Source organism: Micromonospora sp. NPDC049049, assembly GCF_040649115.1.
In the GTDB taxonomy this organism is placed as follows: Bacteria; Actinomycetota; Actinomycetes; order Mycobacteriales; family Micromonosporaceae; genus Micromonospora.
Genome location: NZ_JBEZEX010000006.1, coordinates 225,157 through 272,110 on the forward strand (window position 1 = coordinate 225,157; position 46,954 = coordinate 272,110).

A 46,954-nucleotide genomic window follows, 5' to 3' on the forward strand; every position below is an offset into this window, starting at 1 on the left:
GCCGGACGCCTACTACGCCCGCTCCCCCTGGGCCGGTCGACGGACGGTGGACGGCCGGCCGGTGCTGGACGGCGCGCTCGTCAACCCACTCGCGCACGCGGTGATGCAGTGCCTGGCGATCGCCGAGGCGCTCGCCGGGGCGACGCCGTGGCCGGTCGCGATCGAGGTGGAACGCTATCGGGTCCGGCCGATCGAGGTGGAGGACACCGCCGTGTTGCGGGTCCGGTTCCGCGCCGGGCCGCCGGTGCTGGTGGCGGTGACCCTGGCCGCCGAGGAGTTCGTGGCGGGCGAGGTGGTGGTGACCGGTACGACGGGGCAGGCGGTGCTGGAGTACCCGACCGACCGGCTGCGCCTGCCCGGGGACGTGGTGACCCGCCGGGTGCCGGGGCGGCTGGGGCTGCTGGAGAACCTGCTCGCCCACCGGGTCGACCCGTCGGGCGTGCCACTGATCGCGCCGCTGGCCCGTACCGCGCCGTTCACCGCGCTGCTGGACGCGTTGCGGCCCGCGCCGGAGCCCCGGCTGCTCGACGGCGAGTTGGTGACCACCCTCGGCGAGGGCGGGGAGCGGGTCCGCCACCTGCGGGGCGTCGTCGACGTGTTGCGCCGGGCGGCCGAGCGGGGGGCGCTGCCGAGCGAGCTGGGGGTGCCGTGGGCGTCCGGCGCGTACCGCGCCGAGCTGGCGGGACAGACGAACAACCGACAGGTCCCATGATCAGCGAACGGAGTGAGTCGATGCGCAGAGTCCTCGGCGGCGCCACGGTTGTCGCCCTTCTCCTCGGCGCCGCCCCGGCCGCCGCCGCTGCCCGTCCGGACGTCCCGTCCGCCGACCGGCTCTCCTGGTTGGCCGACCGCCTCGGCCGGCAGACACTGCCCGAGCGCGACGGTTGGGCGGCCGACGGCCCCGGCACCACCGGCGGCTCGGCGGCCACTCCCGAGCGGAGCCGGGTGGTCCACAGCCGGGCGGAACTGGTCGCCGCGCTGGGCGGCGACAACGCCGGTAACGCCGCCGACGCCACCCCGAAGCTCATCTACGTCGACGGTGCGATCGACGGCTTCGAGGGGCCTGACGGCACGCCGCTGAGCTGCGCCGACCTGGCCGACCCCGGATACCGGTTGGACGCCTACCTGGCCGCGTACGACCCGTCGGTGTGGGGACGTGTGCCACCGAGCGGGCTACTGGAGGAGGCGCGGGTGCGTTCGGTGACCAACCAGACCCGGCAGACCCAGATCAATGTCGGGCCGAACACCACGATCGTCGGGCTGCGCGGCGCTCGACTGACCGGCCTCACCCTCATGATCGACCGGGCGTCGAACGTCATCGTCCGCAACCTGACCCTCGTCGACGCCCGGGACTGCTTCCCCGCCTGGTCGCCGACCGACGGCGAGGCCGGCAACTGGAACAGCCAGTACGACCAGATCTCGGTACGCCGCAGCGAGAACGTCTGGGTCGACCACAACACCTTCACCGACGGCGACAACCCCGACAGCGCCCAGCCGGTGTACTTCGGTCGGCCGTACCAGGTGCACGACGGGTCGCTGGACGTCACGCACACCGCCAGCCTGGTCACCGCCTCCTGGAACCGCTTCACCGGTCGGGACAAGCTGCTGTTGATCGGCTCGTCCAACACGGTCGGCCCGGACGTGGGCCGGCTGCGGGTCACACTGCACCACAACCTCTTCGACGGCGTCCTGCAACGGCTGCCCCGGGTGCGTTTCGGTCAGGTCGACGTCTACAACAACCACTACCGCCTCGGTGGGGACGACTTCCAGTACGCGCTCGGCATCGGTGTCCAGTCGGCGATCTACGCGCAGAACAACTTCTTCACAGTGGACGCGGCGGTCGACCCGGCGGACCTGCTCTACGACTGGGGCGGCACCGCGGTCACCGAGCGGGGCTCCTGGGTCCGTCAGGGCGGCGCGGCCCGACCGGTCGACCTGCTGGCGGCGTACAACGCGACACATGACCCCGACCTGGCCGCGGACGCGGGCTGGACGCCCACCCTGCGCCGCGACCCCGTGCTGCCAGCGCCGCTGGTCCCCCTCCTGGTGGGCCCGCTCGCCGGCGCCGACCGGCTGCCGATCTGACGGCTCGGTGCGCCCGCGACTCGCGGTCGGGTCGGCGACGTACGGGCTCATCGATCTGGTGAAGATCGGCTATAAGTGACGCATGGACTTCCCGCCGCACCTGGGCAGCATGCCGATGCACGCGATCACCGAGATCCACGGCGAACCGGGCCTGCTGGAACGCTTCCGGTTGGAGGTCCAGCAGTTCGACGATGCCGCCCGGGCGCGGTTGACCGCCGCGCTCGACCTCGCCGCCGAACTGCACCGCGACGATCGACGCGTCCGCGAGCCGTACCTGAACCACCTGCTGCGGGTGGCGATCAGGCTGATGCACCACTACCAGGTGCGGGACGTGGACGTGATCGTCGCCGGTCTGTTGCACGACGCGGTGGAGGACCATCCGGTCGAGCTGGCCGACGGCGAGCCGGGCACCGACCCGACCGGGGCCGCGCTGGCCGCGCTCGCCGCGCGGTTCGGGCCTCGGGTGGCCACCCTGGTCGCCGCCGTCACCAATCCGGTGTACGACCCCGAGCGGGACCGCAACGCGCAGTACCGGGAGCATCTGGCGGTCAGTCTGGACCGGGAGCCCTGGGCCCGGGTGATCAAGGTGTCGGACTTCACCGACAACGGGGTGGGCGTGATCCACACGGTCGGGCCGAAGGTGATCTCGTCGGCCCGCAAGTACCGCCCGCTGGTGCCGCTGTTCCGGGATCTGATCGGCCGGCCGGACACCCCGTTGTCGCCCGCGGTGAAGCGGCACATCTTCGGCCAGCTGGACCTTGCCGAGGAGCGGTTCAGCGCCATCCTCGACCAGCCCGCGTCGAACTGACGGCTGTCGCGTCACCCGACCGGGTTCGACGACAGGTTCGACGAACTGCGAGAAAGACTCGAGCCTTACGGTTGGTTTGCGCCAGATGAGAGGAAATGCCCCTCTCGACTGATTTTGGGCGCGTCACCAATCGAGAGGATTCGGACCATGCGCGACCTTTCCCGCCGCGATCTGCTCAGGGCGACGGCCGTCGGCGCCGGAGCGGTCGCTGTCCCGAGCGTGATCGCCGGCAGCTCGGCCATCGCGGCCGACGGTCCCCGGTGGCCCTCCGACACGACGTTCCCGCCGGCTCAGCTGACCGGCCGGATCGTCCGCCCGCAGAGCCCCGACTACGCGGAGGCCAGCCTCGGCTGGGACGAGCTGTTCGTGCACTACCCACTGGTCATCGTCTTCGCTCAGGAGACCCAGGACGTGGTCAACGCGCTCACCTGGGCGCGCCAGCACGACGTGGCGCTGCGGGTACGCAGTGGCCGGCACAACCTGGAAGGCTGGTCGAACGTCGACAACGGCATCGTGATCGACGTCAGCGAGCTGAAGGACGTCCACATCGACACCGCCACCCGCACGGCGAAGGTCGGCGCGGGGCTCACCCAGTCGGAGGCGGTAACCGCCCTCGGCGAGCACGACCTCGCGGCGACGACGGGCACGGAGGGCACCGTGGGCCTCTCCGGCGCCACCCTCGGCGGCGGCTTCGGCTTCCTCACCCGCTATCTCGGGATGGCCTGCGACAACCTGATCGGCGCGGAGATCGTCGTGGCGGCGGGCGCCGACGGGGCGAAGGTGCTGGAGGTGGACCAGTGGAACTACCCGGACCTGCTCTGGGCGCTGCGCGGAGCGGGCAACGGCAACTTCGGGATCGTCACCTCCCTGACCTACCAGGTCGCTCCGCTCACCAGCGTCGCCTACCTACAGGTGAGCTGGCCCGGTCTCGGCGACCTGCACGAGGTCTTCGACGCCTGGCAGCGTGTAGCACCCTTCACCGACCCCCGCCTCGGCACCCAGGTCGAGGTCCACCCGACCGAGATCCTGCTGTTCGCGGTGCTCGCGGACGGGTCCGAGGCGGAGGCCAGGAGGCTGCTGGCGCCGATCCTGTCGATCGGCAACCCCACGGTCACCGTGCAGATCGGCGGCTGGGGCGACGTCTACGCCGGCTTCCAGATCCCGACCGAGGACGAGCCCGCGAACTGGAAGTTCTTCTCCCAGTTCACCCGCGAGCCGTTCCCGGCGAAGGCGGTCAGCATCATCAGCGAGTTCATGCGGAAGGCGCCCTCGCCCGACAGCAACTTCTTCACCCAGGCCTTTGGCCGGGGGGCGCAACGACAGGAGCCCTTCGGCGGCTCGGCGTTCCCGCACCGCGACGCGCTCTTCTACTCGGAGCCCGGCGCGGGCTGGGGCACCCGCGGTGAGCCCGACAGCGGCGACGCCATCACCCCGATCGCCCAGACCTGGATCGCCGAGTTCAGCCAGGCACTGCGGCCCTACGTGGACGGCGCCTACGTCAACGTGCCGAACATCGGCATGGCCGAGTGGGAGAAGGCCTACTGGGGGCGCAACTTCCCGCGGCTACGCAAGATCAAGGCGAAGTACGACCCGCACAACGTCTTCCAGTACGAGCAGAGCATCCCGCCCGCGACGCAATGACCCTAAGGACCGGCGGTGCGGGTGACTCCGACCCGCACCGCCGGGCCGTCACTTACCGTGAGTCTCCGTTGCCGTTGCCGTTGCCGCCGATGGCAGGGCTGGGCAGCGGTCACGATCGCACTGCCTCGTCGAGGACGACGCGCAACGGATGCGGGGCGCTGGCGGCGAGGTCGCCGAGCACGGCGAGCAGCAGGCGGTACTGATCGGACGGCTCGTCGACCAGCAGCTGGCCGGCGTCGGTGATCAGCACTGTGAGCGGACCGGTGTCGAGCCGGTCCCGGAGCACGTCGGAGAGAGCGTCCCAGGTGTTCCCCAGGTACGTCGGCAGGGCCAGCACGGCGGCGAGCGCGGCGAACAGACCGGCCCTGGTCCGCGTCGTCGTTCCGGCCAGCACCACCGCGCCGGGCACGTCGAGGGCTCCGTCGCGGCAGACGATCAGCCAATCGGGCACCCGACCCGCGTCCTCGTCGACCATGACGTTCCTCCTGATCTGACCGGGGGGCGGCATCTGACCGGGGCGACGACGCCCCGGCGGGGCCAGCCGACAGTCGCGGCCGGCCGGCCCCCAGGCCACTCAGAGCCGGTAGAAGTCGGTGTAGTGGTTGGGCGAGAACCAGGTGACGCCGGTGCTGCGGTTCACCACGATCCGGTACGCATCCCGCGCGGCGCCCTGGGTGCGCGGGTAGACGTCGTACTCGTGGTAGGTGGCGTTGGTGGGCAGTTGACCCTCGTAGTTGTAGAACTGGCCGCCGGCGAAGTTGGACTTCCCGCCGCTCCAGGAGTACCAGCCTCGGCTGGTCGGGAACCCCTTGGCCGACCAGCCCGAGCGGGCGGTGCGGGCGTCCGCGCAGCGGCTCATGGTGCAGGAGCTGTAGACCGCCGCCGAGGCCGGGTCGGTCAATCGAGGCGAGACCACGGACGGGCCGACCAGCGCGGCGGCGACCATGGCGAGGAGCAGGGCGAGGGTGGTGGTACGCCGGCGGATCGCGCCGAGCGTGGCCAGCGGGGACACGAGGGTGGACACAGGCTGCCTCCAGACCATCCAGTTCATCGATCCGCGTGATTGTCGGACCGGACCCAGTCTCACCGTTGACGCTCGACGGCAACACCCCTCGGCGTCCCAACTGCTCCACAATGCTCGGTGAACCGCGAATGATTTGTTTCAGCGCACCCGGGCAGGATGTCGTCTGCGGTTGACCGCCACCCGACGAGCATGGCCTGGATCGTGTCGACATGCCGTCCGCTCGGTGACGGCGTGGCGGCGGACATATCGGTCACCGGTTGTTAGCGTGAAACGCGGATCCGTGACCGTGGAGGGGTGCCATGACGGACGCCCCCGACGGGAGGCCCAGGCCCGCGGACCAGTGGCGACACCGGGGCGTACGCGGGTTGACCATCGCCCGCGATGCCGCTGTGCACGGCTGGCGGTGGTGGGCGCGTAGCTGGGATCGGCTGGTCGCCGCGCTTCAGGACGAGGCGCCCGTCGGCTCCGCGGCCCCGCCGTCGCCGTCCGGTCCACTGGTCGAACAGCGCGACGCGCCCCGGCTGATCGCGGTCCCCGCTCGTGGATACGTGTACTCGTTCTACGTCCGCGCCACGTTCGCCTGGTCGTCGCCTGCGAGCCTGCGGGCCGAGGTGCTGAGCTGGTACGTGCAGTACTTCCAACCGAACGCGGTCCAGCGGCTGACCCGTCTCGCCGCCGACGCCGCCCGGAACCTGCCGCCGAACCGGGCAGCGGACCTGGAGGTGGCGTTGCAGCGGGCGCTGGCCGAGGATCCCCTGTGGCACTACCAACGGGGCGACATCACGCTGACCTGCCGCCCCGACGCCGCCGTACGACTCGACGAACGGATCCTGCCGGCGCTTCAGCCGCACGTCGACCGCATGGTCGAGCTGGAGTACCAGTTCGACGAGCAGATCCGAAGGGCCCGGTACGCCGAGGAGCTGAGCCGTCGATGGACGGCCATCCTGGACGATCACACGGACGACGACGACCTGGCCGACGCCCACGACCACATGCTCACGGCGCAACGAGAAGCCGCACGGTGGATCGCCGAACTCCTCCACCGCCACGCCAACCCCGCACCAGAGTCGGCACCAACGCCCAGGATTCCCCCACAAACCCACCCCACCCCGACGCCCGCCCCACCAGCCCCCGAGTAGCCCTCCCGCCTCCCTCTCTCCCCCATGATCAAGTGATGAAAAGTAGGTGTGGGGGGCCTGTGGGAGCTATTTCTCATCACTTGATCATGGAGCGGGTGCGGTTGGCGAGGATGGCGAGGATCTCCTGACGGACCTGGGCCGGATCCACGGTGAGGCGGCGGTGGGTGAAGCGGACGACGAGGATGCCGACGGTGGCGAGCAGGGCGTCGCGGCGGAGGTCGATCTCGCGTTCGGCCGGATCGCCGTGGCTGGTCGCGCCGTCCAACTCGATGTTGACCCGTTCCGCCTCGGCGAACATGTCAAGGTAGATCGTCCGGGCACCGACCCGCACCCGCGCCTGCCGCGTGAACGTCGGCATTCCCGGTCCGGTGAAGACGTGGTCGTGGCCCCAGATTTCCAACGAGCTGCGGCACCCGGCGGCGAGCCGGTCCAGCAAACCGCTCAGTGCCCCACGGTCGGGCATTCTCGCCACCTCGGCAAGGGCGTCGGCCAGGCGCGGCGGCGTGGTCATCCGATCGTTGACCGCGCGGATGAGCACACTCGATCGGTCGATCGGCGGCAGCAGCGGCCAACAGTCCACCAGGGTCCGGTCGAGCCGGGTGACCGGCAGTCCTCCCCGTGTCACCACCTGCGGCGGCGCGACCGCGAAGTCGGACCGGTGGGCTACGACCAGATGCGGCCGGTCACGCAGGCCTGATCCTCGCGGCAGGTCGAGATACACCGGCTCGCCCGGTGGCTGGCGGCGTAGACCCCACACGTCGAGCGCGGTCAGGCGGCTCAGCGCCCCACGCTCGTCAACGTACGCCAGCGCAGCGCGTCGGGCGACGTCCCGCTCGACCCGGGCCAGCATCGGCAGGTCGACGTTGGAGTTGCGGATCAGCGCGGCGTCGCCGTAGACCCCGGGTAGCAGTCGGATCAGCAGGTCCGCCCGCCGGGCGGTCTGGATCTTCCACGCCGGGGTCACCCGCACCATGTACCGTCGAGTGACCAGCCCATCGCCACTGACGAGGAGCGATTGAATCAGCGCATCCACCGCCTCACCCTGGCGTGATGCGCAGCCCTGCGAGGGCTGCTGTGGACAGCGGAGGCACCTGTGGACAGCCGCTCGGATCGCGGTCGATTGTGGTAGACGCCCGTCAAGCGACAGTCCGCGCTCGCCCGCTGGCGCTGGGACAGCCTGGTTAATGCGTTCTAACCGCCGAACTTCAGCGCCTGCCGCAGATCCACGTCCAGGCTCTCGTTGTACTGCGGATCGGGCTCAGCCCCGGCAGCGCTGAGGACGGTGCTGAAGAAGCATCTGGCACCAACGGCGAGGATCACGTGGAAGATGTCCGTGTCATCGAGACCGTGACCACGCAGGCTCTCGACGTCGGCCTCGGTGACGGAGTTCGCGTCGGCCGCGACCTTTCCGGCGAAGTCGACGACTGCGACCTCCTGTGCGGAGAGACCGGCGCTGCCAGTGTCTGACGCGATGGCGGCGACGGTTGGCGCGTCGAAGAACTTGTCGCGTAGGACCTTCCCATGCGCCAGGCCGCAGTAGGAGGATTTCAGGGCCCGGGCTGCGGCGAGCGTCACCAACTCATAGCGGCGCAGCTCCATCCCGGCCTTCACCGAACCGTTGAGCTGCTGCCATGCCAGGTACGCCGCTGGGCTCTGGGCGAACAACCTGGTGTAGTTGGGCAGATAGCCCATCGCCTTCGTGTCGGCATCGAACATCCGCTCGGTGTCCGCCGACTGCTCTGCCTGCTGCAGGAAACTCATCCGGCTCCTCCCCATGCTTGACCCGGACGGTACGCCGCGGAGCCTGCGGACGCTGTCAGGAAATCGGTCGGCGCGCCCGAACCATGCCCGCGGCCGGTAACCTCGCGCGCGCACTGATGGATCAGCTACGTAGCCGCCCATTCCATGGCGAATGGCCGCCGCCGGTTGGTCGACCCGGCGGCGGCCATTCGGCCCCGAAAGCGCCCGTCCAGACAGGTGCGCGCGCTAGTAGGTGAAGGTCCAGAGGAAGTAGAAGCCGGGGGCGTTGGGGCCGTACTGGCGGTACTCGCAGTAGTACCAGCTCCACAGGCCGGTCCGAACACCCTCGCTGCCGTAGCTGTTGCAGAACTGACCGTCGGAGTAGACGTTGCGCAGCGTGCCGCCCGGTGGATCCGCCGCAGCCGGAGTGGCGCTGAACCCGACCACTCCGCCCAGTGCCAGGGCCACCGCCGTCGCCAGGGTCGCCCATCTGCGTCCGCGCATGAAGCCTCCTCATCACTGTCCACGGCGCATGGCGGCTCCGCGTTGAACCGAGACCGGGACATCGAAGTTCGTCAACGCAAAGGCTCGCATGGGCGCGTGTGGTCTGGCTCCCGACAACGGGTGGCGCCACCGCGATGATCCGCCAGCGCGATCTCCGTCGAATGGGCATCAGCCCTGAACACGGGCCAGCCACGGTGACGCCCAGCGATCCCACTTCCACGGCGACGTCACATGGGCCGGTTGTGGTCGACCCAACACCCGCCCGCATCGGGTCCACGGAACCGCCGCACTCAGGTGGTGGGTACCTCCGGCATCGCGGTGGACCGGTCGACCAACGCCTGCCGCAGCGTCGCGGACTGCTCCACCGACCCCCCGCGCACCCCGAGACTGCGCCGGGCCGCCCGGTAGTACCCGTCGCGGGCCTCGTCGACGCGGGTCAGCATCCCCGCCACGTCCGATGGCGGCTCGACGATTCCACGAGCGAGCCGTTCTACCTGCCAGATCGCGTCCCGCCAGTTGGCGGCGGCCGAGACAGTCGGCTCGTCGCCGAGCAGCAACAGGTTCTCCCAGACGATGGTGCGCCGAGCGTCCGCCTCAGCCAGCCGGACCAGCCCCTCCTCGCGGTCGATGGGGTGGCTCCGCGAACCCGGCCGGTGGGCGGCTGTGAGTCGCAGCGCCACTGCGTGACTCTCCTTGAGGGCGTGCGCGTAGTCGACGTACGCGTCGAGCCGCCGCTCGTCCCAGCGGACGCTCTGGCTGCGACGCCATCGGGCGCGGTCGGCGAGGGAGGTGGCGAGGATCGTGCCCACGGTGCCAACCAGGACGCCGAGAAGCGCCGGAAGCTGCGTCAGAAGGTCGCTCACGCGCTAGAGGCTGCCAGCCCCATGCAACGTCGGCATGTCGAGTTTCTGAGCGGTCAGCGATCATCGGGATGCCCGAGCCGTGGGTCAGGAGGGGACGTCGCGGTGGCGGAAGGCGGCCACGCCGACGGCGAGCAGGGCCGCGGCCACCGCCGCCAGCACCACCAGGGGAAGCGCCGCCGGGTCGACGGCGGGCACGGCCGGCACATGGGTGTACGGCGAGACGTTGAGCGCTGCCTGCGGCAGCTCCAGCACCGCGCCGAGCTGCCCGAGGAGCAGGAAGACCAGCAGCGCCGTCCAGGACAGCACCACCGACCAGCGGGGCAGCAGCCCGAAGATCGCGGTCACCACCCCGGCGATCACGAGCAGGGCGGGCAGACGCAGCAGCGCGGCACCGCCCAGCTCGACGGCCTGGCCGAGTGGGTCTCCGGTGACTATGCCGTAGCCGAGGCCGGTGGTCACGCCGGCGAGGAGCAGCAGGGCGACCGCGCCGAGCGTCGCGGCGAGCACCTGGGTGCCGAGCCAGCGGGCTCGGCTGACCGCCGTGGCGAGGGCGGCCTCCAGCACCCCGTCGGCTTCGTCGCCGCGTACGCGCAGCAGGGCCTGAACGACGTACGCGCCGATGGTCAGGGCGAAGAGGTTGAGCATCGCGGCCAGGTACGCGTTGATCAGGTTCGCTCCGCCACCCATCGCGTTGATCGCTTCGGCGGCGGCCGGATTCGCGTCGATCATGTCGTTGAACTCGTCGGCGGCGACGCCCATGGAGAGGCCGAGCACGGCCACCCCGACCGCCCAGCCGAGCAGCGTGCCGCGCTGCGTCCGCCAGGCCAACCCGGTGGGGCTGAGCAGCCGTGGCGCGCCGGTGGCCGGGCCGCGTCGGGGGGCGATCAGCCCGGCGCCCTGGTCGCGTCGCTCGGCGAGGGCGTACGCCAGCGCCACCCCGGCGAGCAGCAGCGCGACAGGTAGGGCGAGCACCCACCAGCGTTCCCCGTCGAAGGCTCGTACCTGGTTGCCCCAGCCGAGTGGGGAGATCCACGACGGCCAGGCGCTGCGCACGCGGGTGCCGTCGGCGCTCTGTTCGCCGAGCACGTCGCCGGCGGCGCGCAGCACGAAGGACAGCCCGACGGTGGCGGCGGCGAGCGCGTTGGCGCCGCGTGAGGTGACGGAGAGCTGGGCGGTGACCGCGGCGATCGCGGTGAAGGCGACCCCGACGCCACCGATCGCGGCCGCTGCCGCGACGGAGCCGGCGAGCGGCAGACCGGCGCCGACCAGGGCGACCGCGAGCAGCACGGCGGCCAGGGTGTTCGCCGCGCCGATGACGAGCAGCGCGGCGGTGAGCGGCGCGTACCGGCCGACCACGTTGGCGCCGAGCAGTTCGGCGCGGCCGGTCTCCTCGTTCTGGCGGGTGTGGCGGGTCACCGCGAAGGTGCTCATCAGCGCGACGATCAGGGCCAGCGTCACGTACGTCTCGGCGACGACCACGGCACCGAGGTCGGTGCCGTGGATGGGGCCGTTGAAGGCGCGGGCGACCAGACTGGACGCCGAGGTGGTGGCGTAGCCCAGCCGGGCCTCCTGGTCCGGGTAGATGCCGGCGACGCTGCCGGCGAGGGCGTAGCCGAGCAGGGGCGTGCCGAGGATCCAGATGGCGAGGCGGATCCGGTCGCGGCGCAGCACGAGCCGGGCCAGCCGGGTCGTGCCGGTGAGGGCGCTCATCGGGCACCGCCCTGCGGCGCGTCAGCCGGCACACCGGCGGCAGATCCATCGGCCGACGCGGCGGCGCCAGGACCGTCGGCCGACCCAGCAGCGGCGCCGTAGCCATCGGCCGACGCGGCACCGGCGGCAGGACCAGCGACCGACCCAGCAGCGGCGGCGGGGTCGTCGCCGTAGTGGCGGAGGAAGAGCTGCTCCAGGGTGGGTGGTGTGCTGGTCAGCGCGCGGACGCCGAAGCGGATGAGCTGGCCGAGCAGCTCGTCCAGGTGGGCGGGCTCGACCTCCAGGTGGGTGCGGCCGTCGACCTCGTGCACGTCGTGCACACCGGGCAGCGCGTCCAGGCCGGTGACCGGGCGGGCGGTCTCGACGGTCACCGCCGTGCGGGTGAGGTGGCGCAGCTCGGTGAGGGTGCCGGACTCGACGGTTCGGCCTTCGCGGATGATGCTGACCCGGTCGCAGAGCGCCTCGACCTCGGCGAGCACGTGGCTGGAGAGCAGCACCGTGGCGCCGGCTTGCTTGACCCGCCGGACCTCGTCCTGGAACACCGCCTCCATGAGGGGGTCGAGGCCGGAGGTCGGCTCGTCGAGCACGTACAGCTCCACCGGGGAGGAGAAGGCGGCGACGATGGCGACCTTCTGCCGGTTGCCCTTGGAGTAGGTGCGGCAACGGCGGGTCGGGTCCAGGTCGAAGCGGTGCAGCAGTTCGTCGCGGCGGCGGCGGTCGAGGCCGCCGCGCAGTTGACCGAGCAGGTCGATGGCTTCCCCGCCGGTAAGGTTCGGCCAGAGGTTGACGTCACCCGGCACGTACGCCAGTCGGCGGTGTAGGCGGACCGCGTCGCGCCACGGGTCGGCGCCGAGCACCTGGGCGTCGCCGGAGTCGCGGCGGAGCAGCCCGAGCAGGATCCGGATGGTGGTGGACTTTCCGGAGCCGTTGGGCCCGAGGAAACCGTGCACCTCCCCCTGCTCGACCTGCAGGTCCAACCCGTCGAGTGCCCGGATCGCGCCGAACGTCTTGACCAGGTTGCCGATCGAGATGACGGGCATGGCCCCTCCTGCCGTTGGTTACGTCGACCGTCACCACTGTACTGACCAACGGTCAGTCGAATCAACGGTGATGGTGCCCACCGGTCAGGGCGTCGCTAGGCTGGCCGGCATGACCGCCGATCCCGCGGACGACACCCGTACCCGGATCCTGCGCGCCGCGCTCGACCTGTTCGCCGAACACGGCTACCAGCGGACCTCGCTGCGCCAGATCGGCGAGCGGCTGCGGCTCACCAAGACCGCGATCCTGTACCACTTCCCGGCCAAGGAGAACCTCCTCGCCGCCCTGGTCGAGCCCCTGGTGGCAGACCTGGAGGCGCTGCTCGACTCGGCCCAGCATCAGCCCACCGAGCTGGCCCGGTGGACGGTGCTGGAGGGCTGGGTGGACGTCATGCTCGCCCATCGCCGACCGCTCGGCATGCTCTTCCACGACATCGCGCTGGTCGGCCGGGGCGACACGTACCACCGCCTGATGGTGATCGCGATGCGGGCCAACGACCTCATCGCCGGCCCGGACGCCGGGCGTCGGGAGCGGGTCCGGGCGGTGCAGGCGGTCGCGGCGTGCAGCGATCCGATCGTCTTCTTCACCGACGTGTCCGACGAGGTGCTGCGCGCCGACATGCTCGACGGCGTACGCCGACTGCTGGCCCCGCTGCCTGCGGACCCCGCGGCCGAGCCGCACTCAGACGCGACCCTCGGGAGCGCGACCCCGACGCTGCCGGCGGGCGCGGCCAGCGGGCCGGCGAGCGGCGCGGGAAGCCGCCGTCGGCGTCCGGGGCGGCCGCCCGCGCTGGGCCGGGAGCAGGTCGAGGCGGCCCGACGGATGCACGCGGCGGGCACCCACTCGGTGGACGCCATCGCCGCCGAGCTGGGCGTCTCGCGGGCCACCGTCTACCGCCACCTGACCGCGTAATAACGAGACAGTTGCGAGACTGTTTCGAGACGGTTGTGATTCGGCGTTCAGGCCGCCAGCGTGGCGTAGCGGCCGTTGCGGTCCAGCAGGCTGTCGTGAGTGCCGGCCTCGACGATCCGACCGTGGTCGAGCACCGCGATCTGGTCGGCCTCGCGCACGGTGGAGAGCCGGTGCGCGATGGTGATCGTGGTGCGCCCCTGGGCGAGCACGTCGAAGGCCCGCTGTACGGCGCGCTCGGTCTCGGTGTCCAGCGCGCTGGTGGCCTCGTCGAGGACCAGGATGCGCGGGTCGCGCAGCAGCGTCCGGGCGATGGCGAGGCGCTGCTTCTCACCGCCGGAGAACCGGTGCCCACGTGAGCCGACCATGGTGTCGTACCCGTCGGGCAGCCCGGCGATCAGGTCGTGGATCTGGGCGGCGCGGGCGGCGTCCTCGATCTCGGTGTCGGTGGCCTCCGGGCGGGCGTAGCGCAGGTTCTCCCGGACTGTGGTGTGCAGCAGGTACGTCTCCTGGCTGACCACGCCGACGATCGCGGCCAGGTCGGCCAGGCGCAGGTCGCGCAGGTCCACGCCGTCGACGGTGATCCGGCCGGCGGTCGGGTCGTGCAGCCGGCTGACCAGCCCGGCAAGGGTGCTCTTGCCGGAGCCGGTCTCGCCGACCAGGGCGAGGCTGGTGCCGGCGGGCACGTCGAGGGTGATCCCGGCGAGGGCGGCGGTGTCGCTGCCCGGGTAGCCGAAGGTGACGTCCTCCAGGCGCAGGTGGCCGCGTACCCGGGCGGGGTCGAGGTGGACCGGCTCGGTGGGGTCGGCCACGTCGACCGGTAGGTCCAGGTATTCGAAGATCCGGGCGAAGAGCGCCAGCGAGGCGGTGAGCGAGACGCCCACGTTGAGCAGGCCCATCAACGGTCGGAACAGGCCGCCCTGCAGGGCCGTGAAGGCGACCAGGGTGCCGATGCTCAGCGTGCCGGCGGTGCCGGGCAGCCCGGCGGCGAGGTAGATGACCGCCGGTACGGCGGCGAAGATGATGCTCATCGAGGCCATCCGCCAGCGGCCGGCCAGCTCACTGCGCAGCTCCAGGTCGACCAGTCGTGCCGAGGAGGCGGTGAACCGGTCGATCAGCGCCGGGCCGGTGCCGAGGGTCTTGGCCAGCTGTACGCCACTGATCGAGAGCCCTTCTTCCACTGTGACGTTGAGGTCGGCGAGTTCGCGTTGCCGTTGTGCGGTGATCTCGCGGCGCATCCGGGCGACCCGCCGGGTCAGCCAGATGGCCGGCGGCAGCACCACGAGCGAGACCAGGGAGAGCTGCCAGGAGAGCGCGACCATGGCGACCGTGGTGGCGACCACGGTGGTGAGATTGGCGGCGACGGCGGTGGCGGTGGAGGTGACCACCGACTGCATGCCGCCGATGTCGTTGGTGATCCGGGACTGCACCTCGCCGGTGCGGGTGCGGGTGAAGAAGCCCAGTGACTGGCGCTGGAGGTGGCTGAAGACGTCGGTGCGCAGCCGGTGCATGACCCGCTGGCCGACCTGGGTGGAGATCCAGGTCTGCACGACGCCGAGGGCGGAGGTCACCGCCGCGACGGCGACCATGCCGACGACCAGCCAGACCAGCAGCGTCACGTCGCCCTGCGGCAGGGCCCGGTCGATCACGGCCCGCAGCAGGAACGGGGTGGCCATCGCGATGATCGAGGAGACCACGATGATCGCGATGACGGCGGCCAGCGCGGGTCGGTGGGGGGTGAACAGGTGGCCGATGCGGCGCAGCGACACCTGACGCGCCTGCGTCTTCTCTTCGGCGCTGAGGGTGCGGTGGCCGCGGTCGCGGCCCATGGGGGTGGGTTCCAAGGGGGCACTACCCTTCGTCGGCGATATTGCTGAGGTTACCTCATCATGAGGTAGCAACCACATCTGCTGCTACCGTATTCCGGTGACCGAGCACACCGTCGACAGCGCCGACGACGAGAGCCTGGCGGAGACGTTCTGGGCGGTGGCGTCCCGTCTGCGCCGGCAGACCCGGGACTCACTGGTGCCCTGGGACGTCACCCCCAGCCAGTCCCGGGCCCTCGGCGTGCTGGCCCGGCACGGCGAGGTACGCCCCGGCACCCTCGCCGAGCACCTGCGCATCGCGCCCCGCTCGGCGACCGAGGTCGTCGACGACCTCCAGACCCGAGGGCTTGTCGAACGCCGGCCCGACCCGGCCGACCGTCGGGCGACCCTTGTCGCGCTCACCGAGGAGGGCAACCGGGTCAGCACCGCCATCCGGGCCGCGCGCCGGGCCGAGGCGGACCGCTTCTTCGGCCACCTCGACGACACCGACCGCGCCGAACTGGCCCGCATCCTGCGCACCCTGCGTACCTGAGACCTGTGGGTTTGCCCGCCCCACACCCGGGTAACCTGCGCCCCCCGTTCGCACGGCGGGGCCCCCGCCACCACCAGTCGGGGAGACGCCACAGGAGGACGCGCATGTCTGCCCTGACCCATCACCGTCCCGGCTGATGTGCGGGATCAGCGGGGAGGCGCGATTCGACGGTCGCTCGCCCGACGCGGCGGCGGTCACCCGGATGACCGAGGCGATGCGCTCACGAGGGCCGGACGACGAGGGCCTGTTCGCCAAGGGCTGGGTGACCCTCGGGCACCGTCGACTGACCATCATCGACCTGTCCGAAGCGGGCGGGCAGCCGATGGTCCGCGACGACCTGGGCCTGGCGCTGGTCTTCAACGGCTGCGTCTACAACTACCCGGAGCTGCGCGAGGAGTTGCGCCGGGCCGGGTACGCCTTCCACTCCACCAGCGACACCGAGGTGATCCTGGTGGCGTACGCCCACTGGGGTGAGCGTTTCGTCGACCACCTGGTCGGCATGTTCGCGATCGGGCTGGTCGACCGGGTCCGGCGGCGGCTGATCCTGGCCCGCGACCGGCTCGGCATCAAACCGCTCTACCTCGCCGAGACACCGGGCCGGCTGCGGTTCGCCTCCACCCTGCCCGCGCTGCTGGCCGCCGGCGACGTCGACACCGGCATCGACCCGGTGGCGCTGCACCACTACCTGTCCTGGCACTCCATCGTGCCCGCGCCGCGGACCGTGCTGCGCGGCGTGCGCAAGCTCCCGCCGGCCACCCTGCGGGTGATCGAGGCCGACGGGGCCAGCCGCGAGGAGGTCTACTGGCGACCCGACTACCTGCGGGAGCCCGCCGACGCGGGGATGGACGCCGCCGACTGGCGGGCCGCGATCGGCGACGCGCTGCGCGCGGCGGTACGCCGACGGCTGGTCGCCGACGTGCCGGTGGGGGTGCTTCTCTCCGGCGGACTGGACTCCAGCCTCATCGTGGCGCTGCTCGCCGAGGCCGGCCAGCAACACCTGCGGACGTTCAGCATCGGCTTCGACAGCCGCGACGGCGAGTCTGGCGACGAGTTCCACTACTCCGACCTGGTGGCCCGCGCGTACGACACCGACCACCACCGGATCCGGCTGGCCGACGACGACCTGGTGCCCGCCGTCCGACGGGCCGTGCTGGCGATGACCGAGCCGATGGGCAGCCACGACGTGGTCGCCTTCCACCTGCTCTCCGAGCAGGTGGCGCAGCACGTGAAGGTGGCCCAGTCGGGGCAGGGCGCCGACGAGGTGTTCGCCGGCTACGGCTACCACCAGCCACTGGTCGAGGCACCCCGGCACGGCGCCGCCGAGACGTTCGCCGCCGCGTTCTTCGACCGCGACCACGACGAGCTGCGCCGCATCGTCGGCCCGGCGTACGCGCTGGAGCACGACGCCAGCCGGGACCTGCTCACCGGGCACCTCGCCGCGCCCGGGGCGCAGACCGCGCTGGACGCCGTGTTGCGGCTGGACACCCACCTGATGCTCCCCGACGACCCGGTCAAACGGGTGGACAGCATGAGCATGGCGTGGGGTCTGGAGGTGCGCACACCCTTCCTCGACCAGGACCTGGTCACCCTGGCCGCGCACTGCCCGCCGGAGCACAAGGTCGGCCAGGGTGGCAAGGGCGTGCTCAAGGAGGTCGCCCGGGAGGTGCTGCCGGCCGAGGTGATCGACAGGCCCAAGGGCTACTTCCCGGTGCCGGCGCTGCGCAACGTGGACGGCCCGGTGCGCGAGCTGGTCGCCGAGGCGTTGCAGGCGCCGGCCGCGCGCGAGCGCGGGCTCTTCCGCCCGGAGTACGTGGCACATCTGCTGGCCGATCCGGACCGGGCGGAGGCCGCGGCCGGCAGCAACAAGCTGTGGCAACTCGGCCTGCTGGAGCTGTGGCTCCAGACCCACGACATCCGCTGACCCCGGTGGGCCGTGACGGGCGGCCGGTCAGCTGGCGGCGGTGCGGGCGATCAGATCGTCGAGGACCACGCGCAGCTCTCCGGCGCGCTCCAGCACCCGCCGCTGCCGGGTGGCGCCGGTGCCGTCGCGACGCAGCCGGGCGAGCTGCGCCAACACGTACCCGAGGTCGCCGTGGCGCAGCAGGGCCGGAGCGATCACCGCCATCATCTCGTCGACGAGCGCCCAGGCGGGCCGGGTACCACCGGCACGCAGGTCGATCAGCTCGCCGTCGAGACCGTCGTGGGCGGCCCGCCAGTGCGCCGCGGCGACCAGGCAGTCCCGGACGTTCGGCGCGTCCACCCCGGCGCGTACGTCGTCGGCGAGGGTGGCGACGAGGGATCGGACCAGCGCGGCGACCAGCACCGCGTCGTCGACCTCGGTGCAGACGTCACCGACCCGCACCTCCACCGTCGGGTAGGTAGACGACGGCCGGGCGTACCAGTAGACCATCGCCGCGTCGAGCATGATCCCGGCGGCGATCAGCTCGTCGACGGTGCTGTCGTAGTCGGCGCCGGAGTCGAAGTACGGCGTCGGTCCGATGCTGGGCCAGCGTTCCAACTGCATCGAGCGCCAACTGGCGTGCCCGGTGTCGTACCCGTCGTGCAGCGGCGAGTTGGTGGTGATCGCCTGCACCACCGGCAGCCACACCCGCAGGTGGTTGCAGACCTGCACGGCCAGTTCCCGGTCGGGCAGGCCGACGTGCACGTGGCAGCCGCACACCGCCGGGTCGTGGGCCACCGGCCCGTACCGGCGCGACATCGCGTGGTAGCGCGGTTCGTCGGGGACCGTCCGGTGCGGCTCGGCCACCGGGGTGGCACCGACCGCCACCAGCCGAGCCCCGGCCGCCGTGGCCGCGTCGGCGGCGGAGCGGCGCAACGCCACCAGGTGCGCGCGCAGTTCGGTGAGGTCGGCGCAGACCGGGGTGACCATCTCCACCATGCTGTGCCGGAACTCCTGGCGGCTCTGCTCCCGGGCGGGGCCGCGCAGCGCGGCGAGCACCTGGTCGGCCACCGGTAGGTTCCGGCCGCTGTCCGGGTCGAGCAGCAGGAACTCCTCCTCCACGCCGAGCGTGAGGGTGGACAGGTCGGGCGCGGTGTCGACGGCGGTCGGTCGGTACGCCATGGCCCCTCCCATCCACTGCTGCGGCGGAGCCTCGGATTCCCGGCCGCCCCTGCGGCAAACGCGCCCTCAGGGCGTTGCCAGGGCCGTCGCACGTGCGGTGAGAAAGGCCCGTTCGGCCTCGTTGTCCGTCAGGGCGACAGCCATCCGGTACGCCTCGACGGCCTCCCCGCCCCGGCCGAGCCGAGCCAGCAGGTCGGCGCGGACCACGTGGTAGACGTGGTAGCCGACCAGGTCGAGGCGGTCCACCTCGATCAGCGCGACCGCCGGTCCGGCCACCTCGGCGAACGCGACGGCCCGGTTCAGCGCCACCACCGGGCTGGGGGCGACCACCGTCAGCTGGTCGTACAGCGCAAGGATCTGCGCCCAGTCCGTGTCGGCGGCGCGCCGCGCGGCGCTGTGCACGGCGGCGATCGCGGCCTGGATCTGGTACGGGCCCGGCCGGTCGCGGCGCAGGCAGCGGCGCACCAGCGCCTGCCCCTCGGTGATCAGCTCGGCGTCCCACCGGGCCCGATCCTGGCTCGGCAGCGCCACCAGCTGACCCTCGGCGTTGGTCCGCGCGTCGCGGCGGGACTCGGTGAGCAGCATCAACGCGAGCAGGCCGAGCGCCTCCGGCTCGTCTGGCATCAGCTCGACCAGCAGCCGGGTCAACCGGATCGCCTCGGCGCACAGTTCGGTCCGGACCAGGTGCGGGCCGGCGCTGGCCGTGTACCCCTCGTTGAAGATCAGGTAGAGCACCGCGAGAACCGCGTGCAGCCGGTCGGGCAGGTCAGCGTCGCGGGGCACCCGGTACGGGATCCCGGCGTTGCGGATCTTCGACTTGGCGCGGACCAGCCGTTGCGCCATGGTCGGCTCCGGCACCAGGAAGGCTCGGGCGATCTCGGCGGTGCTCAGGCCACCGAGCAGCCGCAGGGTGAGGGCGACCCGGGTGCTCGGGGCGAGCGCCGGATGGCAACAGGTGAAGATCAGCCGTAGCCGGTCGTCGTGCACCGGTCCCTCCTCGACGGGACTGTCGACGGCGAACAACAGAGCCGCCTGGGCGTGCCGGTCGACCCGGGACGCGTCGCGGCGCAGCCGGTCGATCGCCCGGTTCCGGGCCGTGGTGATGATCCAGCCGGCCGGACTGGGCGGCAGGCCGGTCGTCGGCCAGCGCGCCACCGCGACCACGAAAGCCTCCTGGACGGCCTCCTCGGCGAGGTCGATGTCGCCGAGGAGGCGGACCAGGACGGCGACCGCACGGCCGTACTCGGCGCGGAACACCGCCTCCACGTCGGGCACTGTCAGTCGCCGGCCCCGCCGTGGAAGGGGCGTACCTCGATCGGCAGGGTGGTGGCCAGCGCGTAGCGGCGACCCCAGTGCAGGGCGGCGTCCAGGTCCGGCACGTCGATGATGGTGATGCCGCCCAGGTACTCCTTGCCCTCCACGAACGGTCCGTCGGTGATGAGCACGTCGCCGTCGCGGGGCCGCAGCACGGTGGCGGTCTCCGGGCCGTGCAGGCCCTGCCCGAAGACCCACGAACCGGTGGACGCCAACTCGTCGCGCAGTTCGCCGAGCTGCCGCATCACCCCGGCCAGGAACTCCGGCTCCGGCGGCAGCTCACCCTGCGGCTGGTGGATGCTGAGCAGGTAGCGCGCCATGGTTCCTCCTCACGGACGGTCGGCCCGTCGCCGACCTCTCATCCTCCACACGATCGGCCGCCGCCCAGATCGACAGGCCGGCGGAAAATTCTCGGCGGCCGACCCGGCCCCGGTGTTGGCCTGCCCTTTGCTCTGCACCCGCGGAGGCGACGGTGCCCAGGCCCGGGTGGTGCGTCGGCGGGTGCAGAGCAAAGGACGAAGGACGGGGGTGCGGTCCGCCGGTGCCGCGATCGGAGCCGGTAGCCATGCCTGCGACGGTTCTGGGTAGACCCCGGTGTGACCGACGGCTTGCGGGTGGTCGTGGTCGGCGCCGGCTTCTCCGGGCTCGCCGCCGCGCTGGCGCTCGCCCGAGCCGGGGCCCAGGTGCGATTGTTGGAGGCTCGCGACCGGGTGGGGGGTCGGGTGCTGACCCGGTGGCTGCCCGAGCCCACGCAACTCGACCTGGGCGCGCAGTGGATCGGTCCGACCCAGGACCGGATGTACGCGCTGGTCGCCGAGCACGGGCTGGCCACCTTCGCCTCGGCATCGACCGGCGCGCCCACAGTGCTCTGGGCCGGTGCGCGCCGGGCCGAGCCGCCGGCGCAGGTGGGCCGGGTGCTGGGGCTGCTCGACGAGTACGCCGCACGACTGGACCCGGCCGAACCCTGGGCGACGCCGGAGGCCGCACTGTGGGACCGGACGACCCTCGGCGGGTGGCTCGCCGCCACGGCCGGGGACGACGACACCGCCGACTACCTGGGGCGGGTGCTCGCCGGCGGTCTGCTCGCCACCGGCGCGGACGAGCTGTCCCTGTTGCACCTGCTGTTCTACCTGCGCAGTGCCGGCGGGACCGGACCGTTGCTGGGGATGTCCGGCGGGGCACAGCAGGACCGGATCGTGGGCGGGCCGCCGGCGCTGGCCGAACGGATGGCCACCGCTCTACCGCCGGGCGCGCTGACGCTGGCCGCGCCGGTGCGGGCCATCGAACAGACAGTCGACGGCGCGACGGCGTGGACCGACACCGGGCGCGTCGACGGCGACGCCGTGGTGGTCGCGCTGGCCCCGGCGCTGGCCGGCCGGATCCGGTACGACCCGCCGTTGCCCCCGCTGCGTGACGGGCTCACCCAGCGCATGCCGATGGGTTCGGCGCTGAAGGTGCACGCCGTCTACCCGGAGCCGTTCTGGCGTGCCGACGGGTGCTCCGGGGTCGCCACCACCAGCGCCGGTCCGCTCACCGAGACGGTCGACAACTCCACCCCGACCTCGCCGATCGGGGTGCTGACCGGGTTCAGCTACTCCACCGACGCCGCCACGCTGCGCGGCATGTCCCCCGCCGGGCGTCGGCGATGCCTGCTGGAAGCGTTCGCCAACGTGGTCGGGCCACGAGCGGAGGACCCGGTGGATCTCGTCGAGTACGACTGGTCCGCCGACGAGTGGACCAGGGGCTGCTTCTCCGGTGCGCTCACCCCGGGCACCTGGCGGACGTACGGCCCGCACCTGCGGACGCCGGTGGGGCGGGTGTACTGGGCGGGCACCGAGACGGCCACCCGCTGGAGTGGCTATCTGGAGGGCGCGGTGCGCGCCGGTGAACGGGCGGCGGCCGAGGTGCTGGCCGGCTGAGCGGCACGACCGCGGCCGGCCCGGTCTCGGCGGGACCGGGCCGGCCACGGCCCTGGGTGCCACCCGGCCGACCCGGTCACAGCGGACCGGGCCGGCGCGGGCGCCCCGGTCAGGGGTAGGTGGTCAGGTACACCGTCTGGTTGGCCGCGTTCGCGGTGCCACCGGCGTTGTTGATCACCCGATTGATGGTGCCGACGCCACCGAGCGAGACGGTCACCATGTTCGTGAACCGCACGTTCGGGTTGGTGGGCACCTCGAAGGACCGTTCCTCGACCACCGCCGGGTTGACGTTGAAGTAGCTGTAGCTACCCAGCCCGTACGCCTGGTGACTGGTCACCGAATCGGCGACCTTGTACGCGGCGTAACCCCGGGTCGACCCGTTCATCCAGGCCGCCTGGTTCGGCACGTCGTAGGGCAGCTCGTTCTGGTAGAAGTACGTCCGCCCGCCGTTGCCGTTCCAGATCGTCTGGTACTTCTGGTAGTGCTCGACGAAGAGGCCGTACATGGTGACGTTGTCGCCGTTGACGGTGAGCCCGGTGTCGGCGGTGTTCAGCGTCCACCCGGTCGGTACGCCGCTGGCGGCGTGGTCGGCCCGCCACAACCACATGTGGTCGCCGATCACGTTGTCGCTGTTGACCGTCAACGTGTTGGTGGCCCTGCCGACGTGCGGCCCGCCGATGCGGAAGAACACGTCGTGCAGCGAGGTCGGGTTCGCGGCGTGGCTCGCGGACGAGCCGGACGGACCGACCTCCATCAGCACCGGCGAGTTCGTGGTGCCGGCCTCGAACATGATGCCGGCCACCTTCACGCCGTCCACATCGGCCACCCGCATGCCCACCGTGCCGTTGTCGGCCTGGATGGTGGCCAGGCCGAGGCCGAGGATCACCGTGTCGGCCCGGTTGACCTGGATCGGCTCGGTGATCCGGTGCACACCCGGGGTGAAGAGCAGGTGCTTGCCCTGGGCGAGGGCGGTGTTGATGGTGGCGGCGCTGGTGCCGGGCTGGACGACGAAGAACTGCGACAGCGACAGGGACGAGCCGGCCGGGGTCTTGTTGTACCAGCTGGTGCCGGTGGAGTTGGTGCGCAGCGCGGGCACGAAGACCCGGTACTCACCGCTTCCGGTCACGTAGAGGAACGGCTTCTCCCGTACCTGCGGGGTCTGCGGGATCACCGTGTGCGACGGGTTGGGGAAGCTGGGCGCGGGAGCGCCGTTGACGCCCTGGAAGACCATGTTCCACACCGAACCGGTCCAGCCGTTGCCGAACTCGCTGTTGCGGGAGTACCACTGCTGCTGCGAGCCGGAGACGACGAGGCCGTCGATGCGGGTGTCGGCCAGCAGGCCGCCGCTGGACCAGCCGTCGCCGCCGTTCCAGAGTTGGATCTGGTTCTGCGCGCCGCGCAGGTGCATCCGTCGGTACGGCGCCGCCTGGGAGACCGCCCAGCGCTCCACGGTCTGCCCGGCGGGCAGGGTGACCGACAGGTTCTCGGCGGCCCGCCAGAAGTTCTGCGTGGCGTTGCCGCCGAACCAGAACGCCTCGGTACGCACGTGGCCGTTGAGGTTGACGTCGTCGGGGCTCATGCCGAGGCCGGCGACCTGGGTGAAGAAGCCGAGGTTGACGTCGGCGGTGTAGGTGCCGGGCTTGAACAGCACCGCGTAGCGCTGCGGGCCGAACTGGTTGGTCTCCTGCTGGGTGAAGAGGGTGTTCAGTCGACTCTGGATGGTCGACGTCGGGGTGCTCGGGTCGAAGACGAACGTGTTCGGCCCGAGGTTCGGGTTGTACGGGTCGGTGGGCGTCACCGGGGGTTCGTTGGTGCCGCCGCTCTCGCCGTAGACCTGGAACTCCCAGAGCGAGTAGCCGTAGCCGGTACCGCGGGTGGTGCCGTACATGCGGACGTAGCGGCCGGCGCCGGAGACGGTGAGGTTCTGGGTGCCGCCGGTGCTGGTGGTGGTCGAGTAGATCGTGGTCCAGGTGGACCCGTTGTCGGAGGTCTGGATTTGGAAGGCCCGACCGTAGGCGCCCTCCCAGAGCAGGTTGACCTGGGTGATGGTGGCCCGGGCGCCCAGGTCGACCTGGAGCCACTGCGGGTCGCTGAACGCGCTGGACCAGCGGCTGCCGGTGTTGCCGTCGACAGCGGCGGCGGCGGGGGTTCCGCCGTTCTCGGTGGACGAGGCGGTGGCCGTACGGCCCTGGGACAGCAGGACGGGGGCGGCCTGCGCGGGTGCGGTGGCTCCGGTCGGCGTGAGCGCCGCGACCAGGGCCACGGTGAGCCCGACGAGCAGGTGGCGCACGACCCGGGGACGCGGGCGTACGGATGTAGCACGAGATGTCATGACATCGCCTGTCGATAGGGGGTTACGGGTTGCCGCACGGATGGGATCGGACTCGCCCGTGACGCCGTGGATGGTGCCGCCGACGCGGTGCCGCGGGGAGGAGAGCGCTCTCGTAGGAGTGTTGCGGCGAGATTGCGGCGGCGTCAAGACATCGATCTATAACTTCGTTATTTATCCCGAGGATTCTTTTTGGGTAATTTGCCGTCGGCCTGCGGAGTCGTGCTCCGTCAGCGTCGGACGCCACCCTCGGTGAGGAAGCGGGCGATCGGGAGGGTTGCCGCGCCCAACGCCACCGCGTCCACCCCGAGCCGGCACAGCTCGATCGACGCCTGCTCGTACGGCTGGCGCAGCGCCTGCCGACCGGCAGCCTCCCGCACGGCCGGCAGCAGGTCGCCGAGGGCCATCGCCGCCCAGCCGCCGAGCACCACGCGCTCCGGGTTGAACAGGTTGATCAGGTTCGCCACCCCGGCACCGAGGTAACCCGCGGTGTCCTCCAGGACCCGTCGGGCGGTGGCCGAGGTCTCGGCGGCGGCGACCAGCGCGGCGATCTGGGACTCCTCGTCCTCGCCCGGCACCTGTCGACCCCTGCGCGCCTCGCGGTAGCGGTCGATGATCGCCTCCGCCCCCACGTACGCCTCCAGGCAACCGCGCGCGCCGCACCGGCAGACCCGGCCGCCGTACACAAGGGTGGTGTGCCCCCACTCCCCCGCGCTGCTGGACGCGCCCCGGTAGGTGGCGCCGTTGGTCACCACCGACGCGCCGACACCGGAGCCGACCAGCGCGAAGACGGCGTGCCGGGCGCCCCGGCCGGCACCGAACCACATCTCGGCCTGGCCCAGGGTCTTCGCGCCGTTGTCGATGTGCAGCGGCAGGTCGGTGCCGGCCCCGATCAGACGCTCCAGCGGCACCCGGTCCCAGCCGAGGGCCTGGGCGTGCACGACGGCCTCGGCGCCCTGCTCGACCACGCCGGAGACGCCGATGCCGACGCCGAGCACGTCACCGGGGGTCACCCCGGCCTGGCCGGTGACCGCGTCGATGCCGGCCAGCACGTGCCCGGCCACCAGGTCGGGCTCGGTACGGGCCGGGTCGAGCGGGTACTCGATGCTGGCCAGCAGGGTCATCGCGAAGTCGAACAGCTCCACCCGGACCCGGGTCTCGCCGACGTCCACGCCGATCACGAAGGCGAAGCGGGGCGCGATCCTCAGCAGCATGCTGGGCCGGCCGCCGTCGGACTCGGCGGCGCCGGCCTCGGCGACCAGCTCTTCGTCGATCATGTCGGCCACCACGTTGCTGACCGCGGGTTGGCTCAGTCCGGTGCTGCGCACCAGGTCCTGCCGGGTGAGCAGGCCGTCCAGGAAGAGCTTGGTCAGCAGGGCGGACCGGTTGCGCAACCGCACGCTGCGGTTGGTGGCACGCGCCAGCTCCACTCGTCACCTCGTTCCCGTCGGCCGTTCGAGGCGACTGTAACCGCCTCGTGCTTGACGACCCACCTGCCAGCAACTTTAATGACGACATAAATTAAGCCGTGATGTAACTCCCGGGAAACGCCGACGGACCCCGACGGCGCACCCCCGAACCCTGTCCGCAGCCGGCCCCCGTCACCCGACCCCTATCGGTGACGAATGCCGGCGGACCCCCACCACGCACCGGAAGGGCTGACCCGTGTCGAGACGACACCTCGGGATATTCACCGCCGCCGTACTGGCGGCCGCATCGCTGACCGCCTGCGGAGGCTCCGGCGACGACTCCGCCGCATCACCCAAGACACTCACCTACTGGGCCAGCAACCAGGGCGCCAGCCTGGAGGCCGACAAGACCATCCTCCAGCCGGAGTTGGACAAGTTCGAGAAGCAGACCGGGATCAAGGTCACCGTCGAGGTGGTCCCCTGGTCGGATCTGCTCAACCGCCTGCTGGCCGCCGCCGCCTCCGGCAAGGGCCCGGACGTGGTCAACATCGGCAACACCTGGTCGGCGTCGTTGCAGGCCACCGGCGCGCTGGTCGAGTTCGACGACGCCGCCCTGCAGGCCGTCGGCGGCAAGGACCGCATCGTGCCCGCCGCGCTCGCCGCCGCCGGCGCACCCGGCAAGCCGCCGGCCGCCGTGCCGCTCTACAGCATGGCGTACAGCCTGTACTACAACAAGAAGTCGTTCGCCGACGCCGGCATCACCGCGCCGCCCACCACCTGGGAGCAGGTCGTCGAGTACGGCAAGAAGCTGAGCACCGGCGGCAAGTGGGGCCTGGCGATCGAGGGCGCCAACCCGTCGGAGAACGCCCACCACGCGTTCACCTTCAGCCAGCAGTACGGCGGCGAGTGGTTCGACTCGGCCGGCAAGCCGACCTTCGACACCCCGCAGAACGTGTCGGCGATCAAGCGGTACATCGACTTCATGGCCGCCGACAAGATCACCAACCCGAGCAACGCCGAGTACGCGCAGAACCAGTCGGTCTCCGACTTCGCCAACGGCAAGGCCGCCATGCTGCTGTGGCAGTCCGCCGGGTCGAACCTGAAGACGCAGAACATGCCCGCCGACGCGTACGGGGTGGCCCCGGTGCCGTTCCTGGCCAGCCCGCCGGCCGGCGGCAAGAAGGTCAACAGCATGGTCGCCGGGATCAACATGGCGGTCTTCAAGCACACCAAGAACAAGGACGGCGCGCTGAGCTTCGTCAAGTTCATGACCAGCGACGAGGAGCAGACGCTCCTCAACAAGACGTACGGCTCGCTGCCGGCGGTGAAGACCGCGGCCTCTGACCCGGCGTTCAGCGCGACGGAGCAGAAGAACATCCAGGAGACCCTGGTCACGACCGCGGCCCCGCTGCCGCAGGTGCCCGATGAGAGCACCTTCGAGACCCTGGTCGGCACCGCGATGAAGGAGTTGTTCGCCGACGCGGCCAGTGGCAAGCCGGTCACCGAGGCTTCGGTGAAGGCCAAGCTGACCGACGCGCAGCAGAAAATGCGCTGACCGAGGCGTGACCGGTGGCCGTGGTCGGGTGCTGAACCCGACCACGGCCACCGCCTCCGAGAGGACCCTGATGGCAACCAGCACCACCGCGCCGGACGCCGACCGACGCGAATCCCGGGCCGGATCACCGACCCGGAAGCCGGCCCGCCGGCCCCGCGGCCCCCGCCGCTCACTTCTGCCGTACCTGCTGCTCGCACCGGCCGTCGTGCTGGAACTCGCCATCCACGTGATCCCGATGGTCGTCGGGGTCTGGATGAGCCTGCTGGAGCTGACCCAGTTCCACATCCGCGACTGGTCCACCGCGCCCTTCATCGGGCTGGAGAACTACCGGGCGACACTCGACCTGAACAGCGCCGCCGGCAAGGAACTGCTGCACTCGTTCTGGGTCACCCTGGCCTACAGCCTGCTCTCGGTCGGGTTCGCCTGGCTGCTCGGCATCTCGGCGGCGGTCGTCCTGCAACGGCCGTTCCGTGGACGCGCGATCCTGCGGGCGCTGTTCCTCACCCCGTACGCGCTGCCGGTCTACGCCGCCGTGATCACCTGGAGCTTCCTCCTGCAACGCGACACCGGCCTGGTCAACCACGTGCTCGTGGACCAGCTCGGGCTGATGAACGAACGGCCGTTCTGGTTGATCGGCGACAACAGCTTCTGGTCGCTGCTGGTGGTGTCGGTCTGGCGTAACTGGCCGTTCGCGTTCCTGTGCCTGATGGCCGGGTTGCAGAACGTGCCCGGTGAGCTGTACGAGGCCGCCGCGATCGACGGCGCCGGGTTCTGGCGCCGACTGCGCTCGGTCACGCTGCCGATGCTGCGGCCGGTCAACCTGGTGCTGCTGCTGGTGCTGTTCCTGTGGACGTTCAACGACTTCAACACCCCGTTCGTGCTGTTCGGCGGCTCCGCGCCGGAGCAGGCCGACCTGATCTCCATCCACATTTACCGCAGCTCCTTCAAGACCTGGGACTTCGGCTCCGGGTCGGCGATGTCGGTGGCGCTGCTGCTGTTCCTGCTGGTCGTCTCGGCCGCGTACCTGCTGATCACCAACCGTCGGAGGGACGACCATGCGTGAGACCGCCGGCGAGCGCTGGGGCCGGCGCATCGTGCTGACCCTGCTCACCCTCTTCGTCGTCATCCCGCTCTACGTCATGGTCACCTCGGCGGCCAAGCCGTTGCAGGACGTGCAGAACGGCTTCACCTGGTGGCCCAGCCGGCCCACCCTGCAACCGTTCATCGACATGTGGAGCACCGTGCCGCTGGCCCGGTACCTGGTGAACAGCCTGGTGGTGTCGAGCATCGCGGCGGTCTGCTCGGTGGCGGTGGCCATCTTCGCCGCGTTCGCGGTGAGCCGCTACCGGTTCCGCGGTCGCGGTGTCTTCTCGGTGACCGTGCTGTCCACGCAGATGTTCCCCGGCATCCTGTTCCTGCTGCCGCTGTTCCTCATCTACGTCAACCTGGGCAACGCCACCGGCATCGAGCTGTACGCCAGTCGCACCGGCCTGGTCATCACGTACCTGACCTTCTCGTTGCCGTTCTCGATCTGGATGCTGGTCGGCTACTTCGACTCGATCCCCCGGGGTCTGGACGAGGCGGCGCAGGTCGACGGCGCCGGTCCGCTGCGCACCCTGTTCCAGGTCATCCTGCCGGCCGCCGTGCCCGGCGTGGTCGCGGTCACCGTGTACGCGTTCATGACCGCGTGGGGTGAGGTGCTCTTCGCGTCGGTGATGACCGACGAGGGCAGCCGCACCCTGGCCGTCGGCCTCCAGGGCTACTCCACCCAGTTCAACGTCTACTGGAACCAGATCATGGCCGCCTCGCTGGTGGTCAGCATCCCGGTCGTCGTCGGGTTCCTTGCCCTACAGCGCTACTTCGTCGCCGGCCTCACCGCCGGTGCGGTCAAGTGAGTCATCCAACCCCAGAGGAGAACCGACCCGTGCCCGACCTGTCCAAGCTGCCACCCGACTTCCTCTGGGGTGTCGCCACGGCGGCGTACCAGATCGAGGGGGCCGTCGACGTCGACGGCCGGGCACCGTCCATCTGGGACACCTTCTCGGCGACCCCCGGGACTGTCGACAACGGCGACACCGGCGCGGTGGCGTGCGACCACTACCACCGGTGGCCGGAGGACCTGGCGCTGCTGCGCCGACTCGGCGTGGACGCGTACCGTTTCTCGGTGGCCTGGCCCCGGGTCATGCCCGACGGCGTCGGGCGGGTCAACGCCGCCGGGCTGGACTTCTACGACCGGCTCGTCGACACGTTGCTCACCGACGGGATCCGACCGTTCGTCACGCTCTACCACTGGGATCTGCCGCAGGTTCTGCAGGACTCCGGCGGTTGGCCGGAGCGGGCCACCGCCGAGGCGTTCGCCGACTACGCGGCGGTGGTCGCCGGCCGCCTCGGTGACCGCGTGGCCGACTGGTGCACCGTCAACGAGCCACTCTGCGTGTGCTGGATCGGGCACCTGGAGGGCAACATGGCCCCCGGCGAGCGCGACCTCACCCGCGCCGTGCACGCCTCGCACCACGTGCTGCTCGGGCACGGCCTGGCCACCCAGGCGATCCGCGCCAACGCCGCCCGGCCGGCCTCGGTGGGCCTGGTCGTCAACCTCAGCCCGATCGAGGCGGCGACCGACCGACCAGAGGACGTCGCGGCGGCCCGCCGGGCCGACGGGCACGTCAACCGGTGGTGGCTGGACCCGATCCACGGGCGCGGCTACCCCGCCGACATGATCGCCACCTACGGGGTCGAGCCGCCGGTACGCGGCGACGATCTGGCGGTGATCGCCACGCAGACGGACTTCCTCGGGGTGAACTACTACTTCCGCCAACTGGTGGTCGACGATCCGACAGGTCCGGCGCCGTTCGCGAAGCAGGTGCCGGTGCCCGGCTCGGTGGAGACCGCGATGGGCTGGGAGATGTACCCGGCGGGCCTGGAGCGGCTGCTCGTCGACGTGCACGAGGAGTACCGGCCGGGCCGGATCATCGTCACCGAGAGCGGCTCGGCGTGGCCGGACGAGGTCACCCCGGACGGCACTGTCGAGGACAAGGAACGCACCGACCACCTGGAGCAGCACCTGGCCGCGTGCGCGTCGGCGGTGGCCCGAGGGGTTCCCCTGGACGGCTACTTCGTCTGGTCACTGCTGGACAACTTCGAGTGGGCGTACGGCTACGACAAGCGCTTCGGGCTGGTGCACGTCGACTACGCCACCCAGCGCCGGACGGTGAAGGCCAGCGGTCTGCGCTACGCCGAGGTGATCCGCGCCCACCAGCGGCTCGCCCGCACCACCGGAACCGCGACGCCGGTGGCCTGAACGGGGGCGGTGCGAGCGGCCGTCCGGGGCCCCGACCCCGGGCGGCCGTTTCCGTTCCGATCGGAGGAAACCACCACCGGCCGCGTTGCCGAGTGGCTAGCCTGCGGCAATGTCCGCAGCACCCGACGAGGCCGAGCAGCCCGACGCAGGAGCGCGAGTGACCGGCACCGACCGGATGACGGCCTTCAGCGACGGGGTCTTCGCCATCGTCATCACCCTGCTGGTCATCGAATTGCGGGTGCCGGAATACCACGAGGGCGAGTTGCTGACCGGCCTGCTCGGCGAGGGCGCCTCCTACCTGGCCTTCGTGGTGTCCTTCGTCTACATCGGGGTGCTCTGGCTCAACCACCACGCGCTGCTGCGGCTGATCCGCGGCACCACGCTCACGTTGAGCTGGATCAACCTCGGTGTGCTCTTCGGCGCGGTGATCATCCCCTTCCCCACCGCGGTGCTGGCGTCCGCGTTCACCCATGGCGACACCGACGACCAGCGCGCGGCTGTCGCCCTGTACGCGCTGGCCGCGGCCCTGATGTCAGCCCCCTGGCTGGTGTTCTTCGGCTACCTGCACCGCCACCCGGCGCTGCTCCAGCGTCGGGTCAGCCCCGAGTACGTGCGGACGCAGCGGCTGCGACCGGTCACCGGCCTGATCCTGTACGGGCTCAGCGGTCTGCTCGGCTGGTTCGTCAGCCCGGTGCTGGGCCTGATCGGCGTCATCATCATGATCACCTATCACGCGATCACCAGCGAGGGTCTGCCCCGCTGGCTGACCCGTCGCTGACCGGGCGGAGTCGGCGCAGGTCGGCCGGGGTGTCCACGTCGGCCGGGGACCCGACGTCGTCACAGGGCACCTCCGCCACCAGGTCCGGCCGGTCGCGCAGCAGGTCGCGCGCGCCCCGGTCGCCGACGGCGTACCCGCTCAACAGTGGCCAGGTCTCCCGGCCCAGCAGGATCGGGTGCCCGGGTCGGCCGGCGTAGGTGGCGACCGCGACGAGGGCGCCGCCGTCGTACGCGGCGCGCACCCGGCGCACCGCGACCGGGCTGAGCAGTGGCTGGTCGACGAGGACCACGACGGCGGCCGGCACGTCGGCCGGCAGCGAGGCCAGACCGCGCAGCAGCGACGAGCCCAGCCCGTCCGCCCAGCGATCGTGGCGGACCGGCACCGCGCCGGGCAGGTCGGGCACCTCGTCGGCGCCCGCACCGAGCACCACGTGCACGGGTGCGCAGCCGCCATCGCCGAGCAGCCGGATCGCGCGCCGCACCAGCGGCTCGCCGTCCAGCTCGACCAGCGCCTTCGGCTGGCCGTAGCGCCGCCCGGCGCCGGCGGCGAGCAGCAGTCCGGCGGTCACCGTCGTCACCTCCCGTACGAAGGGCTTTGCGTTATTCGCCCCGAGATATACCGACAAAGCTAGTCTGGGCCGGTGCAGGGCGGACCGGAGAACGCGACCACGATCGACGAGCGCCACTCGTCCCGGGTGACGGTCGAGGTCAACGGCGCGTCCCGTGAGGTGACCCTGGACAACCGCACCACACTGCTCGACACGCTGCGCGAGCACCTCGACCTGACCGGGGCGAAGAAGGGCTGCGACCACGGCCAGTGCGGCTCCTGCACGGTGCTGCTCGACGGCCGGCGGGTGAAGAGCTGCCTGGTCTTCGCGGTGACCGTGGACGGCCGGTCAGTGGTGACCGTCGAGGGGCTGGCCGGGCCGGACGAGCTGTCCCCGTTGCAGGCCGCCTTCGTCGCGCACGACGCCTTCCAGTGCGGCTACTGCACTCCCGGGCAGCTCTGCTCCGCCCGGGGCATGCTCGACGAGGTCTCCCGGGGCTGGCCCAGCGCGGTCACCGGCGACCTGAACACGCCCGCCGAGCTGACCGACGCGGAGATCCGCGAGCGGATGGCCGGCAACCTGTGCCGGTGCGCCGCGTACCCGCACATCGTGGCGGCCGTACGCGAGACGGCGGCGTCCTCGTGAAGGCGTTCCGCTACCACCGGCCCGCCGACGTGGCCGAGGCGGTCGCCGTGCTGGCGGCCGAACCGCAGGCCGCCTACCTGGGCGGCGGAACCAACCTGGTGGACCTCATGAAGCTCGGGGTGCAGCGCCCCGACGTGCTGGTGGACGTGACCCGGCTTCCCCTCGACACCGTCGAGGAGCTGCCCGACGGTGGGCTGCGGATCGGCGCGACGGTCCGCAACAGCGACCTCGCGGCGCACCCGGCGGTACGCCGCGACTACCCGGTGCTGGCCCGCGCCCTGCTCGCCGCTGCCTCCGGACAGCTGCGCAACATGGCCACCACCGGCGGCAACCTGTTGCAGCGAACCCGCTGCGTCTACTTCCAGGACACCGGCAAGGCGTGCAACAAACGGGAGCCGGGCAGCGGTTGCGCCGCTCTGCACGGCCAGAACCGCGACCTGGCGGTGCTGGACTGGTCGGAGCAGTGCGTGGCCACCCACCCGTCCGACCTGGCCGTCGCGTTGGCCGCCCTCGACACGGTGGTGGAGGTGCACGAGGCCGACGGCCCCCGTGACATCCCGATCGCCGGCTTCTACCGCTCCCCCGGCAGCCACCCGGAACGGGAGACCACAGTGGCCCGGGGCGCGCTGATCACCGCCGTGCGACTGCCGCCCCTACCGGCCGCGCGCCGCTCGACGTACCTCAAGGTGCGCGACCGGGCCTCGTTCGCCTTCGCCGCCGGCTCGGTGGCCGCGGTGCTGGACCTCGACGGTGACGTGGTCCGCGACGTGCGGCTGGCGTACGGGGCAGTGGCGCACCGGCCGTGGCGGGCGTACCGGGCCGAAGAGGAGCTGCGCGGACGTCCGTTCAGCCCCGAGTTGGCGGCGCGGGCCGCCGACGCGGAGCTGGCCGAGGCGCGCCCGCTACGGCACAACGGCTTCAAGCTGCCGCTGACCCGGGCCATCACCGTGCGGGCGCTCACCGAACTGGCGTCGTCGTGAGCACCGGGGCGGTCGGCCGGGCGTACCCCCGGCTGGAGGGCCCGGCGAAGGTCACCGGCGCGGCCCGCTACGCGGTCGAGTACCCGGTGGACGGGGTCACCTACGGCTGGGCGGTGCCGTCGACAGTGGTGCGGGGCCGGATCACCCGGATCGACACGACGGAGGCGTTGGCCTCGCCCGGCGTGCTGGCAGTGGTGCACCACGGCAACGCGCCCCGGATGGCGCCCGGCCCACAGCCGGAGCTGCGGCTGTTGCAGGAGCCGACTGTGCACTACAGGGGGCAGTACGTCGCCGTGGTGGTGGCCACCAGCCTGGAGGCGGCCCGCGAGGGCGCCCGACTGGTCCGCATCGACTACGACACCGGCCCGCACAGCACAGTGCTCACCGACGACCATCCCGGCCTGTACAAGCCGGACCAGGTGAACCCCAGCTATCCGACGGACACCGCCGAGGGCGACTTCGACGCCGGGTACGCGGCCGCCCCGGTGCGGGTGGACGTCACCTACCGCACGCCGGCGTACCACAACAACCCGATGGAACCGCACGCCACCATCGCGCAGTGGAACGACGGGCGGCTCCTGGTGCACGACTCCACCCAGGGCGCGACGCCGGTACGCGCCACCCTCGCCGAGCTGTTCGAGCTGCCGCCGGAGTCGATCCGCGTCGTCGCCGAGCACGTCGGCGGCGGCTTCGGCAGCAAGGGGTACGCCAAGGCGTCGGTGGTGCTGGCCGCCCTCGCCGCCCGGCACGTGGACCGCCCGGTCAAGCTGGCGTTGACCCGCCAGCAACTGTTCGGACCGCTCGGCTATCGCACCCCCACCATCCAGCGGGTCCGCCTCGCCGCCGACACCGACGGCCGGCTCACCGCCATCTGCCACGACGCGATCAGCCAGACCTCCACCATCAGGGAGTTCGCCGAGCAGACCGCCGTCTACACCCGCAGCATGTACGCCGCACCGCACCGCCGCACCACGCACCGGCTGGTCCGCCTCGACGTGCCCACTCCGTTCTGGATGCGCGCCCCGGGCGAGTGCCCCGGCGCGTACGCCCTGGAGTCCGCGGTGGACGAGCTGGCCATCGCCGTCGGCATCGACCCGGTGGAGCTGCGTATCCGCAACGACACCGCTGTCGACCCCGACCAGGGACGCCCGTTCACCAGTCGCAACCTGGTGGCCTGCCTGCGCGAGGGCGCAGAGCGGTTCGGCTGGGCCGGCCGTGATCCGTCGCCCCGGTCCCGGCGCGAGGGGCGGTGGCTGATCGGGACGGGGGTGGCCGGATCGAGCTACCCGGCCCGGGCCCGGCCTTCCTCGGCGACGGCCACCGCTCGGCCCGACGGGAGCTTCCTGGTCCAGATCAACGCCACCGACATCGGCACCGGCGCCCGGACGGCGATCTGGCAGGTGGCCGCCGACGCCCTCGCAGTGCCGGCGGAACGGGTGGAGATCCGCATCGGGGACACCGCGCTGCCGACGGCACCGCTGGCCGGCGGCTCGATGGGGACCGCCAGCTGGAGCTGGGCGGTGATACGCGCGGCCCAGGCACTGCGCGAGAAGCTGCGCGACGGCGGGCCGCCGACCGACGAGGTGACCGCCGAGGCGGACACCACCGAGGAGGTGGGTGAGCAGCCCGCGCTCCCCCGGTACGCCTACGGGGCGCAGTTCGTCGAGGTGCGGGTCGACGCGGACACCGGCGAGGTACGGCTGAACCGGATGCTCGGGGTGTTCGCGGCGGGGCGGGTGGTGAACCCGACGACGGCCCGCAGTCAGCTCATCGGCGGCATGACGATGGGGCTGTCGATGGCGCTGCACGAGGAGGGCCTGCTCGACGAGCGCTACGGCGACTGGGTCAACCACGACCTGGCCACCTACCACATCACCGGCTGCGCCGACGTCGAGTCGATCGAGGCGTACTGGCTTGACGAGCGGGACGACGAGCTGAACCCGGCCGGGGTGAAGGGCATCGGTGAGATCGGCATCGTCGGCGCCGCGGCGGCGGTCGCCAACGCGGTACATCATGCGACCGGCGTACGGATCCGGGAGCTGCCGATCCGGCTGGACAAGCTCATCGGAGTATCAGACTTGGCTTAAATAAGCCGCCAGTGATACAACTGTCGTCGTGCACGCCTTCGACGTGCTGGGCGATCCGGTCCGGCGCCGCATCCTGGAACTGCTCGCCGCCGGCGAGCAGACCGCCGGCGCGGTCAGCACTGTCATCCGCGAGGAGTTCGGCATCTCCCAGCCCGCCGTGTCCCAGCACCTCAAGGTGCTACGCGACAATGGCTTCGCCACCGTGCGGCCGGAGGGCACCCGGCGGCTCTACGCGGTCGACCCACGCCCACTGCGCGAGGTCGACGGCTGGCTGGAGCACTTCCGCCGGTTCTGGACCCCACCCCTGGCGGCACTCGCCACCGAGCTGGCCCGGGGCCGACGCGAGCGTCGGCTGCGCGGCCCCGCCGACCCACCCGACGAGAGGAACACCTGATGTTCGACGCCACCGAGCAGATCAACGCCGTCCAACGCAAGGTCGGCAGCCGCACCCTGGAAGCCGGTGAGGCGCGGGTCACCACGATCAGCCAGACCTACCAGGCGACGGCCGAGGATCTGTGGGACGCCTGCACCAGCGCCGAGCGCATCCCGCGCTGGTTCCTGCCGATCTCCGGCGACCTGCGGCTCGGCGGCACGTACCAGCTCCAGGGCAACGCCCACGGCACCGTCGAGAGCTGCGAGCCGCCGCACCGCTTCACCGCCACCTGGGAGATGGGCGGCGAGGTGAGCTGGATCGAGGTGCGGGTCACAGCGGTCGGCGACGAGCGGGCCCGCCTCGACCTGGACCACATCGCGCACGTCGACCAGGACCGGTGGGCCCAGTTCGGGCCGGGCGCGGTCGGTGTCGGGTGGGACCTCGGGCTGCTCGGGCTCGCCTCGCACCTGGCCGCCGACGGCAGCGGGATCACCCCGGAACAGGGCGCCGAGTGGACCGCCTCCGCCGAGGGACGACGGGCCATGGAGCTGAGCAGTCAACTGTGGTGCGAAGCGAGCATCGCCGCCGGCACCGACGCCGACGAGGCGAAGGCCGCCGCCGAACGCACCACCGCCTTCTACACCGGCGACCCGGCAGCCTGAGCGCGCGGCGAGGCGGCGGCGCGGCAGCCTGAGCAGGGATCGGAGTAACGTGCTGCGGCATGACCGGCACGCCGTACTCGCACTGCTCCTCCTGCGGCGCCGCCTACCCGCCGGCCGTCGGATGGCCGAGAGTCTGCGCGGTCTGCGGCGAGACCGTCTGGCGCAACCCACTGCCGGTGGCGGTAGCGGTGCTGCCGGTCCGCACCGCCGACGGCCTGGGAGTGGTGGTGGTCCGCCGGGACATCGAACCCGCCCGCGGCCTGCTCGCGCTGCCCGGCGGCTTCATCGAGTACGGCGAGGAGTGGTCCGACGCGCTCGTGCGGGAGCTTCGGGAGGAGACCGGCCTGATCGCGGCGGCCGGGGACGCCCGCCTGTTCGCGGTGCACGGCTCACCGACGGGAGGCACGATGATGGTCTTCGGAGTGCTGCCCGAGCGGGCGGCCGAGGACCTGCCACCGTCGGCGCCGACCGAGGAGGCGACCGAGTGGCTGGTGCTCACCGACCCGGTCGAGCTGGCGTTCTCCACCCACACGCGGATCCTGGCTGAGTTCCTGACACCCACCTCCTGACCCCGCGCTCGGTACGGGACAAGGGCTTCGTCGATCCGCAGGACCATGCGGGCGCCGCCGCGCCGCTAGGCTACGGCCCCGACGCCGGTACGGCTGGTGAGGGAGAAGGCGGCACGGTATTCGCGCGCGTTTCTCAGACGAGCGGTGACCTACCTCGCCGCAGAGGCGGGGGTAGGCCAGTTCCTCGACGTCGGTACGGGCCTGCCCACTGCCGACAACACCCACGAGGTCGCCCAACGGATCACGCCGCGGGCGCGCGTTGTCTACGTCGACAACGACCCGATGGTTCTCGCGCACGCCCGGGTGTTGCTGACCAGCAGTCAGGAGGGTGCCACGCAGTATGTCGACGCCGATCTGCGCGACCCGGAGAAGATCGTCCAGGACGCTCGCGACACACTCGACTTCAATGAGCCGATCGCACTGATGATGCTGGGCGTCATGGGCCACGTCGAGAAGCCGGCCGAGGCGCAGGCCATCGTCAACGCTCTGGTCTCGTCCCTACCATCGGGCAGCTTTCTGGCGATGTCCGACGGTACGGCTACCAGCGAGCGGGTCATCGAGTCGCATCGGCAGTACAACGAAAGCGGTGCTCTGCCGTACCACCTGCGTGCGGTCGCGGACTTCAGGGCGTTCTTCGACGGCCTCGACCTCGTCGAGCCGGGTGTCGTGCCGCTGGGGCACTGGCGGACTGACAGCAGGCCCGCGGCCGTCGTGGATGGCTACTGCGGGGTCGCCCGCGTGCTCTGATGCGTCGACTGCCGGGCCGATCCGCACGAAACAGGCTCCGCGCAGTCTGGTCAGCGGGTGTCGGCGGGGCGGCGTCCGTCGACCCCGGTCAGGTAACCGCTGGCCTGCAGGTTGAACAGCTCGCGGTAGAGGCCACCGGCGGTCATGAGCTCGTCGTGACTGCCGTGCTGGACGAGTCGACCCCGTTCCAGCACGAAGATCCGGTCGGCGTGCCGGACGTTCGCCAGCCGGTGGGTGATCAGCACGACCGCCCGGTCAGGGCGACGGCGCAGGTGCTGGAACAGGGCATGTTCGGCACGCGCGTCCAGGGCGGCCGAGGGTTCGTCGCAGATCAGCAGGGCGGCGTCCCGGTAGAGGCCGCGCGCCGCGACGAGTCGCTGCCACTGCCCGCCGGACAACTCGTGGCCGTCCTTGAACTCCCGGTCGAGCAACGTGTCGTAGCCGTGCGGCAGGCCAACGATCATGTCGTGCGCGGCGGCCGCGCGGGCTGCCTCCTGCACACTCGGGCCGGACCGGTCCGGCGGGCGATCGTGCCGGCCGACGCGGATGTTCTGCCCGGCGGTGAACGGGAACTTCCACCACTCCTGGGTCATCACGGCCACCTGAGCGCCCAGGGCACGCGGGTCCAACTCGGCGGCGTCGACGCCGTCCCAGCGGATCACCCCGCCGGTCGGCTGGTAGAGGCCCGCGATCAGTTTGGCCAGGGTGGTCTTGCCCGAGCCGTTCTCACCGACCAGCGCGATCACCTCGCCTCGGCGGACGGTGAGGCTGACCCGGTCCACCGCCGAGGAGTCGGTGTCCGGGTAGCGCAGGCTCACCTCGTCCAGCTCGATCACGTCGACGCCGTCGGCCACCCGACTGCCTCCGACCGGCACCCGGGCCCGGGCGCGGGCCAGGAAGTCCTGGTAGTCCTGGTAGTAGAGGGCGTCCTCGTACAGTGAGTTGGTGGCGACGACCGCCACGCCCAGGCTGGTCCGCGCGGACTGCAACGCGAGCAGGGCGGTGGCCGCGGCGGCGAGGGCGACCATCCCACTGAGCAGCAGACCACCGAGGACCGCGTACACGCCGAAGGTGGCCAGGCCCGCCACCGTGGCACCGACGACCCGGGTGCCGGTCTGCGAGCGGACCAGCCGCAGCTGGGCACGGGTCTCGACGGCCATCACGCCGCGGTACTCGGCGAGCAGGAAGTCGCGCATCTGGTAGGCGCGCACCTCGGCGGCGGTGTGCCGGTTGGCCATCAGGTGGGCGAGCATCCACATCCGGCGGCGCCGGGTGATCCGGGCCAGCATCGCCAGGTACTCCCGGCGGGCCATCCGCACCGCCGTGATCGCCTGGGGCACCGCGGCGAGCAGCAGGCAGGGCAGCAGCAGCGGTTGGATGACGGTCACCGCCACGGCGGTGGCGAGCATGCCGACCACGCCGGTGACGAGGTTGACGGTGTGGTCGACGATCCACGCCGCCTCGCCCATCCCCCGGTCGCGGGCGCGGTCCATCTCCTCGGCGAAGCCGGCGTCGTCGAACGCGGCCAGGTCCACCGCCGTGGTGGCCTCGAACAAGCGTAACTCCACCTGGTAGTTGATCTGAGGGGTCAGCCGGGCCTGGGCCCAACCGGCCGCGATGGTCAGGCCGCCGCGCGCCGACACCGCCGCCGCGGCCACGATCAGCGCCGGCAGGGCCGAGCGGACCCGGTCCGGGGTGGGGCCGGCGGCGAACAACTCGCGCAGCACGCTCGTCGTGGCGAGCAGGCCGAACGTGGTCATCACCCCGGCGGCGATGTTCAGGCCGATGGAGGCGACGGTGTCGCGCCGGTTCGTGGACCAGGCCAGGCCGACCGCTTCCCGGACCAGTCGGGGCAGCCGCCGGGCCACCGCCCAGAAGCTGGTGTGTGCGAACTCCTGCGCGTGGTGCAGCCAGTCCCGATCCTCCAGCTCCGGCAGCACTGAGCTGTCGCCGGGCGGGTCGATCGGCTGGTCGTCGTCCTCAGCAGCGGTGCGCTGGCGGGCCATCGACTCCACGGACCCTCCTCCGGGCGGGGATCACAAACGCCGCCCGAGACTACTGCCCGCGACCACCTGCTGTCTCTAGGTAGTCGGCGCGTCGCGGGGCTCGTCCGTGATCGGCAGCAGGACCCGGAAGGTGGTACGGCCCGGCTCGGTCTCCACCCGGATGTCGCCGTGGTGTTTGTGCACCACGATCCGGTACGAGATGTCCAGCCCCAGACCGGTGCCCGCGCCGACCGGCTTGGTGGTGAAGAACGGCTCGAAGATGCGCGGACGCACCTCTGGCGGGATGCCCGGCCCGGTGTCGGTGATCTCCACCGCCAACTGGTCACCGATCCGTCCGGTGCGGACGGTCAGCACACCCTTCTCCCCCACCGCGCCCAACGCGTTGTCGATCAGGTTGGTCCACACCTGATTCAGCTCGGCCGCGTACGCCGGGACCGGCGGGAGGTTCCGGTCGTACTCGCGGACCAGTTTGACCTCGGCGGGGATCTTGCCCTTGAACATCACCAGCGTCGCGTCGAGCAGGTCGTGCACGTCCACCACCCGGTGCGGCGCGCGGTCCAGCTGCGAATACTGCTTGGCGGCGTCCACGAGCCCGGAGATCCGGGTGACAGCGTCGCCGATCTCGCGCATCAGCAGCTCGGTGTCGACGGTGTAGGTGAGCCAGCGCACCGCCGCCTCCAGGTCCGCGGCACCGACCGCGGCCTTCACCTGCGCCAACCAGGCAGCGTCGAGCCCACCGCCGACCAGGATCGGCGCCAGGTCCCAGGCCCCGCCGACGCCATGGTCCTCCAGCCAGTCGGTGAGGGTGTCCTCAGCGTCGGCCGTGGCCATCGGGGTCAACTTCGGCGCGGTGGCCACCCGGGCGACCGCCTCCTCCTGCAACCCGACGAGGCCGTGCAGGGCGCTCCCGTCGAGCCGGCCGTCGGCGACCATCGCGAGCTTGTGCCGCATCCCGGCGACCCGGTCCCGCAGCACAGAGGTGGCCCGCACCGCCGCCGCGGCCGGGTTGTTCAGCTCGTGGGTCAGCCCCGCCGACAGCGAACCGAGGGCCAACAGCCGCTCCCGTTCGCCGACGATGGCCTGGCTGTCCCGCAGGCCGAGGAACAGCCCTTCCAACAGGTGCATGGGCATCGGGAACCAGGACCGCAGGGCGTACGCGAAGTCCTCCGCCGGCAGCACGAAGAAGTCCGAGTCGACCACCGCCCGCATGGTGTTGCGGTAGATCTGGTCGACCTGGTCACCCAGGTAAGCCTGGACCGCCCCGCCGTACACGCCGCGCTGGTCGGTGCGGCTGACCTCGACGTCGTCGCCGCGCACCTGGCGGCTCAGCGCCACCGCGCCGCGCACCAGCACGAAGAAGCAGGTGCCTGGCTCCCCCTCGGCGTACACGAGAGTGCCGCCGGCACGCTGCTCGACACGGCCGCGTTCGGCCAGCCACTCGAGTCGCCCCTCGTCGAGCGCCTCGAACAGGAACAGGGTGCGCAACTGCGCCGGTGTCAGCCGGTCAGACTCGATGGTCACAGGGACTCCTTCGCTCGCAAACCCGGCTTTTCGCGCTCACCAGGCCACCATTCGTTCGCGACTGCGGGGCTCGCAAACCCGGCTCACTCCTCGCGCTCACTGGGCCTCCAGGTAGCGGTGCACCAACGACACCGCCATCGCGCCCTCGCCGACGGCCGAGGCGACCCGCTTGACCGACTCGGCCCGCACGTCCCCGGCGGCGAACACACCCGGCACGCTGGTCTCCAGGTGGTACGGATCGCGCGACAACGACCAACCGGCCGGCCGCCGCCCCCCGGCGAGCAGATCCGGACCGGTCAGGATGAAACCACGGCCGTCGCGGACCAGCACCCCGTCCAGCCAGTCGGTGCGGGGCTCCGCGCCGATGAAGATGAACAGCCAGGAGGTGTCGACCGAGCGGGCCTCCCCGGTGCGGGTGTCGCACAGGGTGAGCCGCTCCAGGTGGTCCTCCCCCGCCCCGCCGACCACAGCGGTGTACGGGTGCACGGTGATCCGGTCGATCCGTTCCAGCTGGTCGATCAGGTAACGCGACATCGAGGCGGTCAGGTCCGCACCACGGATGAGCAGGTGCACCCTCGACGCGTACCGGGAGAAGTGGACCGCCGCCTGGCCGGCGGAATTGGCCCCGCCGACGATGTAGACGTCCTGCTCGACGCAGCTCGGCGCCTCGGTGGCGGCGGCGCCGTAGAACACCCCCCGCCCGGTGAAGTCGGCCAGCCCGGGGGCGTCGAGCACCCGGTACGACACGCCGGTGGCCAGCACCACGGTGTGCGCGGCGATCTCGGTGCCGTCGCCGAAGCGCAGCAGTCGGGCACCGCCGGCCTCGCTGAGACCGACCACCTCCCGGGCGCTGAGCAGCTCGGCGCCGAACTTGACCGCCTGGCGTCGGGCCCGATCGGTCAACTGTGCGCCGGAGACACCGTCCGGGAAGCCCAGGTAGTTCTCGATGCGGCTACTCTGCCCGGCCTGACCGCCGGTCGCCCGTCGCTCCACGAGCACGGTGCGCAGCCCCTCCGACGCTCCGTACACCGCCGAACCGAGACCAGCGGGGCCGCCGCCGATCACCACCAGGTCGTAGAAGTCACACGCCGGCACCACGGTCAACCCGGCGAGCGCGGCCAACTCGGCCTCGCTCGGGGCGACCAACGCCTTGCCCTCCGGCGTCACCACCAGCGGCACGTCCGCCTCGGTGGCCCCGGCCGCGTCGAGCAACCGCACGCCCTCCGGATCGTCGGACAACAGCCACCGGTACGGCACCAGGTTGCGGGCCAGGAAGTCGCGGACCTTGAACGACGGCGCCGACCAGCGGTGCCCGACGACCCGGATCTCCGCGCTGGCCGCGTCCGGGGTGACCGCCCACGCCTCCAGCAGCCCGTCGACGACCGGGTACAGCTTCTCCTCCGGCGGGTGCCAGGGTTTGAGCAGGTAGTGGTCCAGGTCGACCACGTTGATGGCCTCGATCGCGGCGTCCGTGTCCGCGTACGCGGTGAGCAGCACCCGACGGGCGGCCGGGAAGATGTCCATCGCCGCTTCGAGGAATTCGACGCCGGTCATCTCCGGCATCCGGTGGTCGGCCAGCAGCAGCGCCACCTGTTCGCCGCGCAGTTTGACCTCGCGCAGCGCGTCCAGCGCCTCCGGGCCGGAGGAGGCTCGCAACACCCGATAGCGGTCGCCGTAGCGGCGCCGGATGTCGCGGGCGACCGCCCGGGACACCACGGGGTCGTCGTCGACGGTCAGGATCACCGGGTTCGCCATGGCGCCATGAAACCACCTGCCGACGGTCGACCGCACCATCGCGGGCGCCCGGCGCACGGTTGACCGCCCCGCAGACGGGTAAGCCGGAACGCCGCGCGGGTGTCCGGACATCGACGACCCGCCCGGTTGCCGCGCACACCTCGGGGGGCCCATGGCCGACGCGACACCGGACGGACCGCCGACGTCGGGCGGGATCGTGGAGCTGCGGGTGCACGGTGTCTCCGGCGCGGGCGCGGACCAGGTGTTGGACCGGCCGTACGTGTACCAGGTGGCCGGCGACCGCAGCGGAGGTTTCTACCGACCGCGCCCCGGATACCCGGACTCGACCGGTACGGACGGGGTGACGCTGGAGGCGTACCGCTGGAGTGACCTGCCGTCCGGCACAGCCGTGCGGACCCTGTCGCTGGTCTTCCTGCTGCCGTTCATGCTCTGCAACGTGGCCCTGTGGATGCGGCCGGCGAACACCGTCTCGACGCGCGGCTTCATGGCGCTGTGCCGGGTGCTCGCCCTCACCCTCACCATGCTCTACGTGCTCTCCATCGTCGGGGTGGCGTTGGACCTGATCGCGTGGCGCTGCATGGGCACCCCGTCGTGCCTGGCCGGTCGGACCTGGCTGTCCTGGCTCGGCGGGCGCCCGACCGGGCTGCGCCTGGGTGTCGTGGCGCTCGTGCCGGTCGCCGCCATCGGGCTCGTCTGGTGGTTGGGCACCCGCCTGGGCCATTCCTTCGACGCGTTCCGGACGCCGTCGACGACGATGTCGAAACACCAGTTGAGCGCCGTCGGCCAGTGGGACGGCGAGCCGCTCGTGGGTCGGTTGCGCTCGGTCCACGTCGCGGCGGCGTTCGCCACGCTCAGCGGCAGCCTGCTGACCGCGCGAGCCAGCCAGCACCGCTCGTGGGTGATGGTGATCCTGCTGACCGCCACCGCGGTGGTACTGCTGAGCTGCCTGGTCCTGGTCACGGTGGTGCGGAGCATCGACCGCACCGACCCGTCGCCCCGGGTGGACGGGGTCTTCCGCGGGCTGCGCACCATCGCCTGCGGCGTGACGATGCTGGTGATCGTGCACATCGTCATCAGCCCGGCACCGTGGCCGCAGGGCGGCGTACTGCCCGGCTACAGCGCGATCGTGGCCTGGCTGTTCGTCAGCCAGACCGTGCTGGTGGTCGCGCTCGCCGTGCTGGTGATCTGGCGGCGGGGTGGCGGGCAGCGCAGGTCACCCATCCGCGCGTTGGGAGCGCCGGTCTTCATGACGATCTCGGCCGGGCTCGCCGTGGCGTTCTCGGCCGAGCTTGTCTACCGGGTGGCGGACCTGCTCGACCGCAACGGGACGACCGCGGACGGCCTGGAGACCAGCCCTCCGCTGGCGTACAAATGGGCGATCTTCGGGTTTTTCCTGGCCGTGGTGACCGCATTGCTGGTGGCCGGCCTGGTCACCAGGATGACCCGGCGCGGGCGGCGGCGGGCCGCGCGGGCGATCGTGGCCGCCGACTTCCCGGACGCGCCGCCGCACGCGGCGGCCCGGCTGCGGCGGGTCGAGCAGGCGGTGGCCCGCGCCCGCTTCACCGAACGACTGGAGCCGCTCTCCGTGGTGTACGCCGGCCTGGCGGCGCTCGGCCTGGCCACCAGCGTGCTCGGCCTGCTCCAACTCCTACCCGGGGACGTGGCGCAGCGCTACGTCGGAGTGCCGGAGGGCATGGTCAACTTCCTGATCGGGTCGGGTAGCTACGTGATCGCCGCGATCCTGCTCGGCCTGGTGGTGGGCGGCATCTTCGCGTACCGGACACCACAGTTCCGTCGGTACGTGGGGGTGCTCTGGGATCTGGGCACCTTCTGGCCCCGGGCGGCGCACCCGTTCGCGCCGCCCTGCTACGCCGAGCGGGCCGTGCCGGAGTTGGCCAAGCGGATCACCTACCTGGTGGAACAGGGGCAGGGCGTGCTGCTGGCCGGGCACAGCCACGGCTCGGTACTGCTCGCCGCCGCGGTTCTGCAACTTCCCACCCGGATCACCGACCGGGTCGCCCTGCTGACCTACGGCTCACCGCTGGGCCGGCTCTACTCCCGGCTCTTCCCGGCGTACACCGACGACCCGGCGCTGCGGGAGATCGGCGAACGGGTCGGCTGGCGCTGGATCAACCTGTGGCGCGACACCGACCCGATCGGCGGTTGGATCTTCGCCTCCCACCGTCCCGGGGAGGCCGAGACGCTGACCGGTCCGCCGGCGACGGTGGACCGGCGGTTGACCGACCCGCAGGACGTGGTGCCGGCGCCCAGCGACAGCGTTCCCCCGCCGATCCTCGGACACTGGCCGTGCGAGTCGCAGGAGGCGTTCGGGGACGCGGTGAGGGACCTCACCGCGCGACTACGCCCCGCGCGCCCGGCACACGACTGAGCCGGCCGGTACGACTGCTCCGACGGCCGGATATCGTCGCCTGGTGACCCCGTCCAAACCACCCACCCGCCGGTTGATCGCCTCCAACAAGAAGGCCCGGCACGAGTACACCGTGCTGCGCACGTACGAGGCGGGCATCGTGCTGGTCGGCACGGAGGTGAAGTCGCTGCGCGAGGGGCGGGCCTCGCTGGTGGACGCGTTCGCGCACGAGCGCGACGGCGAGATCGTGCTGTACGGCCTGCACATCGCCGAGTACGCCTACGGCACGTGGACCAACCACGCCCCGCGCCGCAACCGCAAGCTGCTGCTGCACCGCGCCGAGATCGACCGGATCCTGGACAAGGTCCGCGAGGGCGGGGTGACCCTCGTTCCGCTGTCGATGTACTTCGAGAACGGCTTCGCCAAGGTCGAGTTGGCCCTCGCCAAGGGCAAGCGCTCCTACGACAAGCGGCAGACGTTGGCCGAGCGCGACGCCAACCGGGAGATCGCCCGCGAACTGGGCCGGCACCTCAAGGGCCACCCCCGCCGACCCTGACGCCGCCGCTCGTCCCAGGACATGGGTGGGTCGCGGCGTGGCGCGCCGGGCCATCGTTGACGTCCTGCGAGAGACGTGGTCTGCTCAGTCGAGGCCGTTGTTGAAAACGGTAATCATTAGCTGTAGCGGAGGAGAACCATGTCTCTCACTGTCCCGCCCGCACTGCTGGACGCCGCCGAACGCGGCCCCATCGACGACGAGGCGTTCATCGCCTGCGTCCGAGACTCGCTGCCGTACGCCTGGGCCACCGTCAGCCGGGTGGTCGCCGAACTGGAGGCCGGCGACGACGACCTGGCCGACAACGTCGTTCCGCCGCCCACCGACGCCGACCGGGGTCAACTGCTCCGCGCGCTGGCCAGCGACGCCATCCGCGGTGGCCTGGAGCGACACTTCGGCGTACGCCTGGCCTTCCAGAACTGCCACCGCGTCGCCGCGTTCCGCCCATCGGCCGTCGACGGCGAGCGCTACCGCCGATTCGTGTCGACCCGTGGCCAACTACTCAACCAGTCCCCCGAACTCCGCAACTGCTGACCGTCGCGGCGGGTTCAACACCAGCGGCGCGGTGGGCGCTCCCGGCGGGTGGCTCGTGGACGCGGTCGGACCGCGCCGTGCCGGTGCGCCCCGGCCCAGCC

General features: G+C 71.6%; 40 protein-coding genes and 2 pseudogenes (1 of these 42 cut by a window edge). 24 read left to right on the forward strand and 18 right to left on the reverse strand.

What is annotated here, in order from left to right:
- The 4 genes from AB0B68_RS09610 to AB0B68_RS09625 form a co-directional block, all read left to right on the forward strand.
- Positions 1-712, forward strand: the 3' portion of a protein-coding gene (locus AB0B68_RS09610; protein ID WP_357258943.1) for a Gfo/Idh/MocA family oxidoreductase. The gene continues 527 nt to the left of window position 1, outside the view; only the last 712 of its 1,239 coding nucleotides appear in the window; the start codon falls outside the window, past its left edge; the stop codon is at positions 710-712.
- 20 nt (positions 713-732) lie between these two features.
- Positions 733-2,085, forward strand: coding sequence for a pectate lyase (locus tag AB0B68_RS09615; RefSeq protein ID WP_357258946.1), 1,353 nt, complete (start codon positions 733-735; stop codon positions 2,083-2,085).
- 82 nt (positions 2,086-2,167) lie between these two features.
- Positions 2,168-2,893 (forward strand): HD domain-containing protein, encoded by a 726-nt coding sequence (locus AB0B68_RS09620; RefSeq protein WP_357200871.1) that lies wholly within the window; start codon positions 2,168-2,170, stop codon positions 2,891-2,893.
- A gap of 147 nt (positions 2,894-3,040) precedes the next feature.
- Entirely contained in the window at positions 3,041-4,534 is a 1,494-nt protein-coding gene (locus AB0B68_RS09625) for an FAD-binding oxidoreductase (RefSeq protein ID WP_357258949.1), read from the forward strand.
- A 109-nt stretch (positions 4,535-4,643) separates the two neighbouring features.
- Here AB0B68_RS09625 and AB0B68_RS09630 read toward each other — a convergent pair whose 3' ends face one another.
- Both AB0B68_RS09630 and AB0B68_RS09635 read right to left on the reverse strand, forming a co-directional pair.
- Positions 4,644-5,009 carry a barstar family protein gene (locus AB0B68_RS09630; RefSeq protein ID WP_357258952.1) on the reverse strand — a complete coding sequence of 122 codons (366 nt, stop codon included), beginning with the start codon at positions 5,007-5,009 and terminating at the stop codon, positions 4,644-4,646.
- Positions 5,010-5,108: 99 nt separating this feature from the next.
- Positions 5,109-5,558, reverse strand: a complete 450-nt coding sequence (locus tag AB0B68_RS09635; protein WP_357188211.1) for a ribonuclease domain-containing protein — start codon at positions 5,556-5,558, stop codon at positions 5,109-5,111.
- Positions 5,559-5,857: 299 nt separating this feature from the next.
- Between AB0B68_RS09635 and AB0B68_RS09640 the strand changes: the two genes are divergently transcribed.
- Positions 5,858-6,697, forward strand: a complete 840-nt coding sequence (locus tag AB0B68_RS09640) for a hypothetical protein (protein WP_357258956.1) — start codon at positions 5,858-5,860, stop codon at positions 6,695-6,697.
- Positions 6,698-6,773: 76 nt separating this feature from the next.
- On the opposite strand, the gene AB0B68_RS09645 is transcribed toward AB0B68_RS09640, so the two are convergent.
- The 6 genes and pseudogenes from AB0B68_RS09645 to AB0B68_RS09670 all read right to left on the reverse strand — a co-directional run.
- Entirely contained in the window at positions 6,774-7,730 is a 957-nt protein-coding gene (locus tag AB0B68_RS09645; protein ID WP_357258959.1) for a DUF559 domain-containing protein, read from the reverse strand.
- A 158-nt stretch (positions 7,731-7,888) separates the two neighbouring features.
- Entirely contained in the window at positions 7,889-8,458 is a 570-nt protein-coding gene (locus AB0B68_RS09650) for a peroxidase (protein ID WP_357200888.1), read from the reverse strand.
- Between the two features lie 225 nt (positions 8,459-8,683).
- Positions 8,684-8,941 (reverse strand): hypothetical protein, encoded by a 258-nt coding sequence (locus AB0B68_RS09655; protein WP_357200891.1) that lies wholly within the window; start codon positions 8,939-8,941, stop codon positions 8,684-8,686.
- 290 nt (positions 8,942-9,231) lie between these two features.
- Complete coding sequence (locus AB0B68_RS09660) at positions 9,232-9,804, reverse strand: hypothetical protein (protein WP_357200894.1); 573 nt, start codon at positions 9,802-9,804, stop codon at positions 9,232-9,234.
- Positions 9,805-9,888: 84 nt separating this feature from the next.
- The gene (locus AB0B68_RS09665; RefSeq protein ID WP_357200897.1) at positions 9,889-11,514 is read right to left on the reverse strand and encodes an anibiotic ABC transporter; all 1,626 of its coding nucleotides are present in this window, start codon (positions 11,512-11,514) and stop codon (positions 9,889-9,891) included.
- Positions 11,515-11,684: 170 nt separating this feature from the next.
- A pseudogene (locus tag AB0B68_RS09670) lies at positions 11,685-12,554 on the reverse strand (ABC transporter ATP-binding protein); the annotation flags it as partial.
- 109 nt (positions 12,555-12,663) lie between these two features.
- On the opposite strand from AB0B68_RS09670, the gene AB0B68_RS09675 reads away from it, so the two are divergent.
- The gene (locus AB0B68_RS09675) at positions 12,664-13,464 is read left to right on the forward strand and encodes a TetR family transcriptional regulator (protein ID WP_357200900.1); all 801 of its coding nucleotides are present in this window, start codon (positions 12,664-12,666) and stop codon (positions 13,462-13,464) included.
- A 47-nt stretch (positions 13,465-13,511) separates the two neighbouring features.
- On the opposite strand, the gene AB0B68_RS09680 is transcribed toward AB0B68_RS09675, so the two are convergent.
- Positions 13,512-15,290: an ABC transporter ATP-binding protein gene (locus tag AB0B68_RS09680; protein ID WP_357200903.1), complete on the reverse strand. Its 1,779-nt coding sequence runs from the start codon at positions 15,288-15,290 to the stop codon at positions 13,512-13,514.
- A gap of 97 nt (positions 15,291-15,387) precedes the next feature.
- Between AB0B68_RS09680 and AB0B68_RS09685 the strand changes: the two genes are divergently transcribed.
- Entirely contained in the window at positions 15,388-15,819 is a 432-nt protein-coding gene (locus AB0B68_RS09685) for a MarR family winged helix-turn-helix transcriptional regulator (protein ID WP_357200906.1), read from the forward strand.
- 136 nt (positions 15,820-15,955) lie between these two features.
- The gene (locus tag AB0B68_RS09690) at positions 15,956-17,740 is read left to right on the forward strand and encodes an N-acetylglutaminylglutamine amidotransferase (protein ID WP_357200909.1); all 1,785 of its coding nucleotides are present in this window, start codon (positions 15,956-15,958) and stop codon (positions 17,738-17,740) included.
- Positions 17,741-17,767: 27 nt separating this feature from the next.
- Here AB0B68_RS09690 and AB0B68_RS09695 read toward each other — a convergent pair whose 3' ends face one another.
- From AB0B68_RS09695 to AB0B68_RS09705, 3 genes are all read right to left on the reverse strand, one after another.
- A complete protein-coding gene (locus tag AB0B68_RS09695) occupies positions 17,768-18,901 on the reverse strand; it encodes a glutamate--cysteine ligase (RefSeq protein WP_357200912.1) in 1,134 nt (377 codons plus the stop codon).
- Positions 18,902-18,967: 66 nt separating this feature from the next.
- Entirely contained in the window at positions 18,968-20,176 is a 1,209-nt protein-coding gene (locus AB0B68_RS09700; RefSeq protein WP_357200915.1) for an RNA polymerase sigma factor, read from the reverse strand.
- Between the two features lie 2 nt (positions 20,177-20,178).
- Positions 20,179-20,535 (reverse strand): YciI family protein, encoded by a 357-nt coding sequence (locus AB0B68_RS09705; protein WP_357200918.1) that lies wholly within the window; start codon positions 20,533-20,535, stop codon positions 20,179-20,181.
- A gap of 276 nt (positions 20,536-20,811) precedes the next feature.
- On the opposite strand from AB0B68_RS09705, the gene AB0B68_RS09710 reads away from it, so the two are divergent.
- On the forward strand, positions 20,812-22,134 hold the full coding sequence (locus AB0B68_RS09710) for an FAD-dependent oxidoreductase (protein ID WP_357258963.1): 1,323 nt from the start codon (positions 20,812-20,814) through the stop codon (positions 22,132-22,134).
- A gap of 109 nt (positions 22,135-22,243) precedes the next feature.
- On the opposite strand, the gene AB0B68_RS09715 is transcribed toward AB0B68_RS09710, so the two are convergent.
- The gene (locus AB0B68_RS09715) at positions 22,244-24,466 is read right to left on the reverse strand and encodes a discoidin domain-containing protein (RefSeq protein WP_357208060.1); all 2,223 of its coding nucleotides are present in this window, start codon (positions 24,464-24,466) and stop codon (positions 22,244-22,246) included.
- 227 nt (positions 24,467-24,693) lie between these two features.
- The gene (locus AB0B68_RS09720) at positions 24,694-25,893 is read right to left on the reverse strand and encodes an ROK family protein (protein WP_357208063.1); all 1,200 of its coding nucleotides are present in this window, start codon (positions 25,891-25,893) and stop codon (positions 24,694-24,696) included.
- Between the two features lie 235 nt (positions 25,894-26,128).
- Here AB0B68_RS09720 and AB0B68_RS09725 point away from each other — a divergent pair, with 235 nt between their 5' ends.
- From AB0B68_RS09725 to AB0B68_RS09745, 5 genes are all read left to right on the forward strand, one after another.
- Positions 26,129-27,427 carry a sugar ABC transporter substrate-binding protein gene (locus AB0B68_RS09725; RefSeq protein WP_357208066.1) on the forward strand — a complete coding sequence of 433 codons (1,299 nt, stop codon included), beginning with the start codon at positions 26,129-26,131 and terminating at the stop codon, positions 27,425-27,427.
- 70 nt (positions 27,428-27,497) lie between these two features.
- A complete protein-coding gene (locus tag AB0B68_RS09730; protein WP_357258966.1) occupies positions 27,498-28,490 on the forward strand; it encodes a sugar ABC transporter permease in 993 nt (330 codons plus the stop codon).
- Positions 28,483-29,322, forward strand: a complete 840-nt coding sequence (locus AB0B68_RS09735) for a carbohydrate ABC transporter permease (protein WP_091398610.1) — start codon at positions 28,483-28,485, stop codon at positions 29,320-29,322. The genes AB0B68_RS09730 and AB0B68_RS09735 overlap by 8 nt, the downstream gene beginning before the upstream one ends.
- Positions 29,323-29,351: 29 nt before the next feature.
- The gene (locus AB0B68_RS09740; protein WP_357258969.1) at positions 29,352-30,728 is read left to right on the forward strand and encodes a GH1 family beta-glucosidase; all 1,377 of its coding nucleotides are present in this window, start codon (positions 29,352-29,354) and stop codon (positions 30,726-30,728) included.
- 109 nt (positions 30,729-30,837) lie between these two features.
- Positions 30,838-31,506: a TMEM175 family protein gene (locus tag AB0B68_RS09745; protein WP_357258972.1), complete on the forward strand. Its 669-nt coding sequence runs from the start codon at positions 30,838-30,840 to the stop codon at positions 31,504-31,506.
- Here AB0B68_RS09745 and AB0B68_RS09750 read toward each other — a convergent pair.
- The gene (locus AB0B68_RS09750; RefSeq protein WP_357258975.1) at positions 31,466-32,074 is read right to left on the reverse strand and encodes a nucleotidyltransferase family protein; all 609 of its coding nucleotides are present in this window, start codon (positions 32,072-32,074) and stop codon (positions 31,466-31,468) included. The two genes, AB0B68_RS09745 and AB0B68_RS09750, sit on opposite strands and share 41 nt — an antisense overlap.
- A gap of 126 nt (positions 32,075-32,200) precedes the next feature.
- Here AB0B68_RS09750 and AB0B68_RS09755 point away from each other — a divergent pair, with 126 nt between their 5' ends.
- From AB0B68_RS09755 to AB0B68_RS09785, 7 genes and pseudogenes are all read left to right on the forward strand, one after another.
- A complete protein-coding gene (locus AB0B68_RS09755) occupies positions 32,201-32,698 on the forward strand; it encodes a 2Fe-2S iron-sulfur cluster-binding protein (RefSeq protein ID WP_355007577.1) in 498 nt (165 codons plus the stop codon).
- The gene (locus tag AB0B68_RS09760; RefSeq protein ID WP_357258978.1) at positions 32,695-33,678 is read left to right on the forward strand and encodes a xanthine dehydrogenase family protein subunit M; all 984 of its coding nucleotides are present in this window, start codon (positions 32,695-32,697) and stop codon (positions 33,676-33,678) included. Before AB0B68_RS09755 ends, AB0B68_RS09760 begins: the two co-directional genes overlap by 4 nt.
- Positions 33,675-35,765: a xanthine dehydrogenase family protein molybdopterin-binding subunit gene (locus tag AB0B68_RS09765; RefSeq protein ID WP_357258982.1), complete on the forward strand. Its 2,091-nt coding sequence runs from the start codon at positions 33,675-33,677 to the stop codon at positions 35,763-35,765. The genes AB0B68_RS09760 and AB0B68_RS09765 overlap by 4 nt, the downstream gene beginning before the upstream one ends.
- A gap of 28 nt (positions 35,766-35,793) precedes the next feature.
- Positions 35,794-36,159, forward strand: coding sequence for a metalloregulator ArsR/SmtB family transcription factor (locus tag AB0B68_RS09770; RefSeq protein WP_357205230.1), 366 nt, complete (start codon positions 35,794-35,796; stop codon positions 36,157-36,159).
- Positions 36,159-36,800 carry an SRPBCC family protein gene (locus AB0B68_RS09775; RefSeq protein ID WP_357258985.1) on the forward strand — a complete coding sequence of 214 codons (642 nt, stop codon included), beginning with the start codon at positions 36,159-36,161 and terminating at the stop codon, positions 36,798-36,800. Before AB0B68_RS09770 ends, AB0B68_RS09775 begins: the two co-directional genes overlap by 1 nt.
- Positions 36,801-36,859: 59 nt before the next feature.
- Complete coding sequence (locus tag AB0B68_RS09780) at positions 36,860-37,369, forward strand: NUDIX domain-containing protein (RefSeq protein WP_357258988.1); 510 nt, start codon at positions 36,860-36,862, stop codon at positions 37,367-37,369.
- Between the two features lie 105 nt (positions 37,370-37,474).
- A pseudogene (locus AB0B68_RS09785) lies at positions 37,475-38,116 on the forward strand (SAM-dependent methyltransferase); the annotation flags it as partial.
- Positions 38,117-38,166: 50 nt separating this feature from the next.
- Here AB0B68_RS09785 and AB0B68_RS09790 read toward each other — a convergent pair.
- The 3 genes from AB0B68_RS09790 to AB0B68_RS09800 form a co-directional block, all read right to left on the reverse strand.
- Entirely contained in the window at positions 38,167-40,122 is a 1,956-nt protein-coding gene (locus AB0B68_RS09790) for an ABC transporter ATP-binding protein (RefSeq protein ID WP_357205253.1), read from the reverse strand.
- Positions 40,123-40,197: 75 nt separating this feature from the next.
- The gene (locus tag AB0B68_RS09795) at positions 40,198-41,643 is read right to left on the reverse strand and encodes an ATP-binding protein (RefSeq protein ID WP_357258991.1); all 1,446 of its coding nucleotides are present in this window, start codon (positions 41,641-41,643) and stop codon (positions 40,198-40,200) included.
- 96 nt (positions 41,644-41,739) lie between these two features.
- Positions 41,740-43,398, reverse strand: a complete 1,659-nt coding sequence (locus tag AB0B68_RS09800) for an FAD-dependent oxidoreductase (RefSeq protein ID WP_357205242.1) — start codon at positions 43,396-43,398, stop codon at positions 41,740-41,742.
- A gap of 151 nt (positions 43,399-43,549) precedes the next feature.
- Between AB0B68_RS09800 and AB0B68_RS09805 the strand changes: the two genes are divergently transcribed.
- The 3 genes from AB0B68_RS09805 (at position 43,550) to AB0B68_RS09815 (ending at position 46,853) form a co-directional block, all read left to right on the forward strand.
- Entirely contained in the window at positions 43,550-45,787 is a 2,238-nt protein-coding gene (locus tag AB0B68_RS09805) for a hypothetical protein (RefSeq protein WP_357205245.1), read from the forward strand.
- Between the two features lie 43 nt (positions 45,788-45,830).
- A complete protein-coding gene (gene smpB / locus AB0B68_RS09810) occupies positions 45,831-46,322 on the forward strand; it encodes an SsrA-binding protein SmpB (RefSeq protein ID WP_355007334.1) in 492 nt (163 codons plus the stop codon).
- Positions 46,323-46,460: 138 nt separating this feature from the next.
- Entirely contained in the window at positions 46,461-46,853 is a 393-nt protein-coding gene (locus AB0B68_RS09815; RefSeq protein WP_112673007.1) for an SCO5389 family protein, read from the forward strand.
- The last annotated feature ends 101 nt before the right edge of the window (positions 46,854-46,954 follow it).

Bases quoted from the DNA above. Each gene is read 5' to 3' on its own strand.
- AB0B68_RS09615 (WP_357258946.1), top strand. From the start codon at position 733: ATGCGCAGAGTCCTCGGCGGCGCCACGGTTGTCGCCCTTCTCCTCGGC.
- AB0B68_RS09620 (WP_357200871.1), top strand. From the start codon at position 2,168: ATGGACTTCCCGCCGCACCTGGGCAGCATGCCGATGCACGCGATCACC.
- AB0B68_RS09625 (WP_357258949.1), top strand. From the start codon at position 3,041: ATGCGCGACCTTTCCCGCCGCGATCTGCTCAGGGCGACGGCCGTCGGC.
- AB0B68_RS09630 (WP_357258952.1), bottom strand. From the start codon at position 5,009: ATGGTCGACGAGGACGCGGGTCGGGTGCCCGATTGGCTGATCGTCTGC.
- AB0B68_RS09640 (WP_357258956.1), top strand. From the start codon at position 5,858: ATGACGGACGCCCCCGACGGGAGGCCCAGGCCCGCGGACCAGTGGCGA.
- AB0B68_RS09650 (WP_357200888.1), bottom strand. From the start codon at position 8,458: ATGAGTTTCCTGCAGCAGGCAGAGCAGTCGGCGGACACCGAGCGGATG.
- AB0B68_RS09655 (WP_357200891.1), bottom strand. From the start codon at position 8,941: ATGCGCGGACGCAGATGGGCGACCCTGGCGACGGCGGTGGCCCTGGCA.
- AB0B68_RS09665 (WP_357200897.1), bottom strand. From the start codon at position 11,514: ATGAGCGCCCTCACCGGCACGACCCGGCTGGCCCGGCTCGTGCTGCGC.
- AB0B68_RS09675 (WP_357200900.1), top strand. From the start codon at position 12,664: ATGACCGCCGATCCCGCGGACGACACCCGTACCCGGATCCTGCGCGCC.
- AB0B68_RS09680 (WP_357200903.1), bottom strand. From the start codon at position 15,290: ATGGGCCGCGACCGCGGCCACCGCACCCTCAGCGCCGAAGAGAAGACG.
- AB0B68_RS09690 (WP_357200909.1), top strand. From the start codon at position 15,956: ATGTGCGGGATCAGCGGGGAGGCGCGATTCGACGGTCGCTCGCCCGAC.
- AB0B68_RS09695 (WP_357200912.1), bottom strand. From the start codon at position 18,901: ATGGCGTACCGACCGACCGCCGTCGACACCGCGCCCGACCTGTCCACC.
- AB0B68_RS09705 (WP_357200918.1), bottom strand. From the start codon at position 20,535: ATGGCGCGCTACCTGCTCAGCATCCACCAGCCGCAGGGTGAGCTGCCG.
- AB0B68_RS09715 (WP_357208060.1), bottom strand. From the start codon at position 24,466: ATGACATCTCGTGCTACATCCGTACGCCCGCGTCCCCGGGTCGTGCGC.
- AB0B68_RS09730 (WP_357258966.1), top strand. From the start codon at position 27,498: ATGGCAACCAGCACCACCGCGCCGGACGCCGACCGACGCGAATCCCGG.
- AB0B68_RS09735 (WP_091398610.1), top strand. From the start codon at position 28,483: ATGCGTGAGACCGCCGGCGAGCGCTGGGGCCGGCGCATCGTGCTGACC.
- AB0B68_RS09745 (WP_357258972.1), top strand. From the start codon at position 30,838: ATGTCCGCAGCACCCGACGAGGCCGAGCAGCCCGACGCAGGAGCGCGA.
- AB0B68_RS09775 (WP_357258985.1), top strand. From the start codon at position 36,159: ATGTTCGACGCCACCGAGCAGATCAACGCCGTCCAACGCAAGGTCGGC.
- AB0B68_RS09780 (WP_357258988.1), top strand. From the start codon at position 36,860: ATGACCGGCACGCCGTACTCGCACTGCTCCTCCTGCGGCGCCGCCTAC.
- AB0B68_RS09790 (WP_357205253.1), bottom strand. From the start codon at position 40,122: ATGGCCCGCCAGCGCACCGCTGCTGAGGACGACGACCAGCCGATCGAC.
- AB0B68_RS09800 (WP_357205242.1), bottom strand. From the start codon at position 43,398: ATGGCGAACCCGGTGATCCTGACCGTCGACGACGACCCCGTGGTGTCC.
- AB0B68_RS09805 (WP_357205245.1), top strand. From the start codon at position 43,550: ATGGCCGACGCGACACCGGACGGACCGCCGACGTCGGGCGGGATCGTG.
- AB0B68_RS09815 (WP_112673007.1), top strand. From the start codon at position 46,461: ATGTCTCTCACTGTCCCGCCCGCACTGCTGGACGCCGCCGAACGCGGC.